Source organism: Microcoleus sp. K1-B1, from assembly GCF_036704705.1.
Classification (GTDB): Bacteria; Cyanobacteriota; Cyanobacteriia; order Cyanobacteriales; family Microcoleaceae; genus Microcoleus.
Window position 1 is genome coordinate 1 of sequence record NZ_JAUBSH010000036.1, and the last position, 57,671, is coordinate 57,671.

The following is a 57,671-nucleotide window of genomic DNA, read 5'->3' on the forward strand; positions in this document are numbered from 1 at the left end:
GATTTTGGCGTTGGGAATCAGCGCTACTGCCCTTGGACGCAATGTAAGACCAAAACGGTATGGACGCAAGTCTACTACTGTAGAGGCTGTTGCGGTTGAATTGGGAAGCCCGCGTTCTATCTGTACTCAGATGAACGTCGGGTAATTCACAGAGAAGCAAGACCGATGCAGAAATACCTCCTAAGAGTTTTGCGATCGCCCCTAGCTTCAGGTACGATTCTTGTTAATTATTGCGCTTCGCTCAGGAGAAAAAATTTATGCCAGATATGTCCGGTCAAGACCCCTCGGAAATTAAAATGGCGACGGTTCATGAAGAAGAAAAAGGCGCAACGTTTAACGGTACGGTCATCCTTGCTATCGATGTCGATGGTGCTGGGGAAGTCCTTTTCTTCAGAGACTTTTTGATTGAAGATTATAAAGGCGAACTTACCGCTTATCTGGCAACAGATGGCAATATAACGAAAAGCATTGATTTAGGCGAACTTAACCATAAGAGCGGCAGCTTTAAGCTGCCAATTCCGCTGGGGACGGATACATCACCCTACAATACAGTCGTGCTGCGCGACGAAAAAAGCAAGAAAAAAGTTGTGACGATCGAGCTGTAAAATTTGCAATTTAGCTCGTAGTTGGGCCAAACTCCTTAGCGCAGCCCTCGAAGAGGATCGCCCTCTTTTTCCTGAAGTACGCGCGAGCGAAGCTATCCCGTAGGGAATCGCTCTTAAATTAAGGTGCGTCACTTTCGATCGAACGGCGAAGTTTTGCGCTCGCTCGTAAAGTGATGCACCCTAATTTTTAAAATGGAATCGGATCGTAATCGGGATTTTCCGGTTCGTTAGAGGAACCCGACTGGCGATCGGACTCAGAATTTGAAGACTGATGCGAGTTCCAATCCGAACTAGACGTGCGATTAGGGCCGCTTGGAGCGCTATTAGAACTGCGGTTCCGCGAGCCTAAAGGTACTACATTGCTCGGCACATTAGCCGGGGCGGTGTCGCGAATTTGAGCCGGTTCGGGGGCGGTTCTAGCTGCGGGAGCCGAACTCATTGCATCAGCCCCGACACTGTAAATCCTTTGAGCTGTCAGTTCAGCGCGCTTTTCTTTAATACCATCTCTTTCGATCGTATTCATGCTCAGCCGTCCCTCAATAATCACGCGATCGCCCTCGTGATATTTTTCGTGAATTTCTTGAGCAAAATTGCCCCATCCTATCACTTTCAAATGTTCTGGCGGATCTTCTGGTTTTGGGCCAGGAAACTGCACCAACATCTCAGCGATTTGAAGTTGATTGTCAGGAGTATAACGTAGTTGCGGTTGTTGAATTATTTCCGCCATCAAAATGCAGCTATTCATCTGTTATCTGTGCGTAATTGGGAATGGGGCATCGGGAATGGGGGATCGGGAATGGGGCATCGGGGATTGGGAATTGGCCAAACGGGGAATTCGGGATTGAGAATTGAGCATGAACTTTCAAGTAAAAAGGTAAAACTTAAAATAACGCATTTTATTTTTTTACTTTTGCATTACCAATTCCCCATTGCCAATGCCCAATGCCCAATTCCCAATTCCCAATTCCCGATTACACGTTACCAAATTTATCTTGGAGAACCGCCGCCTCGGCTTGACTGACAAAATCGTGAACGAGGGCGCGGTACTCCTTCAACGTTTCAGATACCCAATCTCGATCCTCACTGTTGGCGAAGATATGAACGGTCGGTTCACTAGCATCGGGTAAAACTAATACCCAATTGTCGTCGCTGTAGTTAAAAATCTTCACTCCATCTAATAATTCTAAACGATCGGGCGAATGAGTTTCTACTAAATGTCGCATCAGCGAACCCTTGATAGTCCAAGGACAGCGGACGCTGTAACTGCGGTGGGTGATGCGGGGAAGTTCCGCCTTGATCTGTCCGAGCGATCGCTCCTGAATCGTCATCATTTCTATCACTTTAGCAATGCAGAACATTCCGTCAAATCCGGGATGCAACTGCGGGAAAATAAAACCCATAAGGCCGCTGCCGCCCAAAACCACATTCGGGTTCCTGTTAGCGGCTTCCATCAAAGCAGTTGGGTTCGCCTTCGTGCGGATTACCTTGCTTTGATAGCGTCGGGCGATCGCCTCCACCGCAGAAGACGCATGAACCGGCACTACTACTGTACCTTTGGGATGAGAAGTCAGCATCAAATTTACCATCAACGCCGTCAGCATTTCCCCACGAATCGCTATCCCAGACTCATCTACCAAAATGAGCTGTTCGCCGTTAGCCGATACCTGGACTCCAAAATTAGCGCTGAGTGCTTTCACCACCCGGCCGAGTTGGTCAAGCAAATATTCCCGTTCCCCGTTGCTTAGAGAAGTCTGCTTGAGACTGGCATTCAGTACCACCGCATCGCAGCCGAACTTGGCAAGCATTTGGGGCAAAATTGCTCCAGAAACCGCGTAAACGTAATCGATTACCACCTTAGTATTGCTGTAGCGTATTGCCTCAACATTCATCTGCCGCTCAAAAATGCGGTTGTAAACATCGAGAGCTTGGTTAAAGTACGTCATCTCTCCAATTTCGGGAATTAGAGCTCGCCGCAAATCTTCCTTAAAATAAGCCCCCTCGATTTTTTTCTCAGCTCCTTTAGTAATATTGATGCCTTTGATATCGAAGAATTCAATTAAAATGTGGTCGGAGCGATCGGGCGAAATGCGAACATGAATGCCGCCAGCAATGGATATCGTAGACGAAACCGTGCGCGCGATCGGAATTGCCGTCGATTCCAAATTGATCACATTAATTCCCACCGACATCAAACCCGCAATCAAAGACCTAGAAACCATCCGCGAAATGCTCCGCTGGTCACGAGAAACCGATACCGCAGTCCCCGGTTTCAAAGTCGAGCCATAAGCCGCGCCCAATTTCACTGCAAATTCCGGGGTAACATCCACGTTTGCCAGTCCTTGAACGCCACGCTGACCAAACAAATTCCGCTTAGCTTGTTCTCCCCAAATTAAATTTTGATTTAACAGAGCGCCGGATTCAATATTTTTGCTCGGCCAGACGCGCACACTCGGCCCCACTTGTGCTTCTTCTCCCACGATGGACATTGAACCGACGACAGCACCTTCGAGGACGTGAGCGCGCCTGTCTACACGGGTACTCCGGCAAATCACGCAGGCCCTAAGATGAGCGTCTTCACCGACAATTGCTCCGTTCCAGACGATGGGACGTTTGAGGTTGGCGTCGGCCCCGACTGTCACGTTATCTCCGATCACAGTACCTGCATCGATTTTAACTCGGGCTCCTATTCGGCAATTGTTGCCGATCATGGCCGGTACTTCGATGATCGCGCTATCGTCAATAAAAGTATTCTGACCTACCCAAAGTCCCGATCGAACTTCGTTGTAGTAGCTCAAATCCAGTTTGACCTTGGCCCGCAGCGCGTCGTACTGAGATTCCCGGTAAACATCTAGCTGGCCGACATCGCACCAGTAACCCTCGGCGATGTAGCCGTACATCGGCTCGTTTTTTTCCAGTAGCAGGGGAAACAAGTCTTTCGAGAAGTCGCACTCCTGATTTACCGGCAGGTAATCCAAGACTTCGGGTTCTAAAATATAAATGCCGGTATTGATAGTATCGGAGAAAATTTCGCTGCTAGAAGGCTTTTCCAGAAAGCGACTGATGCGGTAATTTTCCTCGGTAATGACGACGCCGAATTCCATCGGGTTGGGAACGCGAGTTAAAATTAACGTGGCTTTGGATTGCTGGCTGCGGTGAAATTTGATCGCTGCCGTTAAGTCGAAGTCTGTGATGCTGTCGCCGCTGATGACCAGAAAAGTGCGATCGAGCAGTTCAGCAATATTTTTGACGCAACCAGCCGTACCCAGCGGTTGGTCTTCCTCCACAGCGTAAGTCATTTGAACGCCAAACTCTGTCCCGTCAGTAAAATATTCGCGCATGACATCGGGAAGGTAGTGCAGCGTCGCAATAATTTCCGTAATCTGATGCCTTTTTAGCAAATTAATAATGTGTTCTGCGATCGGGCGATTCAGAATCGGCACCATCGGTTTGGGCAAATCGCACGTCAGGGGTCTGAGCCTCGTTCCCGATCCCCCAGCCATCAGCACTGCACGCATAAAATCCTCCTTGCTTAGAAAGCTCTCTACCGCTATTGTCCGCTAGAAAAAGTTTGCCTGCTGTAATTCGTCGGCCACCAGCAATCAGTTTTTACTTAAATATCTTCGAGTAGTCACACGTCTGGTAAATCCCGTTCGGCCAGGCCGTCCCCCAACAGCAACCGATTTCAACCGAATTAGAACTTGCGGCATCGCACCAATCCCCCGGTCGAGCTCGGATTTGTAGGGGATGTTGGCTAATACCAGTTAAAAAAAAGAATCCAACTGTAGGCCCGTGCTCGAAACCCTTATCTCATCAGTCATTCCCAATTCTTTAATTCTTCACTTATTCAATCTTATAAGTCCTCAGAACGATCGACTTTTGGCAGAAGTCCCTTCTGGCTTGCTCGGTGAAAGCTATTTCGGGGGTGTTATTTTTAAGTTTGTGGCCAGCGGGGATTTTGCAGTCTCTTTCTGAAGGTGGAATTACTACAGCTATCGGTGTGCCTTGGCGTCTGATAAATGATAGATTAAGGGTAGCGCTTTGACTAGCTGACCCAAAATCCTATCCATTGCTTAGGGGTTTTTTAAATGAGTACGTTAATTAGCTTGGCATTGCTGATCGCTTACGGTGGCGGTATTTGGAAATTTTGGAATGGTTTCGATCGCACTAACTTCGATCGAAGTTTTGTAAATCGCCTGAAGCTCTCGCTGCTCTGGCCCGCGTTAATTTTTAATAAGCCTTACCGCCAAAACTTTACAAAAGCTCTCAAAGCTTCTAAAAGGTAATTCAAGAATGTCTAAAAAGTCCGAACGCCCAGCAAGTACAAGCGAGCAAACTTGGTTTGCCAAAGGCAAATCAGATAGCTGGCAAGTTTTACTATCGCAGGTTGCTGCCCGGTTCGATCGCGAATACCGAGGAGAAGCTTTCGCTTTACCCGAAGAAGTCGAAGCAATGCCGATTTTCCTAGAATCTGTTGCAGGAACTCTCCAAGAAAAAACAGTTTCTCCCTTCTGGAAAATTGCCAAACCTCAAAAAAATCAGCGCTGTTTAGACATTGGCTGCGGAGTCAGCTTTCTGATCTACCCTTGGCGGGATTGGGAAGCATATTTTTACGGTCAAGAAATCAGCAGCGCAGCGCGAGACGCCTTAAACGCTCGCGGCCCTCAGCTCAATTCTAAGCTGTTCAAAGGCGTAGAATGGGCCCCCGCTCACCAGTTAAATTACGAAGAGGCTCAGTTCGATTTATGCCTCGCTACAGGCTTTAGCTGTTACTATCCCATAGACTATTGGAATATTGTCATGGGAGAAGTAAAGCGGGTACTAAAACCGGGCGGTCATTTTGTTTTTGATGTCCTCAACCCCAATGCTCCTTTAGCAGAAGATTGGGCAATTTTGGAAACTTATCGAGCCGGCGAAGTATTTTTAGAGACAATAGAAGATTGGGAAAAAATGATTAAAGCTGCGGGCGCTAAGGTAGTAAAAAAGCAAAGTGGCGACTTATTTCAAATGTATAAGGTTCAATACAATTGAGAGGTTAAGAGGAATAGGTAATTAACTTTGTAGTCAAAACTTCAATCGCCCAAAGCCTGGTCTGGCGGACGAAAAACAACTCCATTCTTAGTTGATAAAGTAGGGTGCGTCAGCAAGTAGAAATTAGTTTGAAAAGCAACAAATATTCAAGCTGATGCACCCTACTAACTACTAACTCACAAGAGTGAAACAAGCAGATTGGATATTACCTATTCCCAATTGCCAATTATCGATTCCCAATTACGGATGCCCATTTAATTTTCGGTAGAAGCAGGAGATGGCGCTGCTTCCGGCGATGGTGACGGCGACACTTCGGCAGCAGGAGATGGCGCTGCTTCCGGCGACGGTGACGGCGACACTTCGGCAGCAGGAGATGGCGACACTTCCGGGGCAGGAGATGGTGCAGCTTCGGGCTGCGGGGACTCTTCGGCGGCAGGAGATGGTGCGGCTTCGGGCTGCGGGGACTCTTCGGCGGCAGGAGATGGCGCTGCTTCGGGCTGCGGGGACTCTTCGGCGGGTTGCGGTTGAGGAGAAGGCGACTGTTCCGCGGCTGGTTTCGGTTCAGGCGAGGGCGACGGTTGAGCCGTGGGCTTGGGTGCGGGTGGCGATGGTTGGGCCCCTGGCTGCGGTTTGTTTGAGGGGGCCGGCGGCTTCTCAAACTGCGGTTTCACTTCAGTAGGCGCTGGGGAGGGCGGCTGGGCTGTTGGTCTGCTGGGCGCTGTGGGGGCGGGCGCTGGCTGCTGGCCTGGTGGGTTGGGCCTGGTTGGGGTGACAGGAATGCCACTACAAAGTTTTTCGTCGTACTTAAACTCGACAGCCAGTTGGTAAAGCTTGTGCGTGCTGGCTGCTTCAAATGTTAGAGAAGGGCTAATAATCGCAATTTTAGCCGCATTATCGAGAATAGCGTAACCCGTGGGGACGATCGGCTGTGGCTCGGCCTTGAGCAATCCTTGAGGGCTGACAACTGCTCCAAAAACTGCTCTTCCTTGGAGTTTTTGCGAACAAGCTGTTACGGGATAAGGGACGTTCACAGGAGTCGGGTTCGTCATTTCCAAGTCAGGATAAGCCTTTTTGAATTTATCAAACAAAGCAACATAGGTCTGTCCAGCCGCCAGCAGTGTCTCTCTGTCGGTGGGTAAGTTTGAACCCGGTTGTCCCGACTGTCCTAGCTGTCGCTGTCCCTCTTCAAATTGTTGTCTCCTGATTCTTTCTTCGGGAGTTTCTGCGATGAGATTCCTTTTATTGGGATCTTTTTGAGTCAATTTTGGTACTCCATCGGGTCCCACATTCCTGCCAATTGGGAATTCCGGGGTAAAGACTGGAGCTCCGTCTGGAAATAGTGGCAGTCCGCCTCTACTGGCTATGATCTTTTTGAGCGCCTCTGCTTCGTCTTCCGAGCCGCCGCCGGGAATCTGGGGCGCTTCTGGCAGCGATGGTGGTGGCGGGATATTGCGATCGAAATTACCAGGTAAAGGTGGGAAAAGGAAACCGCTGGGAGGTACGGGTGGGACGAAAGTGGGTATTGGCTGCGAGGGGGCTCTGACTGTTGGGGATGGAGTTTTGGGAGGTGGCGGGGCTATTGGGGCCGTGAAGGGCGGGAGAGGGGAAGGAGGGAGAGGGGAAAAGAATCCAGGAGGGGGCATTCCCGGCGGCATGGCGGGCAAGTTGATGGTATCGGGTGCGGGGGGCAAGGGCGGGGCTAACTTTGGCCCTGGCCGAAGGGGAACTGGTGCGATCGAAAATGGCGTAAATCGGGTATTAGACGGTTTCGGTGGTATGGTTTGTGGCAGGCGGCCGGCTTCTGCGGGAGTTAGTTCTACTAAGCCGACAGAACCGGGGATATTTTTTGAGGAATTTCCACCATAAAATATGTTTGAGAGCGTCGGGGCGGTTGCTCCGAGGACTCCGTGCAGGCCCACAGAAGCTAGGGCGGCCCACCAAAAAGGCTGGCGCAGGGGTTCGGAAAGGGTGTTTGCTAGGGAGGAAGAGTCAGTCATTTAAATTTTTGATTTTAGATTTTAGATTTTAGATTGGGGGATTGGGGGATTGTTAGATTTTAGATTTTAGATTGGGGGATTGAGTGATTGGGGGATTGGTAATTTATATTGTTGTGGTTGTGATTGAGTGTGAATTCGTTTGAATGAGGAGAGGTTGGGAATTCAAAGGTATAATTTTAGCACGGTCGGTATCGAAATTGCCCGATCGACTTTTATTAAGTTTTCGCGACCCTCACATCAAGCACTCAAGCGTAGAAACCGGGTTTTTTGGCGGGTTCAACGCTGTAATAGCAACCGCCAATAGGGTGAGGACGTTGTTAATTGCTGAAACCATTGTTTTTCTTGCCTAATGCCTTTGGCCGAATCCTATACGCGGTTTCTCAGTGATTGTTGAGAATGGTGAGCGGGGCGTCAGGCGGCCCGGACTGGGGCGAGCAAAAAAACAGACTGCACCGCTGCTATACCGTCTTTTTCCGGGATCTGGAGCGCCACTAATTTATTAAACACGATCGATCCGTTCGATCGACGCCTGTTTCCAATTCGGTTACACAACCGGATTCATCCGTGGAAGTAATTATTCAATCAATCCCAAATCCCAAATCCCAAATCCCAAATCGATGGATTCACCAGCGATAGCGGTAATTTTTAAAAGGAGCTCCCTCAATGGTGAGCAAGTCGATGGGATAAATTGGAGCGCCGCTTGCCATATATTGAAACATTTCTCGAACTTCCTCTCCCCGCAACGACAACTGGTCTAGTTCCTTGAGAGAATACCAGCCCGCGCACAAAGTATGCTCATCCGGCTTACTCTTGGGTGGCGTCTTATCTTGTGGACGTGCCACAAAAATGACTCGGAGGCGCACATTGCCCCTAGGCATCACTGTGTGTTCTACCCGGAGAATTCCCTCAACGATGATGGAAATGCCCGCTTCCTCAAGGGTATTACGCATAGCAGCTTCGAGCAAAGTTTCCCCTTTTTCCACTCGCCCTGCTGGGAGATACCACTGCTGCTCGTACTTGCGCTCTTGTACCAGTAGAAAACGGTCTTCTAAGTGAACGACAACTAGGGTAAAATACCATGTTTGAATCGGCTCGCGAGCCATAGAAGTAGATATTCCCTAAGCAAAAGGTTTAACGAGTGGCAGATGTTAGCAATCCAAAGGATGCTTCGGCAAGTGTCTTTTAACTTGAAAAACAGATCGTAGCACTCCGGCCGCAAAATCTAAAATCTAAAATCTAAAATCTAAAATTGACAATGCCCTTACCAACCGTGATTTTACCAGGATATTTTGCTGCTGCTTCCGACTATCGCGAATTAGAAAAGTCTCTGGTCGATCGAGGTTTCCCAACAGTAACAGTGCCTCTGGGCAAGGGAGATTGGTTGCCGACTTTTGGTGGGCGGTCGATGGTGCCAATTTTGCGACAGCTCGATCGCACTGTCAAACAAATGTTACAGCAATACGGCGTTCCCCAGATCAATCTCGTCGGTCATTCCGCCGGCGGCTGGATTTCTCGCATCTATTTGGGCGAAAAGCCTTACACGATTCACGGCGACGTGCTTGAGGACGCAGGTTTGTGGGAAGCTCACCCCTGTGTGAATACTTTAATCACTTTAGGCACGCCGCACGTCTCTCAAGAGCGCTGGACGCGCAAAAATCTAGATTTTGTGAAAATTCACTATCCGGGGGCTTTTCACCCGCAGGTGCGCTACGTGTGCGCTGCTGGGAAGGCTGTTTTTGGCAAGCGCGGTTTTGGGACTTGGCTGGCCTATAAAAGTTACGAGTTGACTGTGGGGAAGGGCGAAACTTGGGGAGATGGAATTACGCCGGTGGAAGCTGCTGTTTTGGACGGGGCAGAAAATCTGGTGTTGGAGGGGGTTTGGCATTCGCCTCGTTCTCCGGGGCAGTGGTACGGTTCGCCGGAGGTTTTGCCAACTTGGATTGGGTATTTGCGTTAGAAACGAACCGCAAAGACGCGAAGGAAGAAGCAGAAGGTTTAAGGGGCGTATTTAGTTATAATTTGATATTACGAGCGAGTTTAGTGCGGCAAAAATCGCCCCCACGATGTTATGTTTGCTTAAATTTTTATCGCTAACTGAATAGAGTGAAAAAATATTTTATGTGGCATCATCGGTAAGATTCAGAAGTCACGGCGAACCACACAATCAAATTCTACGTTGGCTGGGGTGGAATTGGGCGACAATGCTACTGTGCGCTTGGACGCAGATAACGAATTTCAGCCGGATGGTTTGTGGAGAATTGATGCCGGAGGTCGATCGCACATTAGGGATGATGATTATGTGCGATCGCACTAAACTGTTGCTTGAACAAGCATATCCTCTATTTGCCTAATTTGCTTCCAATCAATTACTGCAACCCACAGACTTTCCTCTTCTGAATATTGCACTACCCCATCGACTTCTAACTCTTCGTCATACAATGCTAGCAATTGACCATCTTCCAACTTAATATTTTGGCGACTCAAATCTTCAATCGTACCAACGCAATTTAGGCGAAGGCGACCTTGTTCATCCGCATTATGAAAATCTGCAAATATTCTGGGATATTTCATATTTTTAGTTGACTCAGGATGATTGTTGTGATGGATTAGGAATCGTTGGTGTCAGCAGCAGACTTGCTTGTTCTGGTGTTAAACCAGTTAATGTTGCATGATTTGGGCTTCGGCCAGAAGTACGGATGACATCTCCATCAGACGATCGAACCTCACCCACTGTCGTCACACCAACTTGTCCATGAGGGATTGTCACTGCTAACTCTGCTACAGATAATCCTACTGCAAATTCTACAGAAATTCCCGTGATGCCGCTGGGGTGAGTTGCCGTACTGCGTTTAATATCTTCTGGGCGATTGCGACCGCCACGAACTACTAAGGCCTCGTTTGGAATTCTTTCCACAAGTGTAGGCTGTTTGATTTAAGTACGCGCTATACTTTAGCAGAAATCTTTGTCCATAGGGCGATCGCACTTTATGATTGGTGAGGCGATCGCTCTCCGTGCAATCAGCGCACTTTGAAATGGTGGAAATGGATAAGATTGTGAGTGAAAAAAGAGGTTGGGTGACACCAGCGTCAACCCAACCTACAAAAAAAGGCGCTCGCACTAATGGAGAGCAGCAATCACACTTATTCCTTTTATACTAGGCGGACATATTCACGTAGTTGGGAACGTAGACCTTGAGTAATCATTGGAAAATTATTGATTTCTTGAATGATAGAACTCTCAGATCTGCCACTCTTCTTAAGCTCCTGAACTACAGCCTTTGCTAGAGTCTCAACCCCAACCTTTGCAATCATGCTTGAAACGCCTGCAATCAAGGTGAGAGCAAGTGCGCCACCAATCATGCCCAAAGGACCACCTAAAAAAGCTAACGAAGTTGTAATTGCTACGGCTCCTGCATAAGAAGAGGTTGCAACAAGCCCAACTAAGACTAAACCAGCAACTCCTAGACCCGCTAACTTATTGACTATCTCATCCATAATAATTAAGTGCTCCGCTAAACTTCAGATTAATTAGACATTCAAATTCAAACTGAACTAACTATCTTTACCCTTTACCTCCAAAAAGTTTATATATTCCGTATCCAACAGCAGCCGCCGCAGCAACAGGTGCAGCAGCAACTATGGCAGTACCAGCAATTGCACCTCCCCCGACAACGCCACCGATACCCGCAAGGGTGCCCATAATTGCAGCACCAGAAGCACCGCCAGCTACCGTTACAGCACCAGCACCAACTAGACCAGCAGCAGCCCCAATGTTTGTAGCTGTTCTTGCCGCTGCACGAGCATCATTCTCTTCCTCAGACAAGTTGGATTGCTCTTTGAACAAAGTTTCATTCATTATTTTTGCCCCCAGATAAGCAGGGCCTGCTGCTAATACCGCAGGAGCCGCCGCCATACCACCACCAACCACACCACCTGCCGCAGCTAGACCCGAAGTAATTCCTGCTCCTGAAGTTGCTGCAACAGTCAACCCTGTTGCAGCACTGGCAGCCGCACCTACCGCAGCACCAGTTTCTGCAACCGCTTTGACTGTTTTGACTGTATTTCCATTAATTCCCAGATTTTTTTCTACTACATTTTCTACCACTTCTTCACCTGCTTTACTGGCAAAATCTTCCCACTTCATGAATTAATTTATCCTTTTAATACTTGTTCCATTATCCTTAATAAATTCAAGGTTTTTCTAGCCCAAAAATGTTCTATTTTGCCACCACTTCTCCCTCGCTTTTACTTTAACTTTAATCTAAGTTTGTACAAAAATGTACGATAATGTACGAAAATGTTGGCAGTTGTGAGCTACAATACACAAAACTCTCGCATCTCCCTGCCAGATGAATCTTAAAGAAATGTTAAATGTCGCCGATCGCATAGTTTTCGAGAAAACAGGTCAGCACCTTGACGATTTACAAGCAGCGGTACTGCGGGGAACTCTACAACGCGAGACATACAAAGAAATAGCTAAAGATTTTAACTGTTCTGAAAGTCGCATCAGGGAAATCGGATCGGAATTATGGCAGATACTTTCAGAGGAGTTTGGGGAAAAAGTCAGTAAATCGAATTTTCGCTCCACAATGGAGAGGTTGCAAAACTCTAATGCTTTAAACTTTGCAAACAACGTGAGCAGTATTTTCAACATCTGTGCAGAAGCTAGACACCCGCCAAATATCCCAAACTCAAACCCACCAAATCAGGAAACATCTAACCCAAAACAAACCAAAACTCTACATCAAGATTTAAGCGAAATGCCAGAGTTGGGTGATTTCTTCGATCGCACTCCCGAACTCCACACCCTCACCACCTGGATTCTACAACAACGCTGTCGGCTCATCACCCTCACCGGCATCAGCGGTATCGGCAAAACCACCTTAGCAGTACAACTCGTACAACAAATTAAAAACGAGTTTGAGTACACAGTTTGGTACACCCTAGACGAATTCCCCACCCTAGAAAAATTTCAATCTAACCTAATACAGCTTTTTTCCCATTCTGGAAAACAAGATTCATCCCCAACAAACCAAAAACGCTTACCGCTGATTAAGTATTTGCAAAACCATCGCTGTTTAATCGTCTTAGATGACGTTCACAACCTTTTTTGTAGCGGAGAATTGGCAGGAAAATATAAACCAGAATACGAAGACTATCGCTCTTTATTCAAACAAATAGAAAAATTATCCCATCAAAGCTGCTTGATGTTAATCGGTTGGGAACAACCGAGAGAAGTGACTCAAGTTAAAAGCCAAAATACTTCTATTCGCACCTTACAAGTCAAAGGTTTAGACATCGCCGCCGGACGGGATATACTCAGAGATTATGGGTTAGAAGAAAGCGACAACATTGTAGCACTTATTCATCGCTACCAAGGCAATCCCCTATGGTTAAAAAGCGTGGCGAATCTGATTCAAGACTTGGGAGGCGGCGTGACAGAGTTATTACCAAATGATACCATATTGTTGCCAGAAGATTTGAAAGATGTTTTACAGCAGCAGTTCGATCGCCTATCGGAACTAGAAAAACAAGTAATCTCCTTGTTAGCCACAGAAAGCCAGCCAATCAACCGGGCAAAATTACTAGAAAATGAGATAATTCCGGCTTCAGATTTGCTAAATGCGCTGCAATCTCTATCGCGGCGCTGCTTGATAGAACAACAAGCAAATTTTTACACGATTTCACCTGTACTGAGGCAATATGCGATCGCCTCTGCGGTGTAATTGATATCTCTTAGCCTGCGGAGGCAGACTTAGTTTGTATACTAGCGGCGATTTCAATCGCCGAGTCAGTAAATACATAAAATCGCACAAACAAAAACCGGGCAACTTCAAAGCTACCCGGCAATCCAAACTTTAGACTTCAGACAAAACTAAAATCTAAAACCTAAAATTCTTAAACAGCTACAGTCTTCTTAGCAGAAGAGCTCAATTCGCCCTTAGCATACTTAGCTGCAAAATCATCCAAAGATACTTGCTTAATCTTTGTACCGTGACCGGCGCAACCGAAAGAATTATAGCGATCGCTACAAACCTTCTGCATATACTTGATCGACGGCTTCAAGAAGTGGCGGGGGTCAAACTCATCGGGCTTCGCAAACAAAGCTTCGCGCACCGCAGCGGTAATCGCCAAACGGTTGTCAGTATCGATATTGATCTTGCGAACGCCGCACTTGATACCCTTTTGGATTTCTTCCACAGGTACGCCGTAGGTTTCGCGGATTTTGCCACCGTTGCTGTTGATGATTTCCAGCAATTCTTGGGGCACAGAAGATGAACCGTGCATTACCAAGTGAGTATTCGGCAAGCGGCGGTGAATTTCTTCAATGCGGCTGATTGCCAAAATTTCGCCAGTCGGCTTGCGAGTGAACTTGTAAGCGCCGTGAGAAGTGCCGATCGCGACTGCTAGAGCATCAACGCCGGTTTGCTCAACGAAATCCACAGCTTGTTCAGGATCTGTCAGCAACTGATCGTGAGAAAGCGCACCTTCAAAACCGTGGCCATCTTCTGCTTCGCCCATCCCTGTTTCCAGAGAACCCAAGCAACCCAGTTCGCCTTCAACGCTAACGCCGATCGAATGAGCAACATTCACCACATCGCGAGTAACTTGAACGTTGTACTCGTAGCTAGCAGGAGTCTTAGCATCCGCTTCCAGAGAACCGTCCATCATGACGCTGGTGAAACCTTGGCGCATGGCAGAATAGCAAGTGCCGGGGGCATTGCCGTGGTCTTGGTGCATGGAAATGGGAATGTGAGGATAGGTTTCAACTGCTGCCAAAATCAAGTGGCGCAGAAAATTTTCGCCAGCGTAGGAGCGAGCGCCGCGAGAAGCTTGCAGAATCACGGGGCTGTTGGTTTCGTCAGCAGCGCGCATGATCGCTTGGATTTGCTCCATGTTGTTGACGTTGTAAGCCGGTAGGCCGTAACCATTTTCAGCCGCGTGGTCGAGCAGCAATCGCATAGGTACAAGCGCCATAGATATTCCTCCTAATTATTTGTGATTTTTGGGCAGTGAATTTTGGACAAGCTCAATTCTTACGATAATATTAAGACAATTTGCGACCGATCGCGCACTATCTTTCCAGATTTACTTAAAAGTTCAACAAACAAAATTTTGAGTTCCGAGCATTCAGCTCAAAACTCAAAATTCTTAACTCACAAATTTTTTATGGGTCGCCCGGGATTTGAACCCGAGACCAATCGGTTAAAAGCCGAATGCTCTACCGCTGAGCTAGCGACCCGCGAAAACATTGTTACCGCACACAATTTCTAATAGTAGCACCCCTCATTTGAAATAGCAAGTGTTTTTTAAATAAAATTTGCAGTCATGCGAACCAGCATCTCGCAAGTCGCGCCGGGGGGCAAATAAATCAAGTGTTCGCCAGTGTTTAGGGCATTTCGAGGAGCAGTCCAAGGTTCCAAACAGTAAAAATCCTTGCCCTTCACCATCCAGAAAACCAACTTCCCATAGCTGGAGTTGTAACTGAGGGTGAGCCGCAAGCCGCTCGCCGCGTCAGTGACAGTAGCAGCAAGACCAGTGAGTTCGTCAAAGGAAACATCAATTTCATCCAGCGTCTCGTCAAAAACCCCTGTGAAATAACCCTTTTGGTGGGTGTTCTGATCTCTGTACTGCATCCCCGGAATCTCAAAGCGGAGCTTAGATTTGTCCGTCGCCAAAAAGTAGGGATGCAAACCACTAGAAAACGGCATGGGTTCGTCAGACAGATTGGTGTATCGCTGAAAAATTTCCAAAGAATTGCCTTTAATCTGATAAGTGAAGGCTAGTTGGAAATCAAAGGGATAAACAGCCAGCGTCTTGTCGCAGCTATCGAGAATCAGCGTCAGAGCGGCGCAACCCTCCGTAACTTGTTCACCTATTGTCCAAGGCAAGTCTCGAGCAAAGCCGTGCTGTTTGAGCTTTCGCTCCACTCCCTTGTGCGTGTAAGTATTCTCAGGGAGATTGCTGCAGATGGGAAACAGGATGGGAATCCCGCCACGTACAGTTAGATCGGGATTGGCGAACCGTTCCGCGTCCAAATAGAAGATTTCTTTGCCTTCAACCAGCCAGCTAGTGGCAATACCGCCCCGTTCCGGCACAACTTCTAGAGTAGAGTTAGCCGTTTCGTCGGAGAGGATATAGGTTTTGTACTGCTTTTGCTTGAGCGCGATCGCAAACACATTTGTCATCGGTAGTAGGTCATTGATCATTGGTTGTCAGTAAATCGATCGTTAATAATTGGTCGCTAGTATGTTGATGTTCACCCATTACCGCCCCTATCCTCCCCCTGCTGCCTCGCTCCGGCCCCCACCGGCTAACCAATGCTCCTAGCTATAGGAGGCAGGGCGATCCGGTGATTGGAGCGGTTGCTGCGGGTAGCTGGAACGATCGCGGAGGCCGGCTGCTCTTTGAGTGCGACTTCAAAAGATACAGCCCGAGTTCGGGGAAGATAGCTTTGAGGACTCGGCACTGCTCCTTGACTGGGAGATGGGGGCGAAATAAACGGTTCTTTGATGAATGGCTCTTTTGTAAACGGCTCTGGTTCCCGGCTGGGATTTTGAGGTTGAGTGGGGTAGATGCGCGGCGGCAAATTTTGATTCGGAGGTGGGTTTGATTCAATTGCAGGCCCCGTCCCGTTCGGGAAAAATGAGGAGTTGTCCGGCTGTTGGGGCGCAGCCGGCAAAGCCGGCAAAATCAAACTAGGTTTGGGTTGTCCGGGGCCTTGCTGATTGCTTTCACCGGAGGTTCCCCCGGAACCTCGCCCCGGCTGGTATGTACCGCTCTTTGCTGCTCCTGGCAATGGAGAAGTTGGAGTTTTTGATGCCCCTCCTGGCTGGACTAGGGAATCGAGAACTACAGAAGAGCGCATCGGTCGATCGAAAATACTAGAAATTTGCTCGATGCGTTTGAGGATACGATCTGCTGCGGCTCCCTTCACCACCTTCGGCTGAAACTTTTTCACCTCCACAGGCAGAAACTCTACCTTCATATTCCTGTCTTTGAGCGATACTTTCAGGACTGCGGTATCGTAATCCCTGCGAGCATTCCCGCCGAATATAAAATTACCCAGCGAGTAAACTATCGGGCGGCCCTTGTAAATTTCTGCACCTTGCAGTACCTGGGGATGGTGTCCCACTACCAAATCAGCTCCTTGGTCGATCGTGAACCGAGCCAAATCAATCTGCCAGTCCCCTGGATAATCTGCCAATTCGACTCCCCAGTGGTAATTAACAATAATCCAGTCTACCTGACCCCTAAGAGCTCGAATATCCTCGGCCACGCGATTGTTGCGGCGGGGGTTAATGCCGGCTTTCCCTTGGTCGGCGACGTTAAGCTCGGCATCGTAATAACCGAGGTAGGCAATCCGCTGACCCTTAACTTCAATAATATCTGGACGCCTCGCTTCTTTAATATCTCTGCCGACTCCCAGGTGTTGAATCCCACTATTATCTAGAGTATTCATAGTCTCCACCAGCCCCGGTTCCTCGTAATCCATAGCGCGGCTATTTGCCAGATTGACAATATCCACTCCTCCGGCTGTTAATACTTTCACCGATTCTGGATCGGCTTTAAAATTTAATTGTTTTTTGGCAGAGCCCAATGTAGAGCGAGTCAGAGAGTTTTCTAAGTTAACCATCGCCACATCTGCTTGCCGGTACTCGTCCATATTGGCGAAAGCCCATTGGTGATCGTTGGCAGCAGATGCTCCGAGCGCATCCGATAGATTCACATTTCCTCCGAACATCAGCGTTACTGTTGGGTCGTAAGGATTAGCAACTTGCTTTTGCTGAACTACTGGTACCACTTCTAAGGCCGCTTGCACCGTATCCGCACGTTTTGGAGGCGGCCCCGAAATTACAGCAGCTTGCTGGTAGCCGGATACTTGAGAGCCTAACTGCATGGTCACAGCCTCGTGGTAGCTGACCCAACACCCTAAAATAAATGAGGCAAGTGCCGATCCCACTAGCAGCAGAGAACGATACGTTTTAAATTTAACCCAATCGACGACTGGTAGGGAACGGTAACGCCGCCGCTGGCGGTTTGCCGGAGTGACAATTCGCACTGACTGTTTCCAGAGAATGTCTGCATCCCCAGCCAAGCGCGCGTGAATTCGCACTCCTTCTACTGCTGGCGAGTTGAGTCTCCAGAGTTGGTGGCAAATAAATTTGACTAAGCCTTCCCGGAGAGTGCTCCCGAGTAATGTAGTCTCTGGCGCAAATTCGCGCTGGAATTCTACGAGGATTTGGACGCAGCCGGCCTGAGCCTGTTCGACGCGGGCATAAATCCCTTCGGGGCGCAGCAAGCTGTCAATCCAGTAATTGAGGGCTTGAAAGTTGCCCGATCGCGCTAGCTCCAAGATAGACGGCTGCGACCAATTTTCTGCGTACACCATCAATTAGCCTCCTTAATACGCACGAGCGATGACTCCAATTTGTTTTGAACGGAACCGCAATTCTTTTAGCTTAACCGCCACAGGTTCCGCTGCCCGTTTTGAAGCTAGTTGTTGGCCGCCACCATTTTCTACATTTAGGGGCTGCCTGCTGTCAGTGATTTTTATCACACTCCAGTCAATCGATTTTAGATTTTAGATTTTAGATTTTAGGTTTTAGGTTTTAGATTGAGGAAAGAGGCGGTACTGTGGGCGATCGAACAAAAGTCGAAACCAGAGGTTTCTGGGGGACTTGAGGCAGAAGAGAGGGAGATTTCTGAGGCAGAGTCTGTTTTTATTGTCGCTGTTTGAGTGTCGCTTTAGAGCTTTGGCTTTGAGATTTGAGATTTGAGATTGAGCCTTGACGGCGTTAGTGGGCGATCGAACAATCGATCAATCGATTTTAAATTTTAGATTTTAGATTTTAGATTGAGTTCAGAGGGGGTACTGGGGGCTAGGAATAACCTCTAAACAAGAGGTTTGTAGAGGAATTGAGACATAAGAAAGCGAGATTTTAGAGGCAGAGTCTGTTTTTATTGTCGCTGTTTGATTGTCGCTTTAGAGCTTTCGCTTCGAGATTTGAGATTGGAGATTGAGCCTTGACGGCGTTAGTGGGCGATCGAACAAACGTCGAAGCCAGAGGTCTCTGGGGGACTTGAGGCACAAGAGAGCGAGATTTTAGAGGCAGAGTCTGTTGTTATTGTCGCTGTTAATCGCGTGCTGTCCTCAAGTCCTAATGCTTCGATCTATGCTGGCAAATGCCTCTCACGAGGGATGCCACTGGCTGCAGAACCTGTAATTGGATAAATGGCGTACTAGATAGATTTGGTGGTAAAATCAAATTTGGTAACTCCCATCGGTACCAAAGTTGCGGAAAACGTGAAACTGGCCAGTCCATACGGCTGTGCCTTCCGATGTAAAACCCAAAGTACGTTACGGTAAACAGACCATATTTTAAGCAAGTTACACTGCGCAGGAGAACTGACAAATGCTACAGCGCAAAATCTATCAACTCTGTTGTGATGGTCGTGAGGTTTCTATTTTTCTTCGAGATCAGCAACGTTGGATAGAGCGCGCTCGTATCCTAGATATTGAAGGGGATCTAGTCACGCTGCGCTACGAAACCGACGAAGAAGACGAAATCAGCTCCTGGGAAGAAATGGTGCGTCTTGAAAGTATTGGAGCTGTATCCCAGAAGTTGGCTTCGGTATCCCGAACTAACTGCGAACCCCTAGTTTCTGACGATTGTCCCGAAGCCGAACAAATTCGCAATCACTACCCGGACTCGAATTTGGAATAGTTTTGAGCTCGCGCTTGAGGCACAAGGAAAACTTGGGGGAAAAGAAAACGACTTTTCTCCCTTTTTTGTGGAGAAATTATGCAAAAAACTCGGTTTAGGCCAAACATATTATGGGTTGTGACCACATAAGCTATTTTGCCTTTAAATTTAAGCTTGAGGGCGGAATCTCCTGCCCAACCCCTACTGCCCACAACAGCGTAAGTACACCGTAGTTTAAAAATTTAATAGGCGACAGCTTACCCCTGCTGAAACCGGGTTTTTTGTCTGGACTCGTCCAGGACTGTTCTTTTGTTTTCTTTGCCTGCGGAGTGGTTTCGAGGTGCCCGACAGCTTATTCGTCGTCTGTTTCCCCATCTAGGAAAAGTTCGGACTCCGGTATCGCTTTAAACACCGGACAGAAACCGTCGGGGGTTACTTTAAAGCCAAACAAAGCACTGGACTGGTTCCAACAGCGCTGGCTGCGGTAGTGCTGGCAATTGCCGCAGCATTCGAGGTTGGTCTGAACGGCGCTGCCTTGAAAAAGGAGTTCCCGCTGGGAGATGCCCCGCAGTACCAGTTCTTCGCCTTGCCAGCGCGCTTCTACCAAACCGGTATCGGCAAAATTGGCCCACCGAGGATCGGCTGTAATCGGACTCGGCAAGCTAATTGCTACCTCTGTCCCCAATTCGCTGAGTTCTCCCTCATAGTTAGTTTCTGGGATAGCGGGCTGCAAAAACATTTCCCCGATCGGCAATTCGACAAGTGTTCCGGCCGCCGGAGTGTGCAACTGGTAGCGGTTTCGCAGCTCGTCCAAGTTAGCCAAGTCAGCCAAATATGCAGGGGAACCGTGGACTAAAATTACGTGCTGGGGACGCAAATTGTGGATGAGTTGGGTCGTTCCGGGCCCGTCGCAGTGTTCGGCTAGCAGATAAGTTTCGACACTTGTGACTCCAAATTGGGGCCTGTTGCCCAGCCAGTCGGTGACGGGATATCCTGGTTTTTGAGGGGCGAGCAAAATCCAAGGATGTGTGCCATCGGCAACATACAAAGCCAAATCAGCTAACTTGTCTGTAATTACAATACAGGGCGTGGCTCCCAATCCGGGGCGTTGTTCGGGATACAGCCGGCGGACGCGGGGTTTCACCCTTTCGTCCCAAAACAAAGGTTGGTGCAGAGCAAAATTTTGGACGGCGGTGGGAAATTGGGGTAACAGTTCCAGATAAGCGTCGCACCCGTCGGCGACAGTGCCGTCCACCCAAATATCCAAGTCGCGGCCAGTAAAGTAGTGGTGACTGCGGAGCAGCATCAGCATTTCTTGGCCCAAACCAAGGGCCGGCGCGGGCAGCAGTACCGAGTACCCGTCGGCGATGGCGCGGTGGATGCGATCGGCTAACTGATTTTCTAGTTGTCGGCGGTGAGGGTGGCGCGCCGTGCCGTAACTGCCTTCCAAAATTAACACATCCGGCTTCATGCCCCTGAGTTCTCCCAGGGGCAAACCTTCCACCAAACGAGAATTGGACAGGAAAAAGTCGCCGGTGTAAACCACTGTGTAGGTGCGGTGCGGGGCGGCATAAGTCAGCAGCACAGTCGCCGCTCCGGGCAAATGACCCGACGGGAACAACTGCACGCTCAGTCCAGGGCGCACTTCGAGCGGCGACTGCCAGGGCAGTCCCTGACAGAACCGGGACTCTGGCTGCTGAGCCAGTTCTGGCCAGTTGAGCGGTAGCAGTCGCGCTGTCACTTCGCTGGCGTAAATTGGCAAGTGGGGGAAAGATTGATGGAGTGCTAGCAAACCTCTGGCATGATCAGAGTGGGCGTGGGTACACACCACAAAATCGGCTGGCAGCGATCGATTTAGTGTCGCTGACAGCGGTGCAATATCGTCTATACCGCAGTCGAGTAAAATGCGGTGCGGCCCCATTCGGACTAGCAGACAGACCCCTTCCTGTGCGTGGCCTGCGCCGTAAGGTAAACAATCGAGATCCATCACTGCGGTTAGCTCCCTGCTTTGCACGCAACTTGCAGTATCGCCACATTTAAACATTGGTTGCGACTGCATTCATTCGATCGAGTTCAGTCTCGGACGCTGAAACCAGGTTTGATGGACAAAAACACTTTGTTGCCGCCCTCGCTCCCGGTTAAAAAACCCGGTTTATCAAAGTTCTGGTGCGTAAGCCCTAGAGCTTAATGTTTGCTAGAAGGCTCCGGCGATCGTGCAAGGAAAGTAATTGCACTTAAGATTTGATGCAGCGCCCAGAAAGCGATTTTCCGAAGGCCTTGGCCGGACGGGCATTCGGCCTTGGACAAAGTTCAGGCTACTGGTTCTTGCATCAAAAGTTACATTTTATTGCACCATGTAAGAGCAGCGAGCTCGATCTCATATTCTGAGTTTTAAACCTTTTTCCACCATTTGCGCCTGCTAAAAGGTAATCTTTTTTATGAGAAGATTTTAATTCAGATGACCAAACATCTTGATAAAACTTTACAATTCTTCATTTTTAGGGTTTGGAGGGTCGTGTATAGTCCAATCTGAAAAACGGAGAACCAGCATCGTGCTAGCTAACAGCTTTTGTCAGGGCAGAGAGAGACTTTATGAGCTTGCTCGGTTTCTTTGTAAAAGTTTGATACATTCTTCTAAGCAAATCTTGTGGCTATCGAGGAGAGAGTGTAAATGGCTTTTTGACCGAAAGCATCCACGATACAAGCCCCCGGATTCATCCGTGCAGAAATAAAAAACCTGTATCCGATAAAGTCGCCCCCGAATTTATCCGTGAGGTCAAGACTTCAATTCTTTAATCTAAAATCTCAAATCTCAAATCTAAAATCGATTGACTGCCCCATAATACGTTTGTTTACTCCGCTCATTGACTAGGGGGCAAAACGATGCGTTTTTTTGTTGAACCCCAAACATAGCCACTTAAATCCCCAGACAATAGATGATATTCATCCTGTAAAAATACCACGAACTTGCCAGAAGTAATCTCAGCTCGATGAGTCTCCAACCAGCCTGTAATCTCCTGTCTTTTTTATCATTTCTGGGTCTGATTTAGGGTTGAGTTTGGGAGTGTTTTTCACCTAATCCGTGCGCGGTTTAATCGCGAAAGTTTGAAGGGCGAGAGTGTTTAATTGTTTGGTATGTTTTCGAGAATAATATCAGAGCGCAATTAAAGCGGAAATGAGGAGCGATCGCACAAACCCTGTTTGAGCAAAAAATCTGGTTTTTAGATTTGGTATTAATGGGGAGACTGGGGAGCGCGCCGACCGCCAATAACACCTGCAATTGACACCTGCCTGGAGGTGCGAAGGTTTTTGATAAAAAATCTTATGATGTAGCAAAAAAACTTGACATCAGCGGGTAATCGAAAGTAAAAATAAATAATAGCCATAACAAAATGAGGCTTTATGTTTGATTCGCGATCGGCGAGGGGCAAGTAGGGCATTGAGAAGTTGCTATCCCCTAAAACAATTTCGGCTAAAATACATCGAATAATATAGGGAGTATCTATGATTTTTTCGCAATCTAAAATCTAAAATCTAAAATGGCAACAGCTATTCTTGACCTCGAAATATCCAAACTCCCGCCAGAAATTAGGGTTGAGGAGGGTTACAGCAAAGCCTTGGTTTTAATTCGGCTGGGGGGAAAACCGATCGGCCAAGCTCTATTGTCGCTCGTCGGAGGTCGCGCCGACGGCTCCCAATTGCGGGAAACGCTGATGAACGCTGCGGGGGAGAACCTTTGGAAAAATTGGCTCTACGATACCCTTGCATGGGACGAACGCGGGCCTGTGCAGGCAATACCGATCGCCACAGTAGCGGTTTGCACGCGCGATCGCCCCGAAGATTTGCGGCGCTGTCTAGACGCGCTGATGCAGCTCCCAGATGAGGGTCAGGAATACTTAGTAATTGACAATTGTCCCAGCACGGACGCTACCAAGGAACTGGTCAAAAATTACCCACAAGTCCGCTATGTGCGGGAAGAGATACCAGGCTCCAGCGCTGCCCGTAACCGAGCTTTACGCGAAGCTAAACATGAATTCGTAGCCTTTACAGATGACGATGCTGCCCCCGATCCGAACTGGCTGCGATCGCTCTTGTGGAATTTTAGCGATCCGCGAGTTATGTGCGTCACGGGGCTGGTGATGCCCTTGGAACTGGAAACCGAAGCGCAAGAATGGTTTGAGTGGTACAGCCCGCACGGGCGGGGATTTGAGCGCCGAGTTTTTGATGGGGCGCAGTGCAATCCTCTGATTGTGCATCTTGTGGGAGTTTCGGCGAGTATGGCTGTGCGGAAAAGTTTGATCGACTACATTGGCCTGTTTGACGAAGCTTTGGGGGCGGGAACACCCACGGTGGGCGGCGAAGACTGTGAACTCTTTGCCCGAATTTTGCGCGCGGGCTACTGCATTGTCTACGAGCCGAGAGCATTGAGCTGGCACCGCCATCGGCGCACTTGGGAAGAATTGCGAAAAACGCTCCAAGGCTACGGCATCGGAGTCTATGCTTTCTGGACGCGACTGTTTGTAATCAACAGAGAATTCAGTGTGCCTCTATTAGCTTGGGGATGGCTGCGGTATAAGCAAATTCCTGAATTAATTGCTTCTTTGCGAAAGCAACCGGATGCGGTTCCGAGGGATTTGCTGTGGGCTCAATTCCGGGGCTGCATTAGTGGGCCGATGGCTTATTTTGCTTCTCGGAAGTTGTTACAAAAAATTAAGGGGAGCAATGAATAGGGATTTTTAGATTATTTTTAACGGCAGATGAAGGGAGATGAAATGCAGATGAAGTTAATTGTTGTAATGTAAATATGGAAAATCTAACAGTTAGCATAATTATTCCTAGCCACAACCGAAGTTCTTCGCTGCGGCGGGCTTTGGATGCTTTGCACTTGCAGACTTATCCGATCGACCTGATCGAGGTTATTGTAGTGGCAGATAGCTGCATTGACGATACTTTGGCAATGCTACAAGACTACAAAGCTCGGTTTAAACTGCAGGTGATCGAGGTAAATTGCCGAAGTGCTTCGATCGCCCGCAATACGGGAGCGGCTTCGGCTACCGGGAAATTGCTGCTGTTTCTCGACGACGATATAGAAGCGCTGCCACCTTTGGTGGAAAGCCATGCGCAGGTTCACCGAGAGCGTCCGGGAGCGGCTGTCATGGGCCCCTATCCGCCTAAGTTGCACGGAGGAACTAGTTTTTTTGACGTGGAAGTGCGCTCGTGGTGGGAAGAGAAGTTTTATCAGATGAGCCAACCTGGACACCGATTTACTTATCAAGATTTGCTCAGCGGCAACCTTTCTTTGGATGCAGAACTGTTTGGTCGTCTCGATGGGTTTGATTCGGCTTTTGGGAACTGCGGCGGAGAAGATTACGAGTTTGGGGTGCGTTTGCTGAAAGCTGGTGTACCTTTTGCTGTAGCGGGGGATGCTGTGGGCTATCATTACGAACACGAAACTAACAATCTCGATCGCTCTTTCCGCCGATCTCGTCAGGAAGGGCGATCGGATGTTTTGATCGGCCGCCGACACCCGGAACTCAGACCGACGCTGCACATAAAAGACTACGAAACTCCTTATTTTTTGGTAGACAAGATTGTGGTGGCGATCGCGTTTTTATGGCCGGCGGTTGTGGATTGGCTGGCTGTGGGAGTCAGGAAATCTCTGGATTTGCTGGAAAGCTTGGGGATGCGGGAAACTTGGCGGTGGTTGCGGGCTAAATTGCGCGGTTATTGGTATTTGCGGGGTGTGATTGATGAACTCAAAAGTCGAGCGGCAATTTCTAGTTTTATGCAAGGAGGCCCGGCCCGTGCTGATTTGGGCGGACATGAAATTAACATTGATTTGCAGCAAGGTTGGGAAGCTGCAGAAAGTCTGCTGGACGCGGAACGACCGGCTGGGGTTTACCTGTATTACGACCAACTAACAGTCGGCCATATTTTTCCGCAAGCGGGCGCTGAACCGCTGCGAGGCGCTCACTTGCGCTCAATTCTGGCGCTTCACTTTGCTCAACCCCTGGCTAGGGCGATCGCGGTTAACGGTATGCCCCGCAGTGCTGAAACGCTTGAAGAAAAGCCTTTAGTTGCTTTTGAAACTTACGAGTTAGCCATTAATAGCTAAGTAAATAGGTGCAAATAAAGATTACAGGATGCGGGCAGGTGAGTGCCTTCATCTTCTCGCTTATATCTCGTTATGCTTAGCTAAACTAGCCCCTAGAAGATATTTTTTTTCGTGCATCTCTAATGAATTCGGGGAAGTTAAACCAAAAACTCTAACCTCAAAAGTAGGGAAATTGGAAAATTGCCACCCCAAACTTAAAAGTCCCAAGTCAAAACTTTTTTATCTAGTGCCCGCTGCAAAATTTTCAGGAGCAAGTTATGGCAATAAAAGTTATGGAGATTGAGTTTGCCGAACAGATTAATCCGATTAGGCAACTCGAACAATACGAAGGAGTTCGGATTTTAGTTCGCTACCGGGGACGGCCTCTGGGCTGGGCTTATGTTAGTAACAATCCCTGGGAACAAACCATTTCCGCTGAGCGAGTGCGACAAACAATTGTGGATCAGTTAGGAAAAGAGTTGGTGCGATCGACTTTAGGAGAGCAGTTCGGCGCTGTTTCTGAAGCAGTGGCGGATCGCGACCTGCCGTCAATTAGCGTTGTCATCTGCACGCGCGATCGCACAGATTTGCTCAAAGGCGCTCTGGAAGCTCTGCTCGCCCTCGACTATCCGCACCGCGAAATTATCGTTATAGACAACGCTCCTGCAAGCAGCAGCACCGCTGAATTAGTCGCGCGATTGCCGGTACGCTACGTCAAGGAAGAACGGCCAGGATTGGACTGGGCGCGCAATCGCGGGATCGCGGAAGCGCGACATGAGATTATTGCTTTTACTGACGACGACGTGCGGCCTGATCCCGGTTGGCTGCGGGGTATTGCTGCGGCTTTTGCTGACCCGGAAATTATGGCAGTTAGCGGTTTAGTCGCGCCGGCGGAACTAGAAACAGAGGCTCAAATTCAATTTGAACTCGGCTACGGGGGAATGCTGCAACACATCCACAGTTTTAAAGCGGATGGTAGCAAGCTCTCCACGAGGGAGTTGTTGTGGGCGAGCAATTACGGAGTTGGGGCGAATATGGCTTTCCGGCGGCAAGTTTTCGATGTTGTGGGCAATTTTGACGTTGCTCTCGATGTGGGGACTGCGACTTGCGGTGCTGGCGATATTGAGATGTTTCATCGGATTTTGGCGAAGGGATACTCGACTTTTTATGAGCCGAGAGCTTTTGTGTGGCACCTGCACCGACGCAGCGCGGAGGCTTTGAGTCGGCAGTTGCAGGATAACGGGCGCGGTTTTGGGGCTTATGTACTCACGTGCGATCGCAACCGCACTGTGCCGCGCTGGGAAATTTGGAAATTTGCTATGTTTAATTGGTTCGGTTGGTGGCTGGTGCGCCGCTTGGGGGCTCCGGGTTGGCTGCCGCGCAAGTTGGTAGTCAGCGAGTTGCTGGGAGCTCTCGACAGTCCTTTTGCTTACAGAAAAGCGCAGTTGCAGGCGCAGCAGTTAGCTGAGATTGAGCCGGAAGAGCAGCTACAGTCGGAACCGCAGGAAGTCGCCGGAGGTGTGCGATGAAAAGTGTTCCCAGGCTGATTAACAGGCGCAAAATCGCTCATTTCTTCGATTTGCTGCGGGTATTGGTCGATCGCGATATGAAATTACTTTACAAGCGATCGGCTTTGGGGATTGCTTGGACTTTAATCAATCCGCTGTTGCAGTTAGCTGTATTTTCCTTTGTATTTCGCTCTGTTGTACCGATTAACGTTCCGCAATTTTCTTCCTTTGCTTTCAGCGGTTTGTTAATCTGGAGTTGGTCTCAAACCGCATTATTTCAAGCAACAGGATTAATTACCAACAATAAAGCGCTAATCAGACAGCCGAATTTCCCCACGGCAATTTTGCCGGTAGTCACGACTATGACGGGGCTACTTCACTTTCTGTTAGCTTTGCCGGTGTTAATTATCTTTCTGGCAATTGATGGCGTTCAGCCGAGTGCTGTGTTGTTTGTGTTGCCGCTGCTGATGGTTATTCAGTTTATTTTGACAGTCAGTTTGGCTTATCCCCTCGCCGCTTTGAATGTCACTTTTCGTGATACTCAGCACACTTTGGGCGTAGTTTTGCAGATGCTGTTTTACCTGACTCCGATTTTCTACGACCTCAACAGTGTCCCGAAACAATTTCAGCCTTTTTATCAGTTGAATCCTATGGTGCCACTGCTGGGAGCTTACCGCGCCATACTGCTCAAAGGTACGCAGCCAGATTGGCTGGCGCTGTTAATTGTTAGCTTGGTTGTGGCTGCTCTTTTGCCGATCGGACTGGGAATTTTTAGACGGCAAAGCAATACTTTTGTGGAGGAATTGTAAATGCGTCAAGCTATTGTTGTCAAGGGTTTGGGGAAACGTTTCAACCGCTACTCTGCCGATCGACCTTATACGATTATGCAGGCAGCTTTGGCGGGTTTTCGGCAGATGAAACCGCAGGCGCGTTTTTGGGCCCTGCGGGATATCAATTTCACTGTTTCTCCCGGAGAAATGCTGGGAATTCTCGGCAAGAATGGCGCGGGAAAATCGACGCTGCTGCAACTTGTTGGCGGTATCGGCCACGCTCAAGAAGGAACTATTGAAGTTAATGGCAGAATTGGTGGTTTGTTGGATTTGGGTGCGGGTTTTCACTCGGATTTAACGGGTAGAGAAAATGTGTTTGTGGGTGCGGTGGTGGCCGGTTTGACTCGTCGGGAAGCTGCGCGCCGATTTGATGATATTGTTGAATTTGCGGAATTGCAACAGTTTATTGATAGTCCGATGCGGACTTACAGTACCGGGATGCAAATGCGGCTGGCTTTTTCGGTGGCGGTTCACACCGATCCAGAAGTGCTGTTAGTTGATGAACATTTGTCGGTTGGTGATGTGGCTTTTCAAAATAAATGTTTGAACAGAATCACCGAGTTTAAGAATCAAGGATGTGCGATTGTTTTGATTTCTCACAACGCGGCGCAAATTCATAAACTGTGCGATCGGGCTTTGTGGCTGAAATCAGGTGAAATCGTGGCTTACGGGGAACCGGAAGTGGTAGTCGGTCAGTATTTGTCGGAAATGCGCCCAGCAACCGAAAAACGCACTCCCATGCGTCCTCCTGAAATGACGACTACGGGTTCGCAACTGCGAATTAATGACAATCGCTTTGGTTCTTTGGAAGTAGAAATTACGGATGTTAAAGTGTTGCCGGATGATGAGATAAACAGTGGCGATTCTATTACTGTGGAAATTCATTATTCTGTACCGAAGCCAATTTCTGCTGCTATTTTTGGCGTGACAATTAGCCGGGAAGATGGTCAAAGTTGTTTTGAAACTAATACTAATCAAATGGGCAGATTGCTGCCGCTGGCGGAAGGTAAAGGCACAATCCGCCTGCACGTAGACAGGCTGGATTTAGGCAATGGTCAGTATTACGTGAATGCTGGCGTTTACGAGAAGAGTTTGGCTTACGCCTACGATTATCATTGGCACCTTTATCCGCTGTACGTGCGATCGACTGTAAGCCAAAAAACGATTCTTTGTCCGCCCTACCGCTGGGAATTTGATGGCAAAATGCAGGTTGCGGATTTACCCGAACCAATCGAAAAAGTTCACGCCTTGAATAAGGAGAACCCCGCCTATGCCCAGATTTCGACTCAGTTGAAAAATAAGCAGGAACCTGACTTTTTAATTATTGGCGCTCAAAAGTGTGGCACTGAGGCTTTGTGTGGTTATCTGGAAAATCACTTGCAAATTCTTAAAGAAGGTGCGAGGAGAATTCAGTTTTTTGATTTGAATTTTGAGCGGGGTGTTGATTGGTACAGCAAGCAGTTGACTCGCTGTGTGGCGGGTGACAAGGTTTTGCTGTGGGAGATGACTGGTTACTATATTTATCATCCGTTGGTGGCAGAGCGGGTTTACAAGTGTTTCCCGGATGTTAAGCTAATTGTAATGCTGCGAAACCCGGTCAAACGAGCTTGGCTGCACTATCATTTAGAAGTGGCGATCGGCTGCGAAAAGCTGAATTTTGAAAAGGCGATCGCTTCGGAGCCCGAACGCCTAAAAGGTGAAATTGAAAAAATTAAAACAGATCAAAGTTATTACAGTTTCAACCACCAACATTATTCTTATTTGTCGCGAGGAATTTATGTTGAACAAATCAGGAATTGGCTCGATTATTTTCCGAGGGAACAGTTGCTAATTCTCAAAAGCGAAGATTTTGAGGCAAATACCGACAAAGTTTTTTCGGAAGTGTTAGATTTCTTGGATATTAGTGCGATCGCAAGTAAAGAAGATGAGATTAATATGAGGGAGGATTACACCCAAATACCAGCAGCAATCGAACAACAATTGACCGATTATTTCAAGCCTTACAATCAGGAACTTTCTGATTTGTTAAAACAAGATTTTACTTGGAGTTAGAATTGGTAGGTTGGGTTCCGAGAACCAAACCCAACCTACCTCAAAATATACCGTTAATTATAATTGCAAAATGTTATGAAACGCATATTTCTCCTAGGATCGCCTCGCAGTGGCACAACAATTCTTCAAAGCTTATTAGCTGCTCATCCCGAAGTTATTTCTTTTCCCGAATCTAAGTTTTTTCACTATTTGCTGTACGATCAGTTTGCGGGAAAGTTGCCAGGTAGAATGGAAGCTTTTTTTAAGGATGAGATTAAACGTCCTGAACTTTTGAAAGATTTTGATGACAGCCAAACTGTGGAAGATAAAGCTAGTTGGTTTGTGAGAGTTTTGGATGGTTTGGCTGCTGAACAAAAAAAAAGCATTTGGTTGGAAAAAACGCCGGAACACATATATTTCATTGATGACATAGAGCGCTTTTTGCCGAATGCAAAATTCATACATATTTTGCGAAACGGTATGGATACAATAGCTTCTATGTATGATGCTACTAGGAATTTTAACGAATTGTGGGGCGCTGGTTGGGATTTAAATCACTGTATCTATCGCTGGGAACACGCGATGTTAACTAGCCACAAATATATTAATAAATATAATCATATATTAGTTAAATATGAGGAGCTTTTAGATAACAAAACACAAATTTTAGAAAAAATTTGTCATTTTATGGGCATTGAATATGACGGCACAATGCTGGTTAATTATCAAGAAAAAGCCGCGAATCTCAGTTTAAATCTACCTTGGCACAAAGGAATTGAGAGAGATGTCAAAAGTAGTAACGTTCATAAATATCATAAAATTTTCACTCGAAATGAAATTAGATATATTTTAGATAAAATTCAGCGAGTCCAGGGTGAAATTGCCTGGAAAGTGGCGGTGGAAGTGACAGAACCAATTTCGGATATTTATGCTTGGCAAGTATGCGATCGCCTGTGCTGTACGATCAAACTAGAAGGAATTCAACTCGGTATTATTGAATTGCCGATTTGCGATTGCATGGTTGCGGCTTCGGTTTTGGCGGATGCGATCGCAGCCCAGTTTGCTTGGCAAATTCTCGATCGCTTCTTTCAACGCAATCGCTGCGAAAAAGGCAATAAATTGTGGGAAACTTTGCTGGAACCATTGCACCCTAAAAATGACTGGACGCTATTTATGCAAGAATTATGGGGGCGTCCACATTGGCATTTGGAGGATTTCTACAATCATGAAATAGCTGAGAAAGTCCCAACAATTACCCTCGAAAAAGATTTGATTGCTGTAGAAGTTAGCGAGGAATTTGCTAATATAAAAGTTGAGCTTTCTGAAATAAATGTGCTGGTGAAAGTAGGTGGCGTTGCTGTCGGTATTGTTACTGTTGCGGTGGAAAATAATTTTGTTTCGGCTCAAAAATTGCGATCGACAATTAATCGAAATTTTGGTTTTGAGTTGTGCGTCGCCGCCGTGCGAGAAGCTTTGGTGGGAAAACCACTCCACGGCAAGCAATGGCTACGATCGCGCTTAGCCTCTTGTGCTCAACAAAGGTCTAATTTGCCCGAATGGTTGAATGCACCGGGTGCTGGGGGCATTTACCCCCAAAATGCGGTGATGTTCGGCAGGCGATCGGGTGCGATCGGGACGAGTGTCAGCCGTCGCGCCTCACTCCCGGCGGCGGCGCTACAGGAAATCGAGTCAGCCGCGGCAATCGCGGGGGAACCGACAATGCAAATTCCCCAAGAAAACGAGTTTCCCAAGCAAGTATTTTACGCACCGGAAATCATTAGCTCAAAATCTTCTTATCGGGAAGTTTCTCACTCGGTGAAACCTCCTGTTTTGGACAATCATAGCCTTACACACAAACTCCCGATTCTCTCCTACCGCCGCATTTCTCCTGACGGTTTAGACGCAGTTACTCCCCAGATTTTTGAACAACAGTTACACAATCTTAAAAATCATGGTTATTACAGTGCGAGTTGGGAAAATTGGCGAAGCGCGAAACTGGCTAAAACTCCTTTACCCGGTAAAGCTGTATTGATCACTTTTGACGGCGGCTATCTCGACTTTTTCCAATATGCTTGGCCTCTGCTAAAACGCTTTGATTTTACAGCAACTGTTTTTCTCGTAGCGGAGTCAATAGGAAAGACAAATAGTTGGGAAAAAGCCGAATTTGAAGAAGTGCAGTTAATGGGATGGCAGGAAATTTTGCAACTGCGGGATGCAGGTATTGAATTCGGTTCTATGTCTGCTACTCATCAACCTTTGACTGCATTGTCGCCGACAGAAATTGTGCGGGAGGCAGCCAAATCCCGTGCTATCTTGGAACGGGGATTAGAGAAATCTGTTAAATGTTTTGCCTATCCTTACGGCGATGTCGATCCAATTGTAGCGCATTTAATTGGAGCGAGTGGATATACTTTTGGTGTATCATATACATTAAATTTTAGCAGTTTTGAAGATTCTTTATTGTCGCTGCCGCGCATTCAAGTCACCGCAGAAAATGCCTTAAAATTAGCTTAGTAATGTGCGTCAATCGATTTTAGACTTTAGATTTTAGATTTTAGAATTGAAGCATTGACCCCACGGATAAATACGTTCGGCAAGTTTCATCGGGTACAGGTTTTTTATTCCTCCGTCCTGAGTCTGCTTTCGGAATGAATCCGGGGGCTTGTATCCTGGATGCTTTCGGTCAATCAGCGAGATTTTTACTTCAAATAACAATCTATCACCGGACGCACCTTACCAGTGAAATTTCTTAATCAATTCCTTGATTTTTCTCTGCAAATAACCGCCTAACCCTCGGGAAATTTTCTCAAATTTATAATAAAATAAAATATCCATCACATCTTCAGTGTTCATATACTTTAAATAATAAATTATTTTATCGGTCAGTTCATCATTAACATCATCGATATACTTTCTCACCGCCAACCTTTCCGAAATATGCCATTTCCGATCAAACTTGCGGTGCATTTCCGTCTCATAATCCCGAAAATCTGAGATTTTCCCCTCCAAATACCTTTGAATATATTTCCCCGCGATTTGGGCACCATCCATTCCGTGTCTAATCCCTTCGCCACCCAAAAAATTTACTGTCGAAACACTATCGCCGATCGCAATTATATTATCCTTGCAATAAATATCCTTCAAACCACGACTGTACTTCAGCATGGAACCGTGTTTGTCAAGAATTTTATAATTTTTAGACTTTAGATATTCATTAATCAGTAAATCAATATATTTTTTCAGAGGTGACAAATGCGTCAGCGTTTTCTGCTCTAAAAAAATGCGGGCAGCACCAACTTTCAGCCTATTTGGTTCCATTGGAAATATCCAAGAATAGCCTTTAGGCATCCATTTATCGCCCACAAATAAGATTAAATCACCGCTGTATTTATTGTAAACTTCTGGCTCTACTTCAATTAAATATTCGATTCCGGTTCCCGATAAAAAATCAGGCTTATCATTCTCTTTTTCGTACATAATCGCCCTAGCAAAGCCAGTAGCATCAACCAATACTTTAGTGCTAACTTTGATAATTTGACCGTCGGATGACTGTTTAAATTCGACTGTTGTTTCGCCCTTGCTTTGTGAATGTCCGGTGTAGCGATAACCAAGCCAAACTTCACCGCCAAATCGCTCAACTTCGCTGGCCAAAAATGCTCTAAATTTAGCAAAATTGAGAACAACTCCCAAGCTTTCGGGAGACTCCCAAGTTTGACTGACTTTGCTAGTTTCAATAGTAAATTTGTGCCAAAAACTGCCGATAACGGATTCAGGTAAATCGAATTTAGAGAGGGTTTCTAGAGGTGTAGCGGCGCTAGAAAAGTCATTTTTATTAAAATTGTCGTTTTGCTCTGCCAGCAAGACTTTGTGGCCGGATTGGGCTAGGATTCTCGCGCAGTGACCGCCTGCTGGGCCTGCTCCTACTATTACTATGTCAAAACTTTTTAAATTCATTTTGCTTTTAACTCGCTTCCAATGTCAAAATACCCGCAGGCATATCAACTACTAACCGCCGACTTTTCAGCCACTGGCAGCCTATTAAAATTTCCGGTACTCCGTCACCCACATGAACGGGAATGTCAAATTCTTGCTCATCTATGCGTACTTTTCCTGCATAAATATCGAAATAGAATTCTCCCTTAGCTGTCCGCATTTTTTGTCGCCTAATATAAATCCAATCAAGCCCTTCTAAATCCTGACTGTCCATTGCTAACCAGCCAGAAAAACCTGTATCTAGCAGGGCATCAACAGGCAATTCTAAGCCGTTATCAGCAATCAATTCTACTTCAAAAAATAGCTCGTCTTCATCACCAAATATTCCTGCAATCATATCGTGCCGCACGCCCCTGTATGGTTGAGGCGGAAAAGAAACGGGATAGCATTTGGGTGTTTCTGGCGGCACATTTTGGTAGCTACCATATCATCTTTGTCGATAAAATAGTCTCCGCTGTCGGGTTCAACAGCTATGTACCAGTTGTAGTGGGTTTTAATCAATTCTGGTTTGAGGCGATCGAAAATTGGTTTGCAGCGCTGATAAAATGTTTCTCTTTCGGCTCGCCACTGGGCTTTTTTTTCTTCTGACCACTGAATTTCTGGGAACAATCTTCCCCGCCTTACAGTGCGATTTACCGTGCGATTTGGTTGCACATTAGTCATGGTTTTTTCTCCCTTATGGTACTTTTTCTCTATCGTATTGTACCACAAGCTCCGGTTCGAGCTATCCGAAAGACGTGCAATTTAGCTTTGAGGTATTTTGCACGGGCTATCTTGGTAAATAAAATATCATTTCGATCGATAAAATATTCCCCGCAGGGAGTAAGTTTGGGTTAAGCACACCGTTTCAGATAGCTTTGGGCAACACCATCGCTGGGATTTCTTTCCAAACACCTAGCAAACAGGAATTTGGCATCCTCGATCGAGCCTTGATAGTAGCGAATCAAAGCTAATTCAAAAATCGGTTTCGTTTCCAATTTAGCTTGTTTTTGGGCGGGAGGATCGGCCTCAAATACCTCAAACACCCCAACTTTTTGAGCTTTTCCTCGAACTTGCACCTTAGCGACGAAGCGCAGGGCATACTTCATCGGTTCTTCGAGCCCAGCTAAGGTGGTGTGGGAAATCAGAAACGGAACTTGGTAGACTTTTGTTAACTGTTCGAGGCGCGAACCGAGATTAACTGAATCGCCAATGACGGTGGTATCCATGCGAAAGTTACCGCCTACTGTTCCTAGCCTCAAATTTCCTGTATTGATACCAATACCAATTTCGAGGGGCTGGCGATCGAGTAGTTGTCGGCTTTTGTTGTATTCAGCGAGGATTTTCAACATAGTCACTGCTGCACTTACAGCCAGATCGGCACTTCCTTCAAACAGTGCCATAATTTCATCACCAATATATTTATCAATAAAACCACCATTTTCAATAATTGCAGGTTCCATGCGCCGGAGATAGCCATTGATAAACTTAAACGTATCTTCTGGGGTCATTTGCTCCGAATGGGTGGTGAAACCGCGAATATCGGCAAACAAAACCGACATTTTTTTTTCAATAGATTCTCCCATTTTAATTTCTGTGATATTTTGTCGATCCAGACATTGCAAAAATTGACGGGGAACAAATCGGGAAAAAAGTTCATTAAGTTGGAACAATTCTTGGGTGAAATTTTCTCGTTCGGCTTCAGCTTGTTTGCGATCGCTGATATCCTGGAAAGCCGCGATCGCCTGAGAAATTTTGCTTGTTTTATCGCGAATGGGTGTAGCCGAGATTTCTAAGGGAACGAGCCGATCGGGGTAATGAATTTCGATATCCTCAGCACGAACTGTTTCCCCGGCTAAAGCGCGCACGATCGGCGATTTCTGTGCGGGGTATAATTCCTCAGTTCCCCCCTGATAAATTTTGAAATCCGTTGAACTTTGCTCGATTTGGGTTTCAGGTAAAATGTCTAGCTGGAGTAATTCCTTGGCTTTCTGATTGGCATAAGTTATTTTTCCCGCATTATCGTGAACTGTCACACCAATGGGCATTGCTTCTAAAATCTGAGTCAGGCGACGTTCATTTTCCCGCAGTTGAGCATTCTGTTCTTCGAGTTTTTTGCTTCGCCAATACTTGCTGAGAGCTTCTTTAACCGTCAGATGGAGATCCGTAGCATCCCAGGGTTTGGCAATATAACGGTAGAGATTAGCTGAATTCACAGCATTGCCCACTGCATCTGCTGCGGCTTGACCGGTGAGCATAATCTTCAATACATTGGGATATTGGGCATGAATCTGACAGAGGAGTTCGTCGCCTTTCATTCCCGGCATCAGATAGTCAGAAACAACCGCAGCAGTTTCGATACCTTCTGCTTGCAGTTCTTCGAGAAGTTCTAGGGCTTCTTCACCGCTTTGGGCCGCTTCAATCTGGTAATCTTGACCGAAGTTTCTTTGTAATTCCTCAGCAAGACCTTCCAACAGCATCGGTTCGTCATCTACCACAAGAATTGCTAGTTCGTTCATCCTAATTTCAGGGCTGTTGTGATGGTTTCGAGCAACTCTTCTTGCCGCCACGGTTTATGAATGCAGCAGTACAGATTAGCTTCCCGCTTGGCTCGTTCAATAGCTTCCCGATCGGCTTGTCCGGTTAACAGAATCTTGGTAATATCGCCGAATTGCTGGTGAACTTGAACTAAAAACTCGTCTCCCCGCATTCCGGGCATCAACCAATCAGAGACAATTACAACAATCTTGACTCCCCCGTCAGTTAGCTCTTCAATAATTTCTAGAGCTTCCTCACCACTTTCGGCAGCTTCATACAAAAATTGCTCGCCAAAGTGACGGCTAATTTGCTCTTGAAGAACTTCTAGGATAACTATTTCATCATCAACACAGAGAATTGCTACTTCAGTCATATTTTTATGGTTATCGAATTGAGCTCGTGTCCGGTCATCTAACCCTTATATGTTTGTACTAAGGACTTCAGTCCTTTGTTAAGCTGTCACGCATTTAAATTGCATATTCAGGGCGGGCTCTTAGGCCCACCCCACAAGACTTAGATTGTTTGTTGACATTCTATTGAAATGCACAACAGCTTACGGATTTGAAAAAAATGCGGACGCCCATTCCTCACTACAAACCTCTTTTGTTACGCTCACTCGACCGGATCTGATATGAAATGCCCGTCAAAGACGTGCTAAAAAAAATCATTTATTTTGTCATCTATATTACCCCATAGGCAACGTCACCGTGAAGGTAGTTTTGCCACAGACAGATGAAAAGGTAATTGTTCCCTGATGTTTTTCCACGATTTTTCTGACAATATCCAGCCCTAAACCGCTCCCTTCTCCTGCTGGTTTGGTAGTGAAGAAAGGTTGAAAAATTCGCTCTTGAATATCTGGAGAAATCCCACAACCAGAGTCGGTGACTTCTACTACTATATTTTGCTCTTTCTGATGCACGCCGATTTCCAGCGTCCCTTTGCCATCCATAGCTTGAACAGAATTGTGAATTAAGTTGGTCCACACTTGCACGAGTTCGTCGGGATAGCAAGGAATCTCTGGAACGGGTTGATAGTGACGAGTGACCTCGACACCTTTCTTAAGATAATTGTGATACAATTCGAGCACGGTTTCAATGTTGTCAGTAATCTGGATCGATCGTTTTTCCCCAGTGTGGTCGTAACGAGCGTAGCTCTTGAGGGCGAAGACTATTTTTGAAGCTCGTTCGACGGCGTTGTTAATGTTTTGGCTGTTGGCTTGCAGGCGGGCGATATCGTAGGCAATTTGCACGATTTGATTGGCTTGGGGCGTTTGCAGCAAAGACAGTTGAGAGTCAAAACTCTGATGTATTCCTCCTTCTGTTAGCAGGTGAGCCAGTTGTTTGGCATTGGCAATGTGATGAGATTCAAGCTGTTGAGTCAGCGTGCGTTTAATTTGGCGTTTTTCGCGGGTACTGAGGCTGGATTGATTGCTCAGAGCTTGTTTGAGGACGCTGAAAAAGTCGGCTTGCTGTTGCTCGGTGAGTTGGGGCAACAGTTGGGGCAGTTGAAACAACGAGGCTTCTAAGGCTTTATCCGTGTTGCCGATCGCGGCGCGAATTGCTCCCAAAGGCGTGTTAATTTCATGGGCTACCCCGGCAACCAGTTGTCCGAGGGCGGCCATTTTTTCCGATTGAATTAGCTCGTTTTGAGTGGCTTGGAGAGTGTGGAGGGTGTTTTTCAATTCCCGAGTCCGATCGGCAACTTGATGTTCTAAAGTTCGGTTGTAGTTTTCGAGAATTTTCTGAGCTTGTTTGCGATCGCTGATGTCGAAGAAAGCGGCGATCGCATAGGCAATCTTGCCTGTATCATCAAAAATTGGCGTGGTGGAAACTTCTAAGGGAACTATCTTATCTGGTTGGTGAAGTTCTAAATCGTCTGCTTTGGCAGCTTCACCGGCTAGGGAACGCACGATCGGGAGTTGGTCAGTGGGGTACAAATCCTGGGTGCCGGCACGATAAATTTGATATGCTTTGGCTATTTGCTCGGTTTGGGATTCTGGTGCTATGTTGAGGCCGAGTAACTGTTGTGCTGTCTGGTTGACATAGTGGAGTTGTCCGGTTGGTGAGTGGATAGCGACACCCACGGGCATTGCTTCTAGGAATTGAGTCAACCGTCCTTCGCTTTCTTTAACTTCGGCGTAGAGTTTGGCATTGGCGATCGCGATCGCGGCTTGTCCAGATAATAGTTGGATAATTTCCAATCTGTCGGGGGTAAAGGCTCCTGTGGTTAAATTATTTTCCAGATAGACAATGCCGCCCAGTTGACCTTGATTAATCAGTGGCGCACATAAGATAGATTTGGTTTTATTCGCTTTGATGTATGGGTCAAGTGTAAATTTGCCTTGATTTGCCGCATCGTTCTTGACAACTGTTTCTCTTGTACGGGCAACATAGTTGACGATTGATGCGGGTAAGTTGTTGTCAATGGGGATTGACTGCAATACGTTGATGCGATCGGCATCCACCTCCCCAGAGGCTTCGATCGCCCATTGTCCGGCTTTGTCCAAAATTAGAAAGCCTGTTTGCGCTCCCGCATTTTGAATGAGAATTTTCATTAAGTTGGCGAGTAACTTATCGAGGACAATTTCGCCGGAAATGGCTTGGGAGGCTTTCATGACGCTGGCGAAATCTAACGCTTCACCTGACTGACTACCACTTGTGGACTTGATAGTTGTCGTGGAGGTAGAGGTAATGCTTCTGGTGGCAGATGATTTTGGCAGTAACTGCGGGTATTTTGCTTCCAAATCCTCGACCTTGGCTTTGGCTCCCCAACGTGTGTAGGCGTAGTGTGCCTCTTTCATATAAGTTTGGGCAATCTTTGTCCTGCCACGCTCTAGATAAAACTTGGCGGCTAATTCATAAGCTAATGCTTCTTCCTGGATATATTCATTTTCCTTAGCACCAGATATAGCTTGTTCATAAAATTCTTCAGCTTCAAGGACTTGACCCAAAACCCGCGCTTTTTCGGCTTCGACTAGATGAAATTTATGCAAAAAATTCATCGGGGCATGATGCGCCCATCTTTGCATCTTTTCTTGGTTAGTATTAATCCGATTAAGCAAAGCTTCTTTTTCCGAATTTAAAGCATTCGTAAATACGCTCAAATGAGCTAGAGAATCATAGAAATGGAAAAGCGACACAGCCATCATTGCTGTCACATTATCCAAATACTGTTCTGCCAAAACAGCATTTTGTACAGCTTGACGATAATCACCAAATAAATAACAGAGGATAATCTTATTTAGATATAAGTAGTGCAACTCAGTTCTATCATTTATTTCAATGGCAAGGGGGAGTGCTAGCTCTTCATTATAAGCATCACCACTTAATAGAGTGGGGTTCTCTTCCTGACCCAGTAAGTTACGAACTGCCTGCAAAAATGTTGCGATCCAATTAAAGGGTCTTTCCCGCCTTATTTGACTAATGGCTTTACTATAGGTCGATATTTTTTGTTCTAGCTCAGTAAGTTCGTGACCGATAAAATATGAATGAGATCCATTGAAAAATGCAGAGTAGCCAGCATATTCAAATTCTCCCATTTCCATCCCGCTTTGATAGGCATCAATCAGAATAGGCTGGGTTTCCTTGAAATGCTCTTTCCAATGGATTATGAAGCCTCCAAACACCTGCAATGTCTTACACTTGATATCCTTGATATCTAGCAACTCAACTAACTTTAAACTCAATCTACCAAAACTATAACCAGAATCAATGTCTTGAACTACCCCACACAAAATTAATCCGTAACAAGCATAAGCAAATGCAGACAAACGTGAATTACCATATCTGATAGATAAATTCACCTGTTCGCATATCATAAGTATAAACAGTGCTGGCACAGATGCAATAGTACTAGCAACTATACTCGAAAAGATAAGTAGGGCTGCCTGCTTCTCCGGTTCAATCATTAAAGGTAGGTTAATTAAATCTTCAATGTCTCGACCAGCAACGAGTGAAGCCGTTGTTTCGAGTCCTCTTTGAACATCCCACTGGCTCGGATCTTCTGGTAAGATTATCCCTAATTGTGTCAGTGCGATAAGGCTAATTTGAATTCCTTCTTTTATGTTACTTTGTGCACCAGCCGATTGAATTTTTACATCATAAACTTTTACTTTATCCAGCACATTTTTAGCACGATTTAGTACTTCTTCTGCGAGTTGTTCCATTTTTGGAAAGTCGCCCTTGAGATATGCTGCTTCTGCAGCTTCTTCGTGTAGCGCTAAAGTTAAGTCATAGTTACTCTGCCAACTATCTGCATTTAGTAGGTTTAGTCCTCTATTCAAATAGTCAACGGCTGCCACATACGCTGTTGCAGCTTTAGCTTTTTTGCCTGCCATCAAATTTAGTTTGGCAATTTCATTTCGTTCGGCTCGATCCGTCACAAGTTCGACGCCTAGATTGAGGTGATCGACGATTTCAAATATCTCCTCTGATACGGCTTTCGGATCTGTATTCTGCAACAGTAGCCGACCAATTTGTAAGTGAACTGCTATTTTTTGCGCTTCATCAATCAAGGCATACCCTGCTTGTTGAACTCGATCGTGCAGAAACTTGTAATCCTGAATTAACAGTTGAGTATCTAACTCAGAGGTGGGCAAAATCAATCCAGATTGAATTGCCGTCACCAGATCGGGGAAAACTGCCTCTTTGGATTTTTCACAGACAATAGAGATAGTGGTTAAATCAAAAGAAGCCCCGACACAAGCTGCCAAGCGTAAAACTTGCTGTGTAGATTCTGGCAGTTTCTTCAAGTTGCCAATCATTAACTCCACTACATTATCAGTAATGTCCTGTGCCTCAATGTTTGAAATATCCCACACGAAGGCGTGACGTTGAAAATCAAAAGTTATTAATTTTTCTGCGTGCAGGGTTTTCAGAAATTGATTGGCAAAGAAGGGATTACCAAGTGTTTTCCGCTGAACCAGTTCTGCTAACGGTTTTGCCGACTTATTGTCGCTATGCAATGTATCAGCAATTAGGTGATTGATATGTTCTAATTCTAACGGTGCTAAGGTAATAAAGTTGATAGTTGCTCCCCGGTTACGCAGCCCATCAAGCGTCATCATTAACGGATGAGCCGGGTTGACTTCGTTATCCCGATACGCCCCAATTAGGAAGAGATATTGCGTCTCATTATCCACCATCATCCGTTCTATTAACTTGAGCGTAGCAGAGTCTGCCCACTGCAAATCGTCCAGAAAAATAACCAAAGGATGCTCTTTGGTACAAAATGCTCGGATGAACTGACCAAAGACGAGATTAAAGCGATTTTGCGACTCGGTTGGACCTAACTCAGGCACGGGTGGCTGCTTGCAGACAATCAGTTCTACTTCGGGAATTACATCAATAATGACTTGTCCGTTAGCACCCAATGCTGCTAGAAGTTTTTCTCGCCATTGGGCAAGCTGTGAAGAGTTTTCGGATAAAAGTTGTCGCACTAATCCCTTAAAGGCGCTGACAATAGCTGAGTAGGGAATATTCCGCTGAAATTGGTCAAATTTCCCTTCTGTGAAATAGCCGCGCAGTCGAGTATTTGGTTTATGAATTTCGGCAACTAGGGATGATTTTCCGATACCAGAATAACCCGCTACTAACATCATTTCGATTCCCCTCTCGTACCCCGAGGATGCTGCGGTATTCTCTTCTGTGGGCAAATTTTCCGCAGCCCCCCGAATAACGGGGGGTTGGGGGGCTCGTCCGCCCCCTGCTGCTACTCGCTCAAATGCTGTTAGTAAAGTTTCAATTTCTGCCTCACGGCCGTAAAGTTTTTGGGGAATTTGAAACTTATCAGAAATATCATTGGATGCCAGAGAGAAGCAAGATATATTTCCTATTTTCTGTAACTGAGATAGACAATTATCCAAATCTGTTTTGAGTCCCCAAGCACTTTGATACCGCTCCTCTGCCGTTTTTGCCATCAGTTTCATCACAATATCTGAAACCGCTTTGGGAATTTCTGAATTAATCTCATGAGGCGATACCGGCACTTTAGCAAGATGACAATGCACCAATGAGAGCGCATCAGCAGGCTCAAATGGTAGCTTGCCGGTAAGTAGTTCGTAGAAGGTGACGCCGAGCGAGTAAAAATCCGTGCGGTAATCAAGGGAACGGTTCATCCGTCCCGTTTGCTCCGGCGACATATAGGCTAAAGTCCCTTCTAAAACATTGGGATTTTTTAGGGTAGGATTGGAGCGGCTTAACTGAGTGGAAATGCCAAAGTCGATGATTTTGAGAATTCCCGTTTCTGGATTGAAGAGGATATTGGAGGGGTTGATATCTTTGTGGATAATATTGCTGCTGTGAATTTGACCTAAAATTTCAGTGATTTTGATGGCTATTTTGAGAAAATCAGGCAGCGAAAAGTGAGAATTTGACTCAATCTGACTGTCGAGCAGTTGTCTGAATGAGAATCCACCTAAATCTTCAAGGACGATCGCTAATGTTCTTTGATATGGTTCCAATCCATAGGTTTTAACTATGCCGTCTATCTCTAAGTTGCGAGTAATTTCATATTCCTGTTTGTATCGAGTGAGTTCTGCAACTGTAGGATAGTCTTCTTTGAGTACCTTGAGGATAACTGCTCGATCGTCCTGTTCTCGCCTAGCTCGATAGACTGCGGAATTAGCACTTTCGTAGATTTGTTCTAGAATCTGGTAGCCGGGAAATTTTATCATAATTCGCCGTCAAAATACTGTTAAAAAGCTGCGATTTCCGAGCGTTCCTAAATTGCGTTCTTGCACCCTCTTGACTCTCACGTTGGGACTCACACAAAAATTTATCCAACATCGATCCCTCCAGCCGGAAATCTCTAACCTAAAATTAGTATATCTTGACAGTATAACTAAATATTTTATTTATTTCAATGTTTCATCGATCGGGTTAAGCACACTGTTGCAGATAGATTTGAGCAACGCGATCGCCCGAATTTTTCTGCAAACACAACTCGAACAGGGATTTGGCTTCCCCAATACTCCCTTGATAATAACGAATCAGAGCTAATTCAAAAATCGGTTTCGTTTCCAATTTAGCTTGTTTTTGGGCGGGGGGATCGGCCTCAAATACCTCGAACACTCCCACTTTTTGGGCTTTTCCCCGCACTTGTACCCGGGCGACGAAGCGCTGGGCGTACTTCATCGGTTCTTCCAGACAAATTAAGGTATGATGGGAAATCAGAAGTGGCGTGTTGTAGGCTTTTGTCAACTGCTCGATGCGCGAACCGAGATTAACTGTATCGCCAATGACGGTGGTATCGATGCGAGAGTTACCGCCTACTGTTCCCAGCATCAAATTTCCTGTATTGATACCAATACCAATTTCGATGGGCTGGCGACCGATTTTTTGTCGGCTTTTGTTGTATTCAGCTAGGATTTTCAACATTGTCACTGCTGCATTCACCGCGCGATCGGCACTTCCTTCAAACAGTGCCAGGATCGCATCGCCAATATATTTATCAATAAAACCACCATTTTCAATAATTGCCGGTTCCATCCGTCGCAGATAGCCATTAATAAAGTGAAATGTATCTTCTGGGGTCATTTGCTCCGAAAGAGTGGTGAAACCGCGAATATCGGTAAACAGAACCGACATCTGTTTCTGAACGGATTCTCCCAGTTGAATCTCGGTAATACTTTTGCGAGCGAGAGATTGCAAAAATTGCCGGGGAACAAATCGAGAAAAAGCTTCATTGAGGTAGAATAATTCTTGGGTAAATAGTTCTCGTTCGGCTTCCGCTTTTTTGCGATCGCTAATATCTCGACCTTCAACAATCAGATATTCAACCTTACCGCTGTCATCAACAATAGGCTTAATGGAAAAATCAATAGTAGCAGTGCGAAGATCGACACCTAACAGCTCGACTTCATAACGGATAAATGTGCCTTGAACCGCTGCTGCGATCGCTGTTTGCAACTGGGTTTGGGTTTCGCGCGAAATAGTCCACCAGTGACATTCCCAGAATGGCTTACCCACCAAATCTTCTAGCTGCAAGCCACCAAAATCGAGGGCCGTTTGGTTTGCTTCTAGAAGAATGCCCTCAGTATCGAGCATTCCTGTAAATTGAAAAGTTTGATTAAAAATAGCTCGAAACTTGCGATCGCTCGCACTGAGCAATTTAATTGATGCTGCTAACTCCTGATTCACAAGCTGGAGTTCCAGATTTTGTTGGGCAAGTTTTTTATCTTGAACGTAACTATTTACAGCTTCTTTTACAGTCAAACTCAGGTCTTCATGTTCCCAAGGCTTGGCCATGTAACGATATAATTTTGCATATTTGATGGCGTTTCCTACCGCTTCCAAATCGGCTTGACCGGTGAGCATAATTTTGATAGTTTTGGGGGAAATTTCATGGATATATCTCAGCAATTCGTCTCCCTTCATATTAGGCATGATGTAGTCCGAAATAGCAATAGCAATTTCATAGTTATCTTCCAGCAATTCTGAGATTACCTCTAGAGCTTCTTCCCCATCTTGAGCTAATTCAATTAAATATTCATCCCCAAAAGCAGATTCAAGCTCGATTTTCAGCCTATCTAAAATAGTTTTTTCATCATCAACACAAATAATAACAGGTTGATTCATCCGCAACTCCTAGCAAACGCTCTGTGTTTGGGCATTATTTATTTCTCAACATCTTGAATCTTCCGCTCTCGATTATTATAACTGTTTTATGACCGCTTGAATCGTTGCAATTAATTCGCCACTATCCCAAGGCTTGGAAAGACAGCGATATAAATTTGCATATCTTTTAGCTCGTTCTACAGCGTCTTCAGTGGCTTGACCTGTTAGCATGATTTTAACGATGTCGGGATATTTTTCATGAATTTGTATCAAAAATTCATCTCCTTTCATTTCCGGCATCAACCAGTCTGAAATTATGATAATAATCTGCAATCCTTGTTCGTCTAACTCCTCCATAATTTCTCTAGCTTCTTCAGCACTCTGGGCCAATTCATATGTGTAAGTATCGCCAAAAACATTATAAAGTTCTATCTGCAAGCTTTTTAAAATCGTTACTTCATCGTCAACACACAAAATTGCAGTATTAGTCATTGCTCATTCCTCGCTTTTTACTGGCAGGAATACGGTAAAAGTGGTTTGACGCGGTACGGATTCCACCTCAATTTTACCGCGATGTTTTTCAATAATTTTTTTGATGATATCTAATCCCAAACCACTACCTTCTCCAGGCGGTTTGGTGGTGAAAAACGGTTGAAAGATTTTCGGCATAATATCGGGGGGAATGCCCTTGCCGCTATCTGTCACGCTGATGCTGAGGTTATCCTCAATTCTTTTTACCTCGATCGTTAAGGTTCCTCTATAGTCCATTGCTTGCAACGCATTGTGAATCAGATTCGTCCAAACTTGATTTAGTTCATCAGGGTAGCAAAGAATAGATGGCAAGGAATCTTCATAATTGCGGATGACTTTTACGCCTTGTTTGATTTGATTGGAATAAAGAGTTAAAACAGTTTCAATTCCTCCAGTAATTTCTGCTTGAATTTTATCTCCTTTGGAATCATAACGAGCGTAGGTTTTCAGGGCAAACACTACTTTTGATGCTCGTTCCGAGGCAGTCGTAATGTTGCGGATACTGGTGTGAGTATTGGTAAACTCATAGACTTTTTCTAAAAGATTTTCACATTCTGGATCTTTTAATAAAGGAACCAAAGGTTCGATGTTATTATAAATACCAATACCCAATAATAAATTAGCCAATTTTACAGGATTGTTAAGATTGTGGGACTCAATTTGACTTACTAAAGACTTTTTAATTTGGCGTTCTTCTCTGGTGGATAGCGATGTGTCTTGTTGGCTGGATTTTTGCAGTAAGCTCAACAAATCTGACTTGCGCTCTGGGGAAAGTTTTTCTAGTAATTCCGGAAAAGCTAAGAAGTGTTTGTTCCAGAAATTAGCGATATGTCTGGCGGCGGAGGTAATTGCACCTAAAGGAGTGTTGATTTCGTGAGCTACACCAGCTATAAGTTGTCCCAGTGCTGCCATTTTTTCCCGTTGAATGAGTTCGTCTTGAGTGTCTTTAAGTTGTTGTAAAGTTGCAGTCAATTTTTCATTAGTATCTTTAAGTTGTTGTAAGGTTGCAGTCAATTTTTCATTTTTATCTTCCAGGTTTTTTTGCAGGTAACGTAATGACAAGTGGGTTTCCACTCGTGCCAAAACCTCTTCTACCTGGAAGGGTTTGGTAATATAGTCTACACCACCAACTCCAAATGCTTTAACTTTATCGAGGACTTCGCTTAAGGCACTAATAAAGATAACTGGAATATCTTTAGTGCGTTCATCTGCTTTGAGTTTAGAGCAGACTTCATAGCCATCCATATTAGGCATTTGAATGTCCAGTAAAATCAGATCGGGGGGTTCTTCTAATGCTCCTATTAGTGCCGATCGACTATCAATTGCGGGTCGAAGATTATACTCCATTTCTGCTAGCGTTCCGACTAAAAAACGTACATTTGCTGGAGTATCATCGACTACTAAAATAGTTGCTTTTTGCTCGTTCATAATTTCAGTTACCAGTGATTGAATGAATAGTAAAAATCCGGTCAGTCTTACATACCCTAAAGCTGAGTTTCTAGAACTTGCTGAACTAAAGTAACAATTTTATGATACTCAAACCCATCCGCTAAAATCGCCAAAGCCTCAGCTAATGGTCGATTCAACTCGCGAATTTCTTGAATTAAACTATCGACCTGATTCATTTTAGAACGCATGGCTGCCTCTTGTAAATTCGCGAGTAACTCCTGGGGAAGAGCGGCAAGTGCCGCCGGATTTAGAGCATTTTGCATCTCATCAGATTTCTTGCCAGTTGTTCCTGTTAGCGATCGATCTCCCCCGCTTTCTTCGTAGATATAACGCACCCCTAAATGTTTGTGCATCATCTCAAATATCTCGGCTTCTCGAAAAGGTTTGCGGACAAAATCATCGCAACCGGAAGATAAAGCCACCGCTCGTTCTTCTTCTAAGCTACTAGCTGTTAGAGCAATAATGGCTGTCGCTTGACCTTTGGTTGTCGATTTAATTTGTTGGGTGGCCTCATAGCCATCCATCACTGGCATTCGCATATCCATCCAGATTAAGTGGGGTTCAAACTTTTCCCATACTTCAATAGCTTCTTGACCGTTGCTCGCTTCTTGCAGTTCAAATCCCAAGGGATTTAACAATCTAATTAACAGTTGGCGGTTACTCCATTTATCATCCACAATCAGGATGCGATAGCGAGGTTGGTTGGGCTCTAAGGCAATGACTTGACGGCTGGGTGTTTGGGTTTTAATTTCGGCAGCCTCAACTGGATTCGCGCAAATGTCAAACTTGAAGAGAGTCCCTTTTCCGACTCGGGAACTAACTGTAATTTCGCCCCCCATTAGTTGTACGAACGAGCGGCTGATGGGCAAACCTAAACCTGTTCCTTCTTGAGATTCTTTCCCGGTTTTGGTTTGGACGAAGGCTTCAAATAGGCTGTCTAATTCGTCGGGAGCAATCCCTTCTCCCGTATCTTCGACTTCAAAGCTAATTGTTAGTTTTTCCTGGGGATAATTGGTGACTCGTGACTGCTTGCCAACTATTCCCACTCTTACCGATACTCCTCCTTCTTTGGTAAATTTGAGGCTATTATTGAGTAAATTAATTAAGATTTGACGTAACTTGGTTTCATCGGTTCTTACATATTGTGGCACTTGTTCGGAACGGTCAAACAGTAACTGCAATCCCCGATCGTCAGCTTTGAGTTGAAACATATCTTCTAAGTCATCAAGCAGGCGATAAAGGTCAAAGTTGGTTTCGTTAAGTGTGGTACGTCCTGCCTCAATTTTGGATAAATCCAGGACGTTGTTAATTAGGGTGAGTAGGTGTTCTCCACTACGGCTGATGATGCCAACATTTTCTAGGTGTTCGGAGGGTAGGCTTTGAGAACGAGTCATGAGTTGGGAGAAGCCGAGAATGGCGTTTAAGGGAGTTCTCAGTTCGTGACTCATGTTGGCGAGGAAGGTGCTTTTGGCTTGGTTGGCAATTTCTGCTTTTTGTTTGGCTATGGCTAGTTCGGCGGTGCGTTCCCCTACTTTCACTGCCAGGTTGCGGTTATACTCGGCTAAGTTGGCGTAGAGTCGCGCATTTTCAATGGATATGGCGGCTGAGGAGGAGAGGACTTTTAAGACTTCCACGCGATCGGGGGTAAAGGCCCCTGTGGTGAGATTGTTTTCTAGGTAAACAATACTGGTGAGTTTGCCTTGATTAATTAGAGGAACGCACAAGATAGATTTGGGCTGATGCTGTTTGATGTAGGGGTCGTTAGTAAAGTTGCCTTCATGAGTGGCATCATTCAAAACCACGCTTTCACAAGTACGAGCCACATAATTGATGATGGTTGGTGAAACTAAGTGACTGCTTTCAACATTTTGGTCACCGATCGGTGTTTCAATGGGGATTGACTGCAATACGGCGATGTTATCGGACTCTATGGAACCTGACGCTTCAATTCGCAGTTTCCCTTCAGTTTCTAAAATCAAGTAGCCACATTGGGCTCCGGCATTTTCAATGAGAATTTTCATCAATGAAGCGAGTAATTTATCCAGCACAATTTCGCCGGAAATGGCTTGAGAGGCTTTCATCACGGTGGCTAAATCTAAAGCTTCCCCTGCCTGACTGCCAGTTGAGGTACTGCTTGATGTCATGTGCGTGGAAGTAACGCTCTTTGTGGCAGATGATTTTGGCAATAACTGCGGGTATTTTTCCTCTAAATCTGCTACCTTGCGTTTAGCGCCCCAAAGCTGGTAGCCGTAGTGCGCTTTTTTCATGTATAGTTGGGCAAATTCCTCTTTGCCTTTACCTAACCAAAACTTAGCTGCCAGTTCCGACGCTAGCGCTTCGTTCTGCAAAAATTTATTTTCTCGTGCTGAGGAGATTGCTCGATCATACAAATCCTCCGCTTCCAGAATATTACCTGTAATCCGCGCCAACTCAGCTTCGATTAGCAGACGTTGATGAAGGTAGGTACTCGGACAATGTTTACTCCAGAGTTTGAATTTCTCAAGGTTCGATTTAATCTTCTCCACATACTGTGCCTGTTTTTCACCATCACCATAGTCATACCCAACTGATAAGGCTAGACATTGATGAAAATGGAAAGCCGGATTAGTAAAAATCCCCGTCGTGCCTATCAAATATTTTTCGGCAGAGTTAGCATAGTCTATCGCTTTCTCAGAATCTGAATACCAGTTGGCTAAAGATAATTTACAGATTACTTCTAAAAATAACGTGAATAAATCATTTTTTTCAAGGCAAGACTTAAGGATTTCCTTGGCATTCGGCCATAAAGCTTCATCAAGAACACTCCAATCCTCAACGGGTTCGATCAAATTATAAATGGTTGCTTTAATCGCATAATAATATTGCACCATGTTTGGATCGATTTTTTTCAAGCCTGGTGTAATCTTCTCAATTTTTTCTGATAATTCTTTTAACGAATCAGTCCCCCAAAAACACATAAACAAAGAGTTTATTGCACAATATCCTGCCCATTGATAGGCACCGTTTTCTACACCGCTATAATAACCTCTCATTAAATGCTCTCTAGAGCGATCGAGGTGTTCAGTGTAATGGGAAACAAATCCTCCCCACATATTCAAAATTAATGCTTCATAAGGCTTAATTTGATACTTGTCATCGTTCAATCTCAAGGCTAAACTTCCAAATTTATAGGCGGTTTCAAAATCTTGCGCTACAAAGGCAAGTGTTAACGAATAATAGATATACCCAACTGAAGAGTGAGGATTGTTCCCATAGGTGAGCGATAGCTCGATCATTTTTATGCCTATTATGAACAGCAATCTAGACCCTAAAAAGTAAGATGGAGGTAAACATTCTCTGAGGAGTACCATAGCAGCAAGTTTTTCAGGGTCTTGCATTTCAGGAAGGTCTATAAAATTTTCAATTTTCCTGGCAGCGATTGTCTCATTAGCATGATTCACTTCTGCTATAAGTTCATCTTCTTCAGGAAAAGCTTTCAACTTGATTCCCAATAGATCGAGCGTCTGTATTCCCAGATATAAGGAGGATTCCAAATCATTTTTCATTCGATATAACGTCACTTTATATTCATTGACTTTACACCGATCCAACAAACCATCGATATGCTCAAGGGCTTCATCAAAAGTTGATAAAGCTTCGTCCCAGCTAGCAGTTAAATATTCTATTTCACCTTTTTCAATGTGATATGAAAATGTCAGTTGATAGTCTTCCTCCCAGCTATTATGGGGTAAAAGTCTCATCCCGTTCGTTATATATATTAATGCGGGTTGATAGGCTGCAGTGAATTTAGCTTTTCTTCCAGCGATTAGATTCAATCTAGCTAATTGTTCTTTTTCCCATTTATCCCCGATCAATGATTGTCCTTTGTTCTGGTGATTGACTATATCAAAGATTCGTTCTTCTAACTCATATTTTTCAAACTTCTTCAATAGAAGGCGACCAATTTTTAAGTGGATTTCTTGTTTGTCTTTTTCGTCAATCAGCGAGTAAGCTGCTTGCTGAACCCGGTCATGCAGAAATTTATAATTTTGAATTAACAGTTCTTCATCTAACTCGGATGTGGGCAAGATTAACCCAGACTGAACTGCTGCTGTTAGGTCTTTAGAAACTTCCGATGTGGATTTTTCACTGATGATAGAAAGGGTGTTTAAGTCGAAATCAGCACCTACACAAGCTGCTAAGCGTAAAACTTGCTGTGTAGTTGGAGGCAGTTTCTTCAACTTGCCAATCATCAACTCCACCACATTGTCAGTAATGCCCTTGGCTTCAATGTTTGAAATATCCCACTGCCAGCCGAACCCCCCTTTACTTCCCCCCTTACTAAGGGGGGATTGAGGGAGGTTAAAAGTTATCAGGTTTTCGGTATGTAGGGTTTTGAGAAACTCATAGACAAAGAAAGGATTGCCTCCAGTTTTATGCACTACCAACTCGGCTAAGGGTTTTACTGAAGAGGCGTCACTGTGCAAAGTATCGGCAATTAACTGGCTAATATGCTTGCTATCTAAGGGAGCTAAGGTAATAAAGTTGATAGTTGCCCCAACATTCCGTAGTCCATCAAGAGTCATCATCAACGGATGAGTGGGGTTGACTTCGTTATCTCGATAGGCTCCAATGAGAAACAGGTATTGCGTATCCGCATCCATCATCATCAGTTCGATTAACTTAAGGGTAGCGGAGTCGGCCCACTGCAAATCGTCCAGAAAGATGACCAAGGGATGCTCTTTTGAACAAAACGCTCGGATGAAGTTTTGGAAAACAAGATTAAAGCGATTTTGAGACTCAGCGCGCCCCAACTCTGGCAAAGGAGGCTGTTTGCCGGCAATGAGTTCTACTTCCGGAATTACATCAATAATTACCTGACCGTTGGCACCAACGGCTGCTAAAATTCTTTCTCGCCATTCGGTTAGTTGTGCTGAGCTTTCTGTTAAGAGTTGCCGTACTAATCCAGCAAAAGCATTAACTACAGCCGAGTAGGGAATATTGCGTTGAAATTGGTCAAATTTGCCCCAGATAAAATAGCCGCGTTTTTCGGTAATCGGTTTATAAATTTCTTGTACCAGTGCTGACTTACCGATACCGGAATAACCTGCTACCAGCATGAGTTCGCTCCCGCCCCCGGCCCCGGCAGCTACCCGATTCTCCTTCGGAGACGCTACGCGATCGAATGCTGCTAGTAAGGTTTCAACTTCTGTCTCGCGTCCGTAGAGTTTTTGGGGAATTTGGAATTTATCTGAAATATCTTGAGTCCCCAAAGGAAAAGAGGAAATTTCTCCTGTTTCCTGCAATCGATCGAGACATTCTGCTAAATCCGCTTTAATTCCCCAGGCACTTTGATAGCGTTCTTCTGCTGTTTTTGCCATCAGTTTCATCACAATGGATGAAACGGCTTGAGGAATATTTGCATCAACCTCATTGGGGGGTACTGGTTGTTTAGCAATATGACAATGCACTAACGAGAGCGCGTCTGTTGTCTCAAAAGGTAGCTTTCCTGTCAGCAATTCGTAGAAGGTGACACCGAGCGAGTAAAAATCCGTGCGATAATCCAAAGAACGGTTCATCCGTCCCGTTTGCTCCGGCGACATATAGGCTAAAGTCCCTTCTAAAACATTGGGATTTTTGAGGGTGGGATTTTCCCTGGTTAATTGGGTGGAAATGCCAAAGTCGATGATTTTGAGAATTCCTGTTTCTAGATTAAAGACGATATTGGATGGGTTGATATCTTTGTGGATAATATTGTTGCTGTGAATTTGACATAAAATTTCTGCGATCTTGATGGCAACGTTGAGAAATTCTGCTAGATAAAAGTGAAAATTTAACTCGCTCTGACCTGCGAGCAATTGTTTTAACGAGCAGCCACCAAAATCTTCAATGACGATCGCTAATGTTCTTTGATATGGTTCTAATCCATAAGCCTTAGCTATGCCATCTAGCTCTAAGTTGCGAGTAATTTCATATTCTTGTTTGTATCGAGTGAGTTCTGCAACTGTAGGATAGTCTTGTTTGAGTAGTTTGATGATAACTGCTTTATTATCCCGTTCTCGGCTAGCTCGATAGACTAGGGAATTAGCGCTTTCGTAGATTTGTTCAAGAATCTGGTATCCGGGAAATTTCATCATAATTCGCCGTCCAAATAGTGTTAAAAAGCTGCGATTTCAGAGCGATCGTAAATTGCGTTCTTGTACCCTCTTGACTCTCACATTTTGACTCTCAAAGTGGGACTCGCACAAAAGTTTATCCCCAATCTCAAGCCCTCAATCCGGAAACCTATAACGTGACAGATCCTACACCGCCTCTTTGAGGTGGGTGCAGGCTTCCAAACCAATCAGGCTATTGCTTGGGAGGCGTGTGGTATGACCAAATCGGAATTGATGAGAAGTCTGATCGATCGTTTTCCCACTCCTGTATAGTTTGGTCAGCTCCGTACCTCCGCGCTCCCCACGATTCATCCCACGCAGCCCTTACGGGTCAGACCTGGGGTTTCCCGCGATTTTACCTAAAATTATCACAGCTTGACAGTATAACTAAATATTTTCTTTATTTTAAAAATAAATATCTATAAAATAAAAAAATTGAGCCGATTTATATCATGTCGGATCGATTCCCTCCGCAACGCGCTTTCCTCCTGCGCCCGCGATCGAGACGATTTGTAGTGAGGACTTTAAGTCCAGCCTGCAAATTTTACTTCGCCCCCGATCGAGCCAGCGGTGGCATGGGAATTATATAGTGCGAGCGCTCGCGATCGCGACTCGATTAGCTAGCGAGGATGCTCGCACTCTCGATCGTACAATCGGATTTGATATTACACGCTGACGGGCGATTGTTTGCGGCTGAATGTTGCAATTATTAACTTGCTCCTAAAGTCAATACACCTGAAGACATATCAACTACCAACCGCCGAGTTTTCAGCCACTGGCGGCCGATTAAAATTTCCGGTACTCCGTCACCGACATGAACGGGAATATCAAATTCTTGCCCGTCGATGCGGACTTTTCCTGCATAAAGGTCGAAATCAAATTCTCCTTTTGCTTTCCGCATTTTTTCACGCTGAATATAAAATCCAATCGAGTCCTTCTAAATCCTGACTGTCCATCGCCAACCAGCCAGAAAAACCTGTATCTAGCATAGCATCAACAGGTAATTCTAAAGTGTTATCAACAATCAATTCAACTTCAAAAAATAGCTCCTCCTCATCACCAAATCTTCCTTCAATCATATAGTGCCGCAAACTCCAGTTTCATTGATCCGAAAGGCCTGTGGGATGACATTGGGATGTTTCTGCCGACACATTTTGCCAGCTATTATATTATCTATGTCTATAAAATATTCTTCGCTGTCGGGTTCAACCGCAATGTACCAGTTATTGTGAGTTTTAATTAATTCTGGTTTGAGTCGCTCGAAAATTGGTTTGCAGCGCAGATAAAAAGCTTCTCTTTCAGCGCGCCACTGCGCTTTCTTTTCTTCTGACCACTGAATTTCAGGAAACAACCTTCCCTGCCTTACGGTGCGATGTAGTTTCACATTAGTCATTGCTCTTCGATCGCGCATCCGGTTTAGATATCCTTTGGGTTTCTGAGAGATTGTCGCTGTTATTTGTAGATTCTAGGTGGTGACCGCCTTACTGAGTAGTAAGGTGCGCTAGGCGCACCCTACAATTATAGCTATTTACACGCTAACAGGAGATTGTTTGCGGCTGAATGTTGCTAAGATGCGATCGCACATTTGCGACGGAGTTAATCCTAAACTTGCAAATGATTGCTCTGGCGTAGCATGATCTACTAATGTATCCGGTACGCCCAGTCGCATCAGTGGCACCAGGATATTATTGTCGAGCAAAGATTCAGCTACTGCTGAACCGAATCCGCCCATCAAACAGCCTTCTTCTAAAGTGACAACTCGCCCGATTCGCTGTGCTAAAGGCAAGATTAATTCGGTGTCCAAAGGCTTGACAAAACGCGCATTGATGACAGTGGCTTCAATGCCGTGCTCGCTCAGCATCTCGGCAGTTTGCATTGCCGGATAAACCATTGAACCGTAACCCAAGATCAGCACATCGTCCCCGTTGCGGAGAATTTCTGCTTTGCCGATCGGCAATTCTTCCCAACCTTCCTCCATCAAAGGCACGCCGTAACCGTTGCCGCGCGGGTAACGCATCGTGATCGGGCCGCTCGTGTGATTGATTCCCGTGACTACCATCCGCTGCAATTCTGCCTCATCTTTTGGTGCCATAACTACCATATTTGGCAGGCACCGCAAGAAGGCAATGTCGTACATTCCTTGGTGAGTTGGGCCGTCAGCACCGACAATGCCGGCGCGATCCAAACAGAAGAAAACTGGCAAATTTTGGATGCAAACATCGTGAATTATTTGGTCATAGCCTCGCTGCACAAAAGTCGAGTAAATTGCCACAACCGGGCGCATTCCTTCGCAGGCTAAACCAGCGGATAAAGTCACGGCGTGCTGTTCGGCAATCCCGACATCAATGTACTGTTTAGGCAGTTTTTCATGAAGTTTATCCAGACCGGTTCCGGTTGCCATTGCAGCGGTAATGCCGACAATTTTGGGATTATCTTCTGCGAGCTTGACTAAGGCGTGGGCAAAGACTTTCGAGTAAGCTGGAGGCTTGGGTTTAGTGGAGGGAATGCCTTTGCCTGTGGCTAAGTTAAAGGGATTTTGGGCGTGATATCCTACTTGGTCTTTTTCGGCGATCGCATATCCTTTGCCTTTCACCGTCACGACATGAACCAACACCGGCCCTTGAATAGTATGAGCTTGTTTGAAAGTGGCAATTAACTCTTCCAAATTGTGTCCATCTACCGGGCCCATGTAAGTAAAGCCTAATTCTTCAATTACTGCTCCAACTTTCGAGACGGCCAAGCGTTTCATCCCTTCTTTGAGGCGTTCCATTTCTGGAGTAAAAGTTTCGCCCACAAAGGGAATGTGTTTGAATTGTTCCTCTAAGTTATCTTTGAGAAACTGCACCGGTGGCGACAATCGCATCTTGTTCAAATAGCGGGTAATTGCGCCGACGTTGGGCGAGATTGACATCTCGTTGTCGTTGAGCACAACTAACAAATTGGTTTTCGGCATATGGCCCGCGTGGTTAATCGCTTCGAGTGCCATGCCGCCAGTCAATGCGCCGTCGCCGATGACTGCTACAGTTTTAAAGTTTTCCCCCTTGAGGTCGCGCGCCATTGCCATTCCTAACGCAGCGGAAATGCTTGTGGAAGCGTGGCCTGCGCCGAAGTGGTCAAATTTGCTCTCGCAGCGCTTGAGATAGCCTGCAACGCCGTCTTTTTGGCGTAGGGTGTGAAATTGGTTGTAGCGGCCGGTTATCAATTTGTGAGGATAAGCTTGGTGGCCGACATCCCAAGTAACTTTGTCGCGATCGAGGTCGAGTGTTTGGTAGAGTGCTAAGGTCAGTTCGACTACACCCAATCCTGGGCCGAGGTGGCCGCCGCTAGCGGCTACAGTTTCTAAATGCTTTTCTCGAATTTGTCGGGCAATTTGTTCGAGTTGATGAATCGAGAGGCCGTGTAATTGGTTTGGGTGAGTCAGTTCGCTGAGATGCATATTTTAAAATCTTGCTCCTGTGAATCAGGACGAATCCTTAACAGATATAGGTTGTGCCTGCGAGGTTGGGTACGCGCAAACGTTAGAATAGTTTAACGGTTATTTGAGAAAAACTGTTAGGCGTAACAATTTTGTTATTTCGGGTCTGGTAATTATAGTTAATAAATTGTGCACCGTCAATCGATTTTAGATTTTCGATTTTAGATTTTCGATTGACCCCACGGATAAATGCGGGGGCTTGAGGATTTTAGATTTTCGATTTTGGATTGATTCCACGGATAAATCACGTGGCGGGTACCACCTTTGAAATTCGTGGTCAATATAAAAAAGCTTATGTTGTTAGTTCCTAATCGCTAATTGTTAGCTGCAGGGAGATTCTTAAGCATTTTTAACTACTTTTTGTAGTGATGGCTGACTTTTTAGCCATTTTGTTTCTGCAAGCGGACTATGATACAAAATCATTAACTATGATGGGAGCATCTCATATTTGTAAAAACACTTCTTCTGGCTCCTTCCTTCTGCCTCAAAACTTTAATTTCTAGCTTGGCTGCTTTCATTGAGATGCTCCCACTGTGATTTATATAAAATAGCTTATGTCAAGTCATTGGTAACAAGTTAGAAATGAGTAGATTTTGTCAATACCTCTAAGTGTAGAAATTATTAACTAATAATGATAATCAAAAAAGAGGAAAGGTTGGACTAGCCCAACTAAGGCGATTATCATTATTAGGAATGAGAATTAAATAACTTACAATGCGTGATGGTTCTTGTGGGATGGGCTCTTATAGCCCGTCCAGAAAGGGCGGGCTATAAGAGCCCACCCCACTTTCAAGAGTGTAAATTATTTAATTCGCGATCCTTAGTTAATTGTCAAATAGTTTTCACACGCCCACGAGAAAATTATGTAATACCAAATCCGGGTTAATTACCTCTAATTTATGACGAATTAATTCAATCTCCCTTACTCCGCTGATGGCAAAGGAGTTTCAGCTTCTTCGGGGGGCGGAATTTCCGCAGGAGTCGATTCGGGCGACGGCGAGGGACTCTCGCTATCGGGCAGCGGAATTTCCGCAGGACTCGATTCGGGCGACGGCGAGGGACTCTCGCTATCGGGCGAGGGAATTTCCGAAGGACTTGGGGCGGGAGTTTCCGGCGGTGGGGGAACTTGTGCGGGCTCTGGCTGGGGGCTTTGGAGGCTTTGCACCCACAAACCTAAACCACCGCCGGCTAATATCAGCCCCAACACCCCCAGTAG

42 protein-coding genes and 1 tRNA gene (1 of these 43 running past the window's edge) are annotated in these 57,671 nt (G+C 45.7%); 14 read left to right on the forward strand and 29 right to left on the reverse strand.

The window, feature by feature from the left end; genetic code table 11:
- Nucleotides 1-257 precede the first annotated feature (257 nt).
- The gene (locus QUA83_RS15190; protein ID WP_333148419.1) at nucleotides 258-605 is read left to right on the forward strand and encodes a hypothetical protein; all 348 of its coding nucleotides are present in this window, start codon (nucleotides 258-260) and stop codon (nucleotides 603-605) included.
- Between the two features lie 187 nt (nucleotides 606-792).
- Here the strand turns inward: QUA83_RS15190 and QUA83_RS15195 are convergent, their stop codons facing one another.
- Together QUA83_RS15195 and QUA83_RS15200 are read right to left on the reverse strand one after the other, a co-directional pair.
- Nucleotides 793-1,350, reverse strand: a complete 558-nt coding sequence (locus tag QUA83_RS15195; protein ID WP_333152004.1) for a single-stranded DNA-binding protein — start codon at nucleotides 1,348-1,350, stop codon at nucleotides 793-795.
- Between the two features lie 226 nt (nucleotides 1,351-1,576).
- On the reverse strand, nucleotides 1,577-4,120 hold the full coding sequence (locus tag QUA83_RS15200) for a mannose-1-phosphate guanyltransferase (protein ID WP_333293961.1): 2,544 nt from the start codon (nucleotides 4,118-4,120) through the stop codon (nucleotides 1,577-1,579).
- A 570-nt stretch (nucleotides 4,121-4,690) separates the two neighbouring features.
- On the opposite strand from QUA83_RS15200, the gene QUA83_RS15205 reads away from it, so the two are divergent.
- Complete coding sequence (locus tag QUA83_RS15205) at nucleotides 4,691-4,888, forward strand: hypothetical protein (protein WP_333293962.1); 198 nt, start codon at nucleotides 4,691-4,693, stop codon at nucleotides 4,886-4,888.
- 7 nt (nucleotides 4,889-4,895) lie between these two features.
- Entirely contained in the window at nucleotides 4,896-5,633 is a 738-nt protein-coding gene (locus QUA83_RS15210) for a class I SAM-dependent methyltransferase (RefSeq protein ID WP_333293964.1), read from the forward strand.
- Nucleotides 5,634-5,887: 254 nt separating this feature from the next.
- On the opposite strand, the gene QUA83_RS15215 is transcribed toward QUA83_RS15210, so the two are convergent.
- Nucleotides 5,888-7,630 (reverse strand): hypothetical protein, encoded by a 1,743-nt coding sequence (locus tag QUA83_RS15215; RefSeq protein ID WP_333293966.1) that lies wholly within the window; start codon nucleotides 7,628-7,630, stop codon nucleotides 5,888-5,890.
- A 623-nt stretch (nucleotides 7,631-8,253) separates the two neighbouring features.
- Nucleotides 8,254-8,733, reverse strand: coding sequence for an NUDIX domain-containing protein (locus QUA83_RS15220; RefSeq protein WP_006633478.1), 480 nt, complete (start codon nucleotides 8,731-8,733; stop codon nucleotides 8,254-8,256).
- A 152-nt stretch (nucleotides 8,734-8,885) separates the two neighbouring features.
- Between QUA83_RS15220 and QUA83_RS15225 the strand changes: the two genes are divergently transcribed.
- Both QUA83_RS15225 and QUA83_RS15230 read left to right on the forward strand, forming a co-directional pair.
- Nucleotides 8,886-9,587 carry an alpha/beta fold hydrolase gene (locus QUA83_RS15225; protein WP_333293967.1) on the forward strand — a complete coding sequence of 234 codons (702 nt, stop codon included), beginning with the start codon at nucleotides 8,886-8,888 and terminating at the stop codon, nucleotides 9,585-9,587.
- Nucleotides 9,588-9,806: 219 nt separating this feature from the next.
- The gene (locus QUA83_RS15230) at nucleotides 9,807-9,944 is read left to right on the forward strand and encodes a hypothetical protein (RefSeq protein WP_333293969.1); all 138 of its coding nucleotides are present in this window, start codon (nucleotides 9,807-9,809) and stop codon (nucleotides 9,942-9,944) included.
- Here the strand turns inward: QUA83_RS15230 and QUA83_RS15235 are convergent.
- From QUA83_RS15235 to QUA83_RS15250, 4 genes are all read right to left on the reverse strand, one after another.
- Nucleotides 9,941-10,201 carry a hypothetical protein gene (locus QUA83_RS15235; RefSeq protein ID WP_333293971.1) on the reverse strand — a complete coding sequence of 87 codons (261 nt, stop codon included), beginning with the start codon at nucleotides 10,199-10,201 and terminating at the stop codon, nucleotides 9,941-9,943. The genes QUA83_RS15230 and QUA83_RS15235 overlap by 4 nt on opposite strands.
- 13 nt (nucleotides 10,202-10,214) lie before the next feature.
- On the reverse strand, nucleotides 10,215-10,544 hold the full coding sequence (locus tag QUA83_RS15240; protein WP_333293972.1) for a flavoredoxin: 330 nt from the start codon (nucleotides 10,542-10,544) through the stop codon (nucleotides 10,215-10,217).
- A 236-nt stretch (nucleotides 10,545-10,780) separates the two neighbouring features.
- Nucleotides 10,781-11,125 (reverse strand): hypothetical protein, encoded by a 345-nt coding sequence (locus tag QUA83_RS15245; protein WP_333208846.1) that lies wholly within the window; start codon nucleotides 11,123-11,125, stop codon nucleotides 10,781-10,783.
- Between the two features lie 67 nt (nucleotides 11,126-11,192).
- Nucleotides 11,193-11,774, reverse strand: a complete 582-nt coding sequence (locus QUA83_RS15250) for an RNA polymerase subunit sigma-24 (protein WP_333293973.1) — start codon at nucleotides 11,772-11,774, stop codon at nucleotides 11,193-11,195.
- Nucleotides 11,775-11,979: 205 nt separating this feature from the next.
- Between QUA83_RS15250 and QUA83_RS15255 the strand changes: the two genes are divergently transcribed.
- On the forward strand, nucleotides 11,980-13,356 hold the full coding sequence (locus tag QUA83_RS15255; protein ID WP_333293974.1) for an NB-ARC domain-containing protein: 1,377 nt from the start codon (nucleotides 11,980-11,982) through the stop codon (nucleotides 13,354-13,356).
- 172 nt (nucleotides 13,357-13,528) lie between these two features.
- Here QUA83_RS15255 and fba read toward each other — a convergent pair whose 3' ends face one another.
- From fba to QUA83_RS15280, 5 genes are all read right to left on the reverse strand, one after another.
- Nucleotides 13,529-14,608, reverse strand: a complete 1,080-nt coding sequence (gene fba / locus QUA83_RS15260) for a class II fructose-bisphosphate aldolase (RefSeq protein WP_006633469.1) — start codon at nucleotides 14,606-14,608, stop codon at nucleotides 13,529-13,531.
- A gap of 193 nt (nucleotides 14,609-14,801) precedes the next feature.
- Nucleotides 14,802-14,873, reverse strand: a tRNA-Lys gene (locus tag QUA83_RS15265).
- A gap of 67 nt (nucleotides 14,874-14,940) precedes the next feature.
- The gene (locus tag QUA83_RS15270) at nucleotides 14,941-15,810 is read right to left on the reverse strand and encodes an aldose epimerase family protein (RefSeq protein WP_445301780.1); all 870 of its coding nucleotides are present in this window, start codon (nucleotides 15,808-15,810) and stop codon (nucleotides 14,941-14,943) included.
- A gap of 134 nt (nucleotides 15,811-15,944) precedes the next feature.
- Nucleotides 15,945-18,023, reverse strand: a complete 2,079-nt coding sequence (locus QUA83_RS15275; RefSeq protein WP_333293977.1) for a CapA family protein — start codon at nucleotides 18,021-18,023, stop codon at nucleotides 15,945-15,947.
- Nucleotides 18,024-18,035: 12 nt separating this feature from the next.
- Nucleotides 18,036-18,191, reverse strand: a complete 156-nt coding sequence (locus QUA83_RS15280) for a hypothetical protein (protein ID WP_158307982.1) — start codon at nucleotides 18,189-18,191, stop codon at nucleotides 18,036-18,038.
- Nucleotides 18,192-19,047: 856 nt separating this feature from the next.
- Between QUA83_RS15280 and QUA83_RS15285 the strand changes: the two genes are divergently transcribed.
- Nucleotides 19,048-19,359, forward strand: coding sequence for a DUF6679 family protein (locus tag QUA83_RS15285; protein ID WP_006633466.1), 312 nt, complete (start codon nucleotides 19,048-19,050; stop codon nucleotides 19,357-19,359).
- Nucleotides 19,360-19,690: 331 nt separating this feature from the next.
- Here QUA83_RS15285 and QUA83_RS15290 read toward each other — a convergent pair whose 3' ends face one another.
- Entirely contained in the window at nucleotides 19,691-21,325 is a 1,635-nt protein-coding gene (locus QUA83_RS15290; RefSeq protein ID WP_333294013.1) for an MBL fold metallo-hydrolase, read from the reverse strand.
- 1,552 nt (nucleotides 21,326-22,877) lie between these two features.
- Between QUA83_RS15290 and QUA83_RS15295 the strand changes: the two genes are divergently transcribed.
- From QUA83_RS15295 to QUA83_RS15320, 6 genes are all read left to right on the forward strand, one after another.
- Complete coding sequence (locus QUA83_RS15295) at nucleotides 22,878-24,068, forward strand: glycosyltransferase (protein ID WP_333293978.1); 1,191 nt, start codon at nucleotides 22,878-22,880, stop codon at nucleotides 24,066-24,068.
- 74 nt (nucleotides 24,069-24,142) lie between these two features.
- Complete coding sequence (locus QUA83_RS15300; protein WP_333293980.1) at nucleotides 24,143-25,453, forward strand: glycosyltransferase family 2 protein; 1,311 nt, start codon at nucleotides 24,143-24,145, stop codon at nucleotides 25,451-25,453.
- 257 nt (nucleotides 25,454-25,710) lie between these two features.
- Complete coding sequence (locus tag QUA83_RS15305) at nucleotides 25,711-26,961, forward strand: glycosyltransferase (RefSeq protein WP_333293982.1); 1,251 nt, start codon at nucleotides 25,711-25,713, stop codon at nucleotides 26,959-26,961.
- Nucleotides 26,958-27,749: an ABC transporter permease gene (locus QUA83_RS15310; RefSeq protein WP_333293983.1), complete on the forward strand. Its 792-nt coding sequence runs from the start codon at nucleotides 26,958-26,960 to the stop codon at nucleotides 27,747-27,749. Before QUA83_RS15305 ends, QUA83_RS15310 begins: the two co-directional genes overlap by 4 nt.
- Nucleotides 27,750-29,822, forward strand: a complete 2,073-nt coding sequence (locus QUA83_RS15315) for a Wzt carbohydrate-binding domain-containing protein (protein ID WP_333293984.1) — start codon at nucleotides 27,750-27,752, stop codon at nucleotides 29,820-29,822.
- Between the two features lie 75 nt (nucleotides 29,823-29,897).
- Nucleotides 29,898-32,315 (forward strand): sulfotransferase, encoded by a 2,418-nt coding sequence (locus QUA83_RS15320; RefSeq protein ID WP_333293985.1) that lies wholly within the window; start codon nucleotides 29,898-29,900, stop codon nucleotides 32,313-32,315.
- Between the two features lie 219 nt (nucleotides 32,316-32,534).
- Here QUA83_RS15320 and QUA83_RS15325 read toward each other — a convergent pair whose 3' ends face one another.
- The 10 genes from QUA83_RS15325 to QUA83_RS15370 all read right to left on the reverse strand — a co-directional run bounded on the left by QUA83_RS15325 (nucleotide 32,535) and on the right by QUA83_RS15370 (nucleotide 52,962).
- Nucleotides 32,535-33,755, reverse strand: coding sequence for an NAD(P)/FAD-dependent oxidoreductase (locus tag QUA83_RS15325; protein WP_333293986.1), 1,221 nt, complete (start codon nucleotides 33,753-33,755; stop codon nucleotides 32,535-32,537).
- A 7-nt stretch (nucleotides 33,756-33,762) separates the two neighbouring features.
- The gene (locus QUA83_RS15330) at nucleotides 33,763-34,131 is read right to left on the reverse strand and encodes an aspartyl protease (RefSeq protein WP_333293988.1); all 369 of its coding nucleotides are present in this window, start codon (nucleotides 34,129-34,131) and stop codon (nucleotides 33,763-33,765) included.
- Nucleotides 34,128-34,457 carry a hypothetical protein gene (locus QUA83_RS15335; RefSeq protein WP_333293990.1) on the reverse strand — a complete coding sequence of 110 codons (330 nt, stop codon included), beginning with the start codon at nucleotides 34,455-34,457 and terminating at the stop codon, nucleotides 34,128-34,130. Before QUA83_RS15335 ends, QUA83_RS15330 begins: the two co-directional genes overlap by 4 nt.
- 170 nt (nucleotides 34,458-34,627) lie before the next feature.
- Nucleotides 34,628-36,292 carry a response regulator gene (locus QUA83_RS15340; RefSeq protein ID WP_333293991.1) on the reverse strand — a complete coding sequence of 555 codons (1,665 nt, stop codon included), beginning with the start codon at nucleotides 36,290-36,292 and terminating at the stop codon, nucleotides 34,628-34,630.
- Nucleotides 36,289-36,684 (reverse strand): response regulator, encoded by a 396-nt coding sequence (locus tag QUA83_RS15345; RefSeq protein WP_333293992.1) that lies wholly within the window; start codon nucleotides 36,682-36,684, stop codon nucleotides 36,289-36,291. Before QUA83_RS15345 ends, QUA83_RS15340 begins: the two co-directional genes overlap by 4 nt.
- A gap of 312 nt (nucleotides 36,685-36,996) precedes the next feature.
- A complete protein-coding gene (locus tag QUA83_RS15350; protein WP_333293993.1) occupies nucleotides 36,997-42,984 on the reverse strand; it encodes an AAA family ATPase in 5,988 nt (1,995 codons plus the stop codon).
- A gap of 205 nt (nucleotides 42,985-43,189) precedes the next feature.
- Nucleotides 43,190-44,887, reverse strand: coding sequence for an adenylate/guanylate cyclase domain-containing protein (locus tag QUA83_RS15355; RefSeq protein ID WP_333293994.1), 1,698 nt, complete (start codon nucleotides 44,885-44,887; stop codon nucleotides 43,190-43,192).
- 75 nt (nucleotides 44,888-44,962) lie between these two features.
- Nucleotides 44,963-45,358 (reverse strand): response regulator, encoded by a 396-nt coding sequence (locus QUA83_RS15360; protein WP_333293995.1) that lies wholly within the window; start codon nucleotides 45,356-45,358, stop codon nucleotides 44,963-44,965.
- 3 nt (nucleotides 45,359-45,361) lie between these two features.
- Entirely contained in the window at nucleotides 45,362-46,825 is a 1,464-nt protein-coding gene (locus QUA83_RS15365; RefSeq protein ID WP_333293996.1) for an ATP-binding protein, read from the reverse strand.
- Nucleotides 46,826-46,881: 56 nt separating this feature from the next.
- Nucleotides 46,882-52,962, reverse strand: coding sequence for an AAA family ATPase (locus tag QUA83_RS15370; protein ID WP_333293997.1), 6,081 nt, complete (start codon nucleotides 52,960-52,962; stop codon nucleotides 46,882-46,884).
- Between the two features lie 470 nt (nucleotides 52,963-53,432).
- Between QUA83_RS15370 and QUA83_RS15375 the strand changes: the two genes are divergently transcribed.
- The gene (locus QUA83_RS15375) at nucleotides 53,433-53,570 is read left to right on the forward strand and encodes a hypothetical protein (RefSeq protein WP_333293998.1); all 138 of its coding nucleotides are present in this window, start codon (nucleotides 53,433-53,435) and stop codon (nucleotides 53,568-53,570) included.
- A 119-nt stretch (nucleotides 53,571-53,689) separates the two neighbouring features.
- Here the strand turns inward: QUA83_RS15375 and QUA83_RS15380 are convergent, their stop codons facing one another.
- The 5 genes from QUA83_RS15380 to QUA83_RS15400 all read right to left on the reverse strand — a co-directional run.
- On the reverse strand, nucleotides 53,690-53,881 hold the full coding sequence (locus QUA83_RS15380; protein ID WP_333293999.1) for a hypothetical protein: 192 nt from the start codon (nucleotides 53,879-53,881) through the stop codon (nucleotides 53,690-53,692).
- 4 nt (nucleotides 53,882-53,885) lie between these two features.
- Nucleotides 53,886-54,059: a hypothetical protein gene (locus QUA83_RS15385; RefSeq protein WP_333294000.1), complete on the reverse strand. Its 174-nt coding sequence runs from the start codon at nucleotides 54,057-54,059 to the stop codon at nucleotides 53,886-53,888.
- Nucleotides 54,056-54,373 carry a hypothetical protein gene (locus tag QUA83_RS15390; RefSeq protein ID WP_333294002.1) on the reverse strand — a complete coding sequence of 106 codons (318 nt, stop codon included), beginning with the start codon at nucleotides 54,371-54,373 and terminating at the stop codon, nucleotides 54,056-54,058. The genes QUA83_RS15385 and QUA83_RS15390 overlap by 4 nt, the downstream gene beginning before the upstream one ends.
- A gap of 135 nt (nucleotides 54,374-54,508) precedes the next feature.
- Nucleotides 54,509-56,416, reverse strand: coding sequence for a 1-deoxy-D-xylulose-5-phosphate synthase (gene dxs, locus QUA83_RS15395; RefSeq protein ID WP_333294003.1), 1,908 nt, complete (start codon nucleotides 56,414-56,416; stop codon nucleotides 54,509-54,511).
- Nucleotides 56,417-57,377: 961 nt separating this feature from the next.
- Nucleotides 57,378-57,671 carry the final stretch of a protein phosphatase 2C domain-containing protein gene (locus QUA83_RS15400; protein WP_333294005.1) on the reverse strand. 1,848 nt of this gene lie beyond the right edge of the window, so the window shows 294 of its 2,142 coding nt (coding positions 1,849-2,142); its start codon lies beyond the right edge, outside the window; the stop codon is at nucleotides 57,378-57,380.

Bases quoted from the DNA above. Each gene is read 5' to 3' on its own strand.
- QUA83_RS15195 (WP_333152004.1), bottom strand. From the start codon at position 1,350: ATGAATAGCTGCATTTTGATGGCGGAAATAATTCAACAACCGCAACTA.
- QUA83_RS15330 (WP_333293988.1), bottom strand. From the start codon at position 34,131: ATGATTGCAGGAATATTTGGTGATGAAGACGAGCTATTTTTTGAAGTA.
- QUA83_RS15390 (WP_333294002.1), bottom strand. From the start codon at position 54,373: ATGACTAATGTGAAACTACATCGCACCGTAAGGCAGGGAAGGTTGTTT.
- QUA83_RS15215 (WP_333293966.1), bottom strand. From the start codon at position 7,630: ATGACTGACTCTTCCTCCCTAGCAAACACCCTTTCCGAACCCCTGCGC.
- QUA83_RS15235 (WP_333293971.1), bottom strand. From the start codon at position 10,201: ATGAAATATCCCAGAATATTTGCAGATTTTCATAATGCGGATGAACAA.
- QUA83_RS15310 (WP_333293983.1), top strand. From the start codon at position 26,958: ATGAAAAGTGTTCCCAGGCTGATTAACAGGCGCAAAATCGCTCATTTC.
- QUA83_RS15200 (WP_333293961.1), bottom strand. From the start codon at position 4,120: ATGCGTGCAGTGCTGATGGCTGGGGGATCGGGAACGAGGCTCAGACCC.
- QUA83_RS15190 (WP_333148419.1), top strand. From the start codon at position 258: ATGCCAGATATGTCCGGTCAAGACCCCTCGGAAATTAAAATGGCGACG.
- QUA83_RS15255 (WP_333293974.1), top strand. From the start codon at position 11,980: ATGAATCTTAAAGAAATGTTAAATGTCGCCGATCGCATAGTTTTCGAG.
- QUA83_RS15370 (WP_333293997.1), bottom strand. From the start codon at position 52,962: ATGATGAAATTTCCCGGATACCAGATTCTTGAACAAATCTACGAAAGC.
- QUA83_RS15350 (WP_333293993.1), bottom strand. From the start codon at position 42,984: ATGATAAAATTTCCCGGCTACCAGATTCTAGAACAAATCTACGAAAGT.
- QUA83_RS15385 (WP_333294000.1), bottom strand. From the start codon at position 54,059: ATGATTGAAGGAAGATTTGGTGATGAGGAGGAGCTATTTTTTGAAGTT.
- QUA83_RS15245 (WP_333208846.1), bottom strand. From the start codon at position 11,125: ATGGATGAGATAGTCAATAAGTTAGCGGGTCTAGGAGTTGCTGGTTTA.
- QUA83_RS15340 (WP_333293991.1), bottom strand. From the start codon at position 36,292: ATGAACGAACTAGCAATTCTTGTGGTAGATGACGAACCGATGCTGTTG.
- QUA83_RS15250 (WP_333293973.1), bottom strand. From the start codon at position 11,774: ATGAAGTGGGAAGATTTTGCCAGTAAAGCAGGTGAAGAAGTGGTAGAA.
- QUA83_RS15285 (WP_006633466.1), top strand. From the start codon at position 19,048: ATGCTACAGCGCAAAATCTATCAACTCTGTTGTGATGGTCGTGAGGTT.
- fba (WP_006633469.1), bottom strand. From the start codon at position 14,608: ATGGCGCTTGTACCTATGCGATTGCTGCTCGACCACGCGGCTGAAAAT.
- QUA83_RS15345 (WP_333293992.1), bottom strand. From the start codon at position 36,684: ATGACTGAAGTAGCAATTCTCTGTGTTGATGATGAAATAGTTATCCTA.
- QUA83_RS15360 (WP_333293995.1), bottom strand. From the start codon at position 45,358: ATGACTAATACTGCAATTTTGTGTGTTGACGATGAAGTAACGATTTTA.
- QUA83_RS15295 (WP_333293978.1), top strand. From the start codon at position 22,878: ATGGCAACAGCTATTCTTGACCTCGAAATATCCAAACTCCCGCCAGAA.
- QUA83_RS15300 (WP_333293980.1), top strand. From the start codon at position 24,143: ATGGAAAATCTAACAGTTAGCATAATTATTCCTAGCCACAACCGAAGT.
- QUA83_RS15315 (WP_333293984.1), top strand. From the start codon at position 27,750: ATGCGTCAAGCTATTGTTGTCAAGGGTTTGGGGAAACGTTTCAACCGC.
- QUA83_RS15355 (WP_333293994.1), bottom strand. From the start codon at position 44,887: ATGAATCAACCTGTTATTATTTGTGTTGATGATGAAAAAACTATTTTA.
- dxs (WP_333294003.1), bottom strand. From the start codon at position 56,416: ATGCATCTCAGCGAACTGACTCACCCAAACCAATTACACGGCCTCTCG.
- QUA83_RS15220 (WP_006633478.1), bottom strand. From the start codon at position 8,733: ATGGCTCGCGAGCCGATTCAAACATGGTATTTTACCCTAGTTGTCGTT.
- QUA83_RS15225 (WP_333293967.1), top strand. From the start codon at position 8,886: ATGCCCTTACCAACCGTGATTTTACCAGGATATTTTGCTGCTGCTTCC.
- QUA83_RS15335 (WP_333293990.1), bottom strand. From the start codon at position 34,457: ATGACTAATGTGCAACCAAATCGCACGGTAAATCGCACTGTAAGGCGG.
- QUA83_RS15320 (WP_333293985.1), top strand. From the start codon at position 29,898: ATGAAACGCATATTTCTCCTAGGATCGCCTCGCAGTGGCACAACAATT.
- QUA83_RS15205 (WP_333293962.1), top strand. From the start codon at position 4,691: ATGAGTACGTTAATTAGCTTGGCATTGCTGATCGCTTACGGTGGCGGT.
- QUA83_RS15375 (WP_333293998.1), top strand. From the start codon at position 53,433: ATGTCGGATCGATTCCCTCCGCAACGCGCTTTCCTCCTGCGCCCGCGA.
- QUA83_RS15380 (WP_333293999.1), bottom strand. From the start codon at position 53,881: ATGCGGAAAGCAAAAGGAGAATTTGATTTCGACCTTTATGCAGGAAAA.
- QUA83_RS15210 (WP_333293964.1), top strand. From the start codon at position 4,896: ATGTCTAAAAAGTCCGAACGCCCAGCAAGTACAAGCGAGCAAACTTGG.
- QUA83_RS15325 (WP_333293986.1), bottom strand. From the start codon at position 33,755: ATGAATTTAAAAAGTTTTGACATAGTAATAGTAGGAGCAGGCCCAGCA.
- QUA83_RS15365 (WP_333293996.1), bottom strand. From the start codon at position 46,825: ATGAACGAGCAAAAAGCAACTATTTTAGTAGTCGATGATACTCCAGCA.
- QUA83_RS15305 (WP_333293982.1), top strand. From the start codon at position 25,711: ATGGCAATAAAAGTTATGGAGATTGAGTTTGCCGAACAGATTAATCCG.
- QUA83_RS15275 (WP_333293977.1), bottom strand. From the start codon at position 18,023: ATGGTGTACGCAGAAAATTGGTCGCAGCCGTCTATCTTGGAGCTAGCG.
- QUA83_RS15290 (WP_333294013.1), bottom strand. From the start codon at position 21,325: ATGGATCTCGATTGTTTACCTTACGGCGCAGGCCACGCACAGGAAGGG.